49 protein-coding genes and 1 pseudogene (1 of these 50 running past the window's edge) are annotated in these 56,969 nt (G+C 72.1%); 18 read left to right on the top strand and 32 right to left on the bottom strand.

Translation table 11 applies throughout. From position 1 onward, the window contains the following. A protein-coding gene (locus ABZX30_RS21170) for a permease (RefSeq protein ID WP_355935504.1) crosses the window boundary here: on the bottom strand, positions 1-637 show its 5' portion. 401 nt of this gene lie to the left of the window's left edge; 637 of the gene's 1,038 nt are visible here — the first part of the coding sequence; it begins with the start codon at positions 635-637; the stop codon falls past the left edge of the window. Between the two features lie 185 nt (positions 638-822). Between ABZX30_RS21170 and ABZX30_RS21165 the strand changes: the two genes are divergently transcribed. Continuing rightward, on the top strand, positions 823-2,691 hold the full coding sequence (locus ABZX30_RS21165; protein WP_355935502.1) for an NAD-binding protein: 1,869 nt from the start codon (positions 823-825) through the stop codon (positions 2,689-2,691). Between the two features lie 53 nt (positions 2,692-2,744). Here ABZX30_RS21165 and ABZX30_RS21160 read toward each other — a convergent pair whose 3' ends face one another. Both ABZX30_RS21160 and ABZX30_RS21155 read right to left on the bottom strand, forming a co-directional pair. Further along, positions 2,745-3,509: a hypothetical protein gene (locus ABZX30_RS21160; RefSeq protein WP_355935501.1), complete on the bottom strand. Its 765-nt coding sequence runs from the start codon at positions 3,507-3,509 to the stop codon at positions 2,745-2,747. 484 nt (positions 3,510-3,993) lie between these two features. Continuing rightward, positions 3,994-5,799, bottom strand: a complete 1,806-nt coding sequence (locus tag ABZX30_RS21155; RefSeq protein WP_355935499.1) for a prolyl oligopeptidase family serine peptidase — start codon at positions 5,797-5,799, stop codon at positions 3,994-3,996. Positions 5,800-5,954: 155 nt separating this feature from the next. Between ABZX30_RS21155 and ABZX30_RS21150 the strand changes: the two genes are divergently transcribed. Continuing rightward, entirely contained in the window at positions 5,955-6,734 is a 780-nt protein-coding gene (locus ABZX30_RS21150) for an SURF1 family protein (protein WP_355935497.1), read from the top strand. Between the two features lie 135 nt (positions 6,735-6,869). Here ABZX30_RS21150 and ABZX30_RS21145 read toward each other — a convergent pair whose 3' ends face one another. From ABZX30_RS21145 to ABZX30_RS21115, 7 genes are all read right to left on the bottom strand, one after another. Beyond that, the gene (locus ABZX30_RS21145; protein ID WP_355935496.1) at positions 6,870-8,042 is read right to left on the bottom strand and encodes a hypothetical protein; all 1,173 of its coding nucleotides are present in this window, start codon (positions 8,040-8,042) and stop codon (positions 6,870-6,872) included. Next, complete coding sequence (locus ABZX30_RS21140; RefSeq protein WP_355935494.1) at positions 8,039-8,668, bottom strand: SigE family RNA polymerase sigma factor; 630 nt, start codon at positions 8,666-8,668, stop codon at positions 8,039-8,041. Before ABZX30_RS21140 ends, ABZX30_RS21145 begins: the two co-directional genes overlap by 4 nt. Before the next feature lie 498 nt (positions 8,669-9,166). Then, entirely contained in the window at positions 9,167-10,219 is a 1,053-nt protein-coding gene (locus tag ABZX30_RS21135) for an aspartate-semialdehyde dehydrogenase (RefSeq protein WP_355935492.1), read from the bottom strand. Further along, a complete protein-coding gene (locus tag ABZX30_RS21130; RefSeq protein ID WP_355935490.1) occupies positions 10,216-11,487 on the bottom strand; it encodes an aspartate kinase in 1,272 nt (423 codons plus the stop codon). Before ABZX30_RS21130 ends, ABZX30_RS21135 begins: the two co-directional genes overlap by 4 nt. A gap of 222 nt (positions 11,488-11,709) precedes the next feature. Further along, positions 11,710-12,372 (bottom strand): DUF5063 domain-containing protein, encoded by a 663-nt coding sequence (locus tag ABZX30_RS21125; RefSeq protein WP_355935488.1) that lies wholly within the window; start codon positions 12,370-12,372, stop codon positions 11,710-11,712. Beyond that, the gene (gene recR, locus ABZX30_RS21120; RefSeq protein ID WP_355935486.1) at positions 12,365-12,964 is read right to left on the bottom strand and encodes a recombination mediator RecR; all 600 of its coding nucleotides are present in this window, start codon (positions 12,962-12,964) and stop codon (positions 12,365-12,367) included. Before recR ends, ABZX30_RS21125 begins: the two co-directional genes overlap by 8 nt. Positions 12,965-13,019: 55 nt before the next feature. Beyond that, the gene (locus ABZX30_RS21115) at positions 13,020-13,364 is read right to left on the bottom strand and encodes a YbaB/EbfC family nucleoid-associated protein (RefSeq protein WP_355935484.1); all 345 of its coding nucleotides are present in this window, start codon (positions 13,362-13,364) and stop codon (positions 13,020-13,022) included. A gap of 242 nt (positions 13,365-13,606) precedes the next feature. Between ABZX30_RS21115 and ABZX30_RS21110 the strand changes: the two genes are divergently transcribed. Next, positions 13,607-14,353 carry an SLATT domain-containing protein gene (locus tag ABZX30_RS21110; RefSeq protein ID WP_355935483.1) on the top strand — a complete coding sequence of 249 codons (747 nt, stop codon included), beginning with the start codon at positions 13,607-13,609 and terminating at the stop codon, positions 14,351-14,353. Between the two features lie 42 nt (positions 14,354-14,395). Here ABZX30_RS21110 and ABZX30_RS21105 read toward each other — a convergent pair whose 3' ends face one another. Then, positions 14,396-16,489, bottom strand: a complete 2,094-nt coding sequence (locus ABZX30_RS21105; RefSeq protein ID WP_355935482.1) for a protein kinase — start codon at positions 16,487-16,489, stop codon at positions 14,396-14,398. A gap of 197 nt (positions 16,490-16,686) precedes the next feature. Here ABZX30_RS21105 and ABZX30_RS21100 point away from each other — a divergent pair, with 197 nt between their 5' ends. From ABZX30_RS21100 to ABZX30_RS21090, 3 genes are all read left to right on the top strand, one after another. Next, positions 16,687-18,042 carry an aspartate aminotransferase family protein gene (locus ABZX30_RS21100; protein ID WP_355935481.1) on the top strand — a complete coding sequence of 452 codons (1,356 nt, stop codon included), beginning with the start codon at positions 16,687-16,689 and terminating at the stop codon, positions 18,040-18,042. Positions 18,043-18,165: 123 nt separating this feature from the next. Next, positions 18,166-18,858 (top strand): GntR family transcriptional regulator, encoded by a 693-nt coding sequence (locus tag ABZX30_RS21095; protein WP_355935479.1) that lies wholly within the window; start codon positions 18,166-18,168, stop codon positions 18,856-18,858. Between the two features lie 114 nt (positions 18,859-18,972). Continuing rightward, on the top strand, positions 18,973-19,623 hold the full coding sequence (locus ABZX30_RS21090) for a hypothetical protein (RefSeq protein ID WP_355935478.1): 651 nt from the start codon (positions 18,973-18,975) through the stop codon (positions 19,621-19,623). Between the two features lie 91 nt (positions 19,624-19,714). Here ABZX30_RS21090 and ABZX30_RS21085 read toward each other — a convergent pair whose 3' ends face one another. Continuing rightward, positions 19,715-20,998, bottom strand: a complete 1,284-nt coding sequence (locus ABZX30_RS21085) for an adenylosuccinate synthase (protein ID WP_355935477.1) — start codon at positions 20,996-20,998, stop codon at positions 19,715-19,717. Between the two features lie 197 nt (positions 20,999-21,195). Between ABZX30_RS21085 and ABZX30_RS21080 the strand changes: the two genes are divergently transcribed. Next, the gene (locus ABZX30_RS21080; RefSeq protein WP_355935476.1) at positions 21,196-22,050 is read left to right on the top strand and encodes a diacylglycerol kinase; all 855 of its coding nucleotides are present in this window, start codon (positions 21,196-21,198) and stop codon (positions 22,048-22,050) included. On the opposite strand, the gene ABZX30_RS21075 is transcribed toward ABZX30_RS21080, so the two are convergent. Together ABZX30_RS21075 and ABZX30_RS21070 are read right to left on the bottom strand one after the other, a co-directional pair. Next, a complete protein-coding gene (locus ABZX30_RS21075) occupies positions 22,042-22,374 on the bottom strand; it encodes a hypothetical protein (RefSeq protein WP_355935474.1) in 333 nt (110 codons plus the stop codon). The genes ABZX30_RS21080 and ABZX30_RS21075 overlap by 9 nt on opposite strands. An 85-nt stretch (positions 22,375-22,459) precedes the next feature. Next, a complete protein-coding gene (locus ABZX30_RS21070) occupies positions 22,460-22,948 on the bottom strand; it encodes a MarR family transcriptional regulator (RefSeq protein ID WP_355935473.1) in 489 nt (162 codons plus the stop codon). Positions 22,949-23,021: 73 nt separating this feature from the next. Between ABZX30_RS21070 and ABZX30_RS21065 the strand changes: the two genes are divergently transcribed. Next, positions 23,022-23,975: an ABC transporter ATP-binding protein gene (locus ABZX30_RS21065; protein ID WP_355935472.1), complete on the top strand. Its 954-nt coding sequence runs from the start codon at positions 23,022-23,024 to the stop codon at positions 23,973-23,975. Next, positions 23,972-25,540 (top strand): ABC transporter permease, encoded by a 1,569-nt coding sequence (locus tag ABZX30_RS21060; RefSeq protein WP_355935471.1) that lies wholly within the window; start codon positions 23,972-23,974, stop codon positions 25,538-25,540. Before ABZX30_RS21065 ends, ABZX30_RS21060 begins: the two co-directional genes overlap by 4 nt. Positions 25,541-25,554: 14 nt before the next feature. On the opposite strand, the gene ABZX30_RS21055 is transcribed toward ABZX30_RS21060, so the two are convergent. Continuing rightward, positions 25,555-26,775, bottom strand: a complete 1,221-nt coding sequence (locus ABZX30_RS21055; protein WP_355935469.1) for a cytochrome P450 — start codon at positions 26,773-26,775, stop codon at positions 25,555-25,557. 135 nt (positions 26,776-26,910) lie between these two features. Here ABZX30_RS21055 and ABZX30_RS21050 point away from each other — a divergent pair. Then, a pseudogene (locus ABZX30_RS21050) lies at positions 26,911-27,099 on the top strand (DNA-binding response regulator); the annotation flags it as partial. A gap of 109 nt (positions 27,100-27,208) precedes the next feature. Here ABZX30_RS21050 and ABZX30_RS21045 read toward each other — a convergent pair. The 12 genes from ABZX30_RS21045 to ABZX30_RS20990 all read right to left on the bottom strand — a co-directional run bounded on the left by ABZX30_RS21045 (position 27,209) and on the right by ABZX30_RS20990 (position 39,267). Further along, a complete protein-coding gene (locus ABZX30_RS21045) occupies positions 27,209-28,099 on the bottom strand; it encodes an alpha/beta hydrolase (protein ID WP_355935467.1) in 891 nt (296 codons plus the stop codon). Positions 28,100-28,412: 313 nt separating this feature from the next. Then, complete coding sequence (gene kynU, locus ABZX30_RS21040; protein WP_355935465.1) at positions 28,413-29,600, bottom strand: kynureninase; 1,188 nt, start codon at positions 29,598-29,600, stop codon at positions 28,413-28,415. Further along, positions 29,593-30,453 carry a tryptophan 2,3-dioxygenase family protein gene (locus tag ABZX30_RS21035; protein WP_355935463.1) on the bottom strand — a complete coding sequence of 287 codons (861 nt, stop codon included), beginning with the start codon at positions 30,451-30,453 and terminating at the stop codon, positions 29,593-29,595. Before ABZX30_RS21035 ends, kynU begins: the two co-directional genes overlap by 8 nt. A gap of 175 nt (positions 30,454-30,628) precedes the next feature. After that, the gene (locus ABZX30_RS21030; RefSeq protein WP_355935461.1) at positions 30,629-31,042 is read right to left on the bottom strand and encodes a DUF3151 domain-containing protein; all 414 of its coding nucleotides are present in this window, start codon (positions 31,040-31,042) and stop codon (positions 30,629-30,631) included. Between the two features lie 31 nt (positions 31,043-31,073). After that, positions 31,074-32,534, bottom strand: a complete 1,461-nt coding sequence (locus ABZX30_RS21025; RefSeq protein ID WP_355935517.1) for an MFS transporter — start codon at positions 32,532-32,534, stop codon at positions 31,074-31,076. Positions 32,535-32,624: 90 nt separating this feature from the next. Then, a complete protein-coding gene (gene fbaA / locus ABZX30_RS21020) occupies positions 32,625-33,656 on the bottom strand; it encodes a class II fructose-bisphosphate aldolase (RefSeq protein WP_355935460.1) in 1,032 nt (343 codons plus the stop codon). 135 nt (positions 33,657-33,791) lie between these two features. Next, positions 33,792-34,340 carry an orotate phosphoribosyltransferase gene (gene pyrE, locus ABZX30_RS21015; RefSeq protein WP_355935458.1) on the bottom strand — a complete coding sequence of 183 codons (549 nt, stop codon included), beginning with the start codon at positions 34,338-34,340 and terminating at the stop codon, positions 33,792-33,794. A gap of 10 nt (positions 34,341-34,350) precedes the next feature. After that, positions 34,351-35,139: an aldose 1-epimerase gene (locus ABZX30_RS21010; RefSeq protein ID WP_355935456.1), complete on the bottom strand. Its 789-nt coding sequence runs from the start codon at positions 35,137-35,139 to the stop codon at positions 34,351-34,353. Positions 35,140-35,208: 69 nt separating this feature from the next. Further along, on the bottom strand, positions 35,209-36,054 hold the full coding sequence (locus tag ABZX30_RS21005) for an SRPBCC domain-containing protein (RefSeq protein WP_355935455.1): 846 nt from the start codon (positions 36,052-36,054) through the stop codon (positions 35,209-35,211). A 301-nt stretch (positions 36,055-36,355) separates the two neighbouring features. Further along, entirely contained in the window at positions 36,356-37,996 is a 1,641-nt protein-coding gene (locus ABZX30_RS21000) for a polyamine aminopropyltransferase (protein WP_355935453.1), read from the bottom strand. A 76-nt stretch (positions 37,997-38,072) separates the two neighbouring features. Then, positions 38,073-38,603 carry a DUF2617 family protein gene (locus tag ABZX30_RS20995; protein ID WP_355935452.1) on the bottom strand — a complete coding sequence of 177 codons (531 nt, stop codon included), beginning with the start codon at positions 38,601-38,603 and terminating at the stop codon, positions 38,073-38,075. 310 nt (positions 38,604-38,913) lie between these two features. Further along, positions 38,914-39,267 carry a hypothetical protein gene (locus tag ABZX30_RS20990; protein ID WP_355935450.1) on the bottom strand — a complete coding sequence of 118 codons (354 nt, stop codon included), beginning with the start codon at positions 39,265-39,267 and terminating at the stop codon, positions 38,914-38,916. Positions 39,268-39,371: 104 nt separating this feature from the next. On the opposite strand from ABZX30_RS20990, the gene ABZX30_RS20985 reads away from it, so the two are divergent. The 5 genes from ABZX30_RS20985 to ABZX30_RS20965 all read left to right on the top strand — a co-directional run bounded on the left by ABZX30_RS20985 (position 39,372) and on the right by ABZX30_RS20965 (position 49,224). Then, positions 39,372-40,562: a pyridoxal phosphate-dependent aminotransferase gene (locus ABZX30_RS20985; RefSeq protein WP_355935448.1), complete on the top strand. Its 1,191-nt coding sequence runs from the start codon at positions 39,372-39,374 to the stop codon at positions 40,560-40,562. A gap of 562 nt (positions 40,563-41,124) precedes the next feature. Further along, complete coding sequence (locus ABZX30_RS20980; protein ID WP_355935447.1) at positions 41,125-43,236, top strand: hypothetical protein; 2,112 nt, start codon at positions 41,125-41,127, stop codon at positions 43,234-43,236. Positions 43,237-43,269: 33 nt separating this feature from the next. Next, complete coding sequence (locus ABZX30_RS20975; protein ID WP_355935445.1) at positions 43,270-44,910, top strand: class I SAM-dependent DNA methyltransferase; 1,641 nt, start codon at positions 43,270-43,272, stop codon at positions 44,908-44,910. Continuing rightward, on the top strand, positions 44,903-45,958 hold the full coding sequence (locus tag ABZX30_RS20970; RefSeq protein WP_355935443.1) for a restriction endonuclease subunit S: 1,056 nt from the start codon (positions 44,903-44,905) through the stop codon (positions 45,956-45,958). Before ABZX30_RS20975 ends, ABZX30_RS20970 begins: the two co-directional genes overlap by 8 nt. Continuing rightward, a complete protein-coding gene (locus ABZX30_RS20965; RefSeq protein WP_355935441.1) occupies positions 45,955-49,224 on the top strand; it encodes a type I restriction endonuclease subunit R in 3,270 nt (1,089 codons plus the stop codon). Before ABZX30_RS20970 ends, ABZX30_RS20965 begins: the two co-directional genes overlap by 4 nt. A gap of 37 nt (positions 49,225-49,261) precedes the next feature. On the opposite strand, the gene ABZX30_RS20960 is transcribed toward ABZX30_RS20965, so the two are convergent. The 5 genes from ABZX30_RS20960 to ABZX30_RS20940 form a co-directional block, all read right to left on the bottom strand. After that, positions 49,262-49,648 carry a toxin-antitoxin system, toxin component, PIN family protein gene (locus tag ABZX30_RS20960; RefSeq protein ID WP_224289849.1) on the bottom strand — a complete coding sequence of 129 codons (387 nt, stop codon included), beginning with the start codon at positions 49,646-49,648 and terminating at the stop codon, positions 49,262-49,264. Beyond that, positions 49,638-50,294 (bottom strand): DUF433 domain-containing protein, encoded by a 657-nt coding sequence (locus ABZX30_RS20955; protein WP_355935438.1) that lies wholly within the window; start codon positions 50,292-50,294, stop codon positions 49,638-49,640. The genes ABZX30_RS20960 and ABZX30_RS20955 overlap by 11 nt, the downstream gene beginning before the upstream one ends. Positions 50,295-50,379: 85 nt before the next feature. Further along, positions 50,380-51,285: a hypothetical protein gene (locus tag ABZX30_RS20950; protein WP_355935437.1), complete on the bottom strand. Its 906-nt coding sequence runs from the start codon at positions 51,283-51,285 to the stop codon at positions 50,380-50,382. Positions 51,286-51,566: 281 nt separating this feature from the next. After that, a complete protein-coding gene (locus ABZX30_RS20945; protein ID WP_355935435.1) occupies positions 51,567-51,701 on the bottom strand; it encodes a DUF397 domain-containing protein in 135 nt (44 codons plus the stop codon). Then, positions 51,661-52,578: a helix-turn-helix transcriptional regulator gene (locus ABZX30_RS20940; protein ID WP_355935433.1), complete on the bottom strand. Its 918-nt coding sequence runs from the start codon at positions 52,576-52,578 to the stop codon at positions 51,661-51,663. Before ABZX30_RS20940 ends, ABZX30_RS20945 begins: the two co-directional genes overlap by 41 nt. A 178-nt stretch (positions 52,579-52,756) precedes the next feature. On the opposite strand from ABZX30_RS20940, the gene ABZX30_RS20935 reads away from it, so the two are divergent. The 3 genes from ABZX30_RS20935 (at position 52,757) to ABZX30_RS20925 (ending at position 56,250) form a co-directional block, all read left to right on the top strand. After that, complete coding sequence (locus ABZX30_RS20935; RefSeq protein WP_355935431.1) at positions 52,757-53,230, top strand: ATP-binding protein; 474 nt, start codon at positions 52,757-52,759, stop codon at positions 53,228-53,230. Between the two features lie 150 nt (positions 53,231-53,380). Further along, the gene (locus ABZX30_RS20930) at positions 53,381-55,855 is read left to right on the top strand and encodes an AAA family ATPase (protein WP_355935429.1); all 2,475 of its coding nucleotides are present in this window, start codon (positions 53,381-53,383) and stop codon (positions 55,853-55,855) included. Further along, the gene (locus tag ABZX30_RS20925) at positions 55,852-56,250 is read left to right on the top strand and encodes a hypothetical protein (RefSeq protein WP_355935427.1); all 399 of its coding nucleotides are present in this window, start codon (positions 55,852-55,854) and stop codon (positions 56,248-56,250) included. The genes ABZX30_RS20930 and ABZX30_RS20925 overlap by 4 nt, the downstream gene beginning before the upstream one ends. The last annotated feature ends 719 nt before the right edge of the window (positions 56,251-56,969 follow it).

Here is a 56,969-nt window from a genome sequence, read left to right as displayed (position 1 = left end):
TCTGCCCCTCGTGCGCGGCGTGCGCGGGCGGCCGGATCCAGTCGGTGCGGCCGACGCGCTGCCACAGCCAGCCCATCGCGCACGCCACCAGCAGGCTCGCGGCGAAGCGGCCCAGCACCATCTCGGGGTTCCGCGGGAACGCGACGGCGGTGGCGGTCAGGACGATCGGGTTGATCGCCGGGGCGGAGAGCAGGAACGCGATCGCCGCGGCGGGGGTGACCCCGCGCCGGACCAGCGCCCCGGCCACGGGCACCGACGCGCACTCGCAGCCCGGCAGCACCGCGCCCGCCAGCCCGGCCACCGGCACGGCGAGAGCGGGCCGGCCGGGCAGGGCCCGGGCGAAGAAGGTGGGCGGGACGAACACCGCGATCGCCGCCGACAGCAGGACGCCGAGGGCGAGGAAGGGCAGGGCCTGGACGACCACCGCCACGAACACCGTCATCCAGCTCTGCATCACCGGCGCCGACAGCGCCCCGCGGACCGGGTCCTGGAGGACCACCACCAGGACCAGCAGCAGGACCAGGGCGAGCGGCGAGTCGAGGTGCCAGCCGTCCCGGTCCGGCCGCTTCCCGGCGGTGGGCGGCGCGTCGGCGTCCCGGGGGACCCGCCCGGGCGGGGCTTCTTCGGTGATGGCCACGGGTGGGGTACCTCCGCGTACGGGCGCTGGTCCGCGATCTGGGTGCGTTGTCACCTCCCCTTCCGTACGGCACGCGGGCACCCGGTGTTCAGCTGATCGCTGGAACCACCCGTCGCGTTGGGGCAGTCTTCTCCCTCGTGGCGAGCGTTCCGTATCAGGGTGGGCACAGAGGTGCGCCCGCGCACATGGTCGTGTGCGGGGACGACGGGCTCGCGCACCGGCTGGCCGCCGAGTTGCGCGGGGTGTACGGGGAGCAGGTGACGCTCGTCGTCCCGCCGGACGAGCGCACGGCGCGTCCACCGGTCGTCGGGCGGGCGCGGGCCGCGTCGGCGGCGGCGCTGCTGGACCGGGTGGTGAACGCCGCGGTGGGGCGCGGGGCCGCGGCCCCGGGCGGCGACGGCGTCGGTGACGGGGCCGAACCACCGCGGCACGAGCGGCTGCTGGAGGCCGCCGAACCCGGCGAGGCTGTGCTCGCCGAGGCCGGTGTGGAGCGGGCGGTCGCACTGGCCCTCGTGTACGAGGACGACGAGACCAACATCCGTGCCGCGCTCACCGCCCGGCGCCTCAACCCACGGCTGCGGCTCGTCCTCAGGCTGTACAACCGGCGGTTGGGGCAGCACATCGAGGAACTCCTCGACCAGGCGGCCGCGTTGGCCGGGAGCGATGCCGCCGCCGGTGACGCGTCCACGGTCGTGCTGTCCGACGCCGACACCGCCGCGCCCGCGCTGGCCGCCACCGCGGTCGCCGGCACCAGCAAGGTCGTGCAGACCGACGGGCTGCTGCTGCGCGCGGTGGAGCGGCCGCCCCCGCGGCCCGGGCAGGTCACCGACCCCGGGCTGTGCACGCTGGCGCTGCTGTCGGCGACCAGCGGCGATCCGGCCGGGGCGGACGGGTCCGAGGGCAGCGGCGAGCAGGGGCCGCGGCTGCTGCCCGATCCGGCGGAGGTGCGGGACGCCACCGGGCGCGGGGCGGTGGTGCTGGAGCAGGTGTCGTACTCCGCCGGGGAGCAGCTGACGGCGGGGCGCGGGGTCGGCGGCGTACCGCCGTTCGCCTCGCTGTTCTCGCGGCGGCTGCGGTGGTCGCTGGCCGGGATGGCGGGGTGTGTGGTGGCGCTGGCGGTCGCCCTGTCGGTGGTGACCGGGATCCATCCGCTCGGCGCGTTGTACCTGACGCTGCTGGACATGTTCGCGATCGACGACCCGGCCCTCGGCACGTCCCTCGGCCGGCAGCTCCTCCAGCTGCTGTCCGGGCTGGTGGGACTGTTGCTGCTGCCCGTGCTGCTGGCCGCGGTCCTCGAGGCGCTGGGCACCTTCCGGACCGCGTCCGGCTTACGCAAACCGCCGCGCGGGCTGGGCGGGCACGTGGTGCTGCTGGGCCTGGGCAAGATCGGCACCCGGGTGCTGACGCGGCTGCGGGAGCTGCACATCCCGGTGGTGTGCGTGGAGTCCGACCCGGAGGCGCGCGGGCTGGCCACGGCCCGGCGGCTGCGGGTGCCGGTGGTGCTGGGCGACGTGACGCAGGAAGGCGTCCTGGAGGCCGCCAAGATCCACCGCGCGCACGCCCTGCTGGCGGTGACCAGCGCGGACACCACCAACCTGGAGGCGGTGCTGTACGCCCGGTCCGTGCGGCCGGACCTGCGGGTGGTGCTGCGGCTGTACGACGACGACTTCGCGACCGCCGTGTACCGCACCCTGCGGGCCGCGCACCCCCGGGCGCAGACCCGGAGCCGGAGCGTGACCCACCTGGCCGCGCCCGCCTTCGCGGGGTCGATGCTCGGGCGTCAGATCCTCGGGGCGATCCCCGTGGAGCGGCGGGTGCTGCTGTTCGCGGTGGTGGACGTGCGCGGGCATCCGCAGCTGGAGGGGCGGACCGTCGAGGCGGCGTTCCGGGCCGGGGCCTGGCGGGTCCTGGCGCTGGAGGGGCGGCCGGACGCGCACGAGGGGTACGTGCTGCGGGCGGAGGACCGGGTGCTGCTCGCGGCCACCCGGCGGGGACTGGCGGAACTGCTGGGACGGCACGGGGCGCCCGCCCGGCCACCGGGGACGGTGGGCTGAGCGGGCGCCCGCAGGGGCCGGCCTTACCGGCCCCGGTGTTACCGGCACCGGTGTTACAGCAGGTTCCCGCCGCCGGGAGGGGGCGGCGCGAGGCGCTCAGGGGCGATCCGCGACCGGTGCCGCGGGGTGCTCCGCCGGGGCGGCCGGGTCAGGGTGATCTGCCGGACGAGCTGCTGGAAGCAGGCCAGCGCCGCGGCTCCCGGCAGGGCCGCCGCCGCCGTGTCCTCGATGGTCCGCGGCGCCTGGACCACGCAGAGCAGCACCGCGACGGAGGAGAAGAGCAGGACGACGAACCAGGAGTGCACGGCGCGCCGCTGGTGCAGCGCCGCCCGCAGGATGGACAGCGATCCGGCCGTCCAGGGCCCGTAGACCAGCATGGGCCACCAGGCGTCGGCGCCGCCCTGGCCGCGCGAGGTGACCACGAGCAACGGTTCGTAGGTGGCCAGGCCGCTGAAGACGCTCACCATCGACACGATGATCGCGGCCAGTGCGGCGATCAGGAAGCTGACGATGCGCAGCCCGCCGGGCCGCCGGCGGGCCGGACGTCTGCGGTGCCCCCGGCGGGACCCGCGCACCGGCGGCAGCTCGGCCGTGATGTCCTGGAGGTGCCGCATGGGGCTGCCGGCCTCAGGAGCGGTGACCGACGCCTCGTCACGAGGGTGCGCCACGGACTTCGCGGCTTCCTCCTGGCTCGCCTTCTGCAACAGGTAGGCGAGTTCCTCGGCCGGGTCCCACGCCGGATCCGGCGACATGTCGTCGAACTCGTCCAGGTAATCGGTGGTGCCGTGCCACACACGGCTGTAGCGCTCGTCGTTCATGAGAAGGACAGGGCGCAGGCCCATCGACCGGCGAGGTCGGATTCCAGTTTCCGGACGGCGGTGAGGAAGTTCTGCAGCAACGGGTCGGTGACCTGGAGTACGACAGGCACACCATCCTTACTGAGGATTCCCGGAGTATAGACGTACGGTCCCACCGCCACCCCGTACAGGCCGGCCGACTCGCCAGGAGCGCTTGCATTCGCCATGCCCGACTAACGCCGCCCCTTTTCACTTGGATGCGCGGCGATCGGGTGAACAATCACGCGTTAAACGCGGTGAACAACGCTCCGCCCATCCGGATCGAAAGCGGCGCGAACAACCCGACCGGAAAAAGAAACGTAAGTCGCATTGCATTAAGTCGCATTGCACTACATCGCACTGCGCACCGTGGGACGGCACACACTCCACCGGACGGGGGCCGTGCCGTGCGGACGGCCCCCGTCCGCACGGCACGGCCCCACGGTCGGCGGGGCGGCGGGCCGGGTCACGCCGGCGCGGCCTCCGTGCGCCGCAGGTGCCTCGCCGCGAAGTCCAGCTCCAGCCGCACCTGCTTGATCCGCTCGTCCACCACCAGGGACCCGTGTCCCGCGTCGTAGCGGTACACCTCGTGGACCGCTCCACGGGACTCCAGCCGCTTGACGTAGTTGTCGATCTGACGGATGGGGCAGCGGGGGTCGTTGACACCGGCCGAGATGTAGACGGGGGCCTTGACCCGTTCGACGTAGGTGAGGGGGGAGGAGGCCTCGAAGCGCTCGGGGACCTCCTCCGGGGTGCCGCCCAGCAGGGTGCGGTCCATGGCCTTCAGGGCTTCCATCTCGTCGTGGTACGCGGTGACGTAGTCGGCGACCGGGACGACGGCGATGCCCAGGGTCCAGTCCTCCGGCTGGGTACCGATGCCGAGCAGGGTGAGGTAGCCGCCCCAGGAGGCGCCCGTCAGGATCAGGCGCGCGGGGTCGGCGAGGCCGGAGGAGACCGCCCATTCACGGACCGCGGCCACGTCCTCCAGCTCGATCAGACCGACCCGGTGCTTGAGCGCGTCGGTCCAGGCCCGGCCGTAGCCCGTGGACCCCCGGTAGTTGATCCGGACCACCGCGTAGCCGTGGTCCACCCAGGCCGCCGGGCCCGCGGCGAAGGCGTCGCTGTCGTGCCAGGTCGGACCGCCGTGCAGGTCGAACACGGTGGGCAGGGGGCCCGTCGCACCGGCCGGCCGCTGGACCAGGGCGTGGATGCGGCCGCCGGGACCCTCGACCCACACGTCCTCCACCGGGACCGAGCCCGGGCACTTCAGGCCGGGCGGGTCCAGCACCACCCGGCCCGTCGTCGAGCGCACCGACGACGGCTCGGCGGCCGAGGACCAGAGGTACTCCACGCTGCCGTCGGGGCGGGCCGTCGCGCCGGAGACCGTACCCGGCGGGGTGGGGATCCGCGTCAGCTCGCGGCTGCCGAGGTCGTAGCGGAACAGCTCGCTGCGGGCCTTGAAGCTGTGCACGACGAGCAGCGCAGTGCCGTCCGGGAACCACTCCGCGCTCACGTCGCCCGGCAGGTCCAGCGCCAGGTCCGTCTCCGCGCCGGAGACGACGTCCCAGACCAGCGGCTCCCACCGGCCGCGCCGCTGGTGACCGATGAGCAGGCGCGTGTCGCCGTCGAGCGGGGCGAAGCCCAGCACCTCCAGGCCCAGCTCCTCGACTCCGCCCTTGGTGTCGTCCAGCTCGGCGACCGTCGTGCCGTCGGGGCGCAGCACGCGCAGCGCCGAGTGCATCGCGTCGCCGTGCTCCGTGTGCTCGACGGCGATCAGGGAGCCGTCGTGGGAGAGGTCGCCGACGCCCGCCGACTCCCGGTGGCGGTACAGCTCGAAGGGGGCCTCGCCCTCCCTCGCCACGTGGATGGTCGAACCGTCGTCGTCCGTCGACCGGCCGACGACCGCCGTACGCCCGTCCCGGGACAGGGCCAGGCCCGCCGGATAGGACGGCTCCAGGCCCGGGGCGGCCAGTTCGTCCTCGCCGCCCGTGAACCGCTGGCGGCGCCACACCCCGAACTCGTCGCCGTCCTTGTCGTCGAACCACCAGATCCAGTCGCCGTCCGGGGAGAGCACGCCGTCCGTCGTGCCGTTCGGCCGGGACGTCACCTGGCGCTGCTCTCCACTCTCGCGGTCCCAGGCGTACAGCTCGTACGTGCCCGTCGCGTTCGACACGAACAGGGAGCGGTGCGGCGCCTCCTCGGCCCAGTCGGGCAGCGAGATCCGCGGCGCCCGAAAGCGCTTCTCCCAGTTCGGCATGTTGCTCTCACTCATGGCCCCAGTCATGGGCCCATACTGCCCGTCCGCGCCGCGAAATGGCTGGCCCGTGGGCGTACCCTGTGAACAACTTTTGCGATCATGCGCCCGCCGGAGGGCCTCGCCCGGTCCCGGGTCCGAGGACGGGGGCGGTTCCCCGTACCGTTGAGGGCGTGTACCGCTTTCTGCTGACACCCCGCTGGTGGGGCATCAACGTCTTCGTGCTGCTCGCCGTCCCGTTCTGCGTGTTCATGGGGTCCTGGCAGCTGAGCCGGTTCGAGGCCCGGGTGCAGGACCACCGCGACGCGACCGAGCGGGCCGCGTCCGACCGGCGGGAGGCGGCCCGGCCGCTGGCCGAGCTGCTGCCCGTCGACCAGAACACCTCGGGCAGGCGGGTCACCGCGACCGGACGGTACGGCAAGCAGCTCCTCGTGCCCGGCCGGGAGCTGGACGGCAGGAACGGCTTCTACGTGCTGACGCTGCTGCGGACCGGCTCCGGGCGGGCCCTGCCGGTCGTGCGCGGCTGGCTGCCCGGCACCGCCGACCCGGCCGAGGCGCCCGCCCCGCCGGCCGGCGAGGTCACCGTCACCGGGGCGTTGCAGGCCTCCGAGACCCCCGGGGACAACGGCGTCAGCGCGGCGGGCGGACTGCCGGCCGGCCAGACGGCGGCGATCAGCTCCGCCTCGCTGGTCAACCTGGTGCCGTACCGGTTGTACGACGCCTGGGTCACCCTCGACAAGGGTGACGCGGGGATGAAGGCGGTCCCGGCGAGCGTGCCCGCGGGCTCGGGACTGGACCTCAAGGCGTTCCAGAACCTCGGCTACACCGGGGAGTGGTTCGTCTTCGCCGGCTTCGTCGTCTTCATGTGGTTCCGGCTGCTGCGCCGGGAAGTGGAGTTCGCGCGGGACGCCGCGCTGGGCCTGGTGCCGGAGGGCGAGACGGCGCGGGTGTGACCCCCCGCGCCCCGGGCCGCTGCTCGGGCAGGCGCGGCCCGGCATCACGGGGTGCCGCCGCGCCCGCCCGTGCCGCCCCAGCGGCACGACTGCCCGCAGCCGCGCCGACCACGGACGGCGAGCCCCCTGGCCGGGCTACGCCCCCGACAGGACCCCGGTCCAGTACACGGTGCCCGCACAGGCGTCGGGAACCGTCACGGACGCCGTCGGGGATCCGGCCTGCGTGGTGTGGGACACCACGACGCTGCCGTCCGCCGTGCCGTCCGCGGCGAACAGCTGCGTGGTGACCCCGGACGTGGTCGCACCGGAGGTGTCCGTGCCGCCGGCCGTGCCGGCCTCCTGCGTGGGCGTCGGGGTCGGCGTGGCGCCGCCGGGGTCCGTGCCACCGGGGTCCGTGCCGCCACCGCCGGTCGCCGGGCAGGTCGCGGACGGGACGAAGGCGAACTTCTCCTCGTAGGCCGCGCCCGGCAGCAGCACCAGGCCGGAGACCTCCAGCGACGGGTCGGGAAGGCCCGCCGCCGCGTCACCGGAGACGTGCCGGGCCGTGCCGATCCTGGCCGGGTCCGCGGCGCCCTGCGCGGCGGCGCCCACGCTGCCCGGGCCGCCGACCGTGCAGCTGGTGGTGGAGGTGTTGACGACGCGGAAGGTGCCGTAGACGACGCCGGTCGAGTCGGGCGCGTCGACGGTCCCCGTGGCCGAGCCCAGCTGGGCCGCCGTGCACGCCGGGGTGCCGGCGCCCACGCTGGCCGAGGGGTTCGCGCCGCCCGTGGAGCCGCCGGCGTTGCCCGTGCCGGTGTTCTTGCCGGGGGGCTTCGTGCCCTCCTCGTCCTTGCCGCCGGTCTTGCCGCCGGCGCCGCCCGCGGTGCCGGCCCCGCCGTCCGGGTTCTTGCCCGAGCCGCCGCCCTGCGCCTGGGAGGCCTGGCCGGCCATGGAGGTGTTGGGGTCGGAGCCGGCGGAGTGGGAGACGTGTACCAGGGCCGGGATGGCGGTGCCGATGAAGAGCGCCGCGGCGGCCATGCCGACGACGGCCTGCCGCTTGCGCGCCCGCCGGGCGGGCACCGCGCGCCGCAGGTGGTCGAGCGTGCCGTCGCTCGGCTCGATGTCGTCGACGGCCGAGTGCAGCAGCCGGCGCAGGTCCAGCTCGTCCGAGTCGAGCCCGTCGGGGCTCCGGTCGGCGGGGCCGTGGTTCACAGTTCCGTTCCCAGCGTGCGTTGACGTGTGCTCTTGCTCGTGCTGCTCGGTCGGCTCGTGCCACTCGTAGGGCTCGTGGCGCTCATGCGAGTCGCCCCGTTCGGCGCGGTCGCTCATGATGCCGCCGCCTCCATGGAGACCCTGAGGGCCGCGATGCCGCGTGAGCCGTACGCCTTCACCGAGCCCAGGGATATCCCGAGCGTCTCGGCGACCTGGGCCTCGGTCATGTCGGCGAAGTAGCGCAGGACGAGGACCTCGCGCTGACGGCGCTGCAGGCCCTTCATCGCCTTGATGAGGTCCCGGCGCTCCAGCTGGTCGTACGCGCCCTCCTCCGCGCTCGCCATGTCGGGCATCGGCTTCGACAGCAGCTTCAGGCCGAGTATGCGGCGGCGCAGGGCGGAGCGGGAGAGGTTGACGACGGTCTGGCGGAGGTAGGCGAGGGTCTTCTCCGGGTCCCGGACGCGCTTACGGGCCGAGTGGACGCGGATGAAGGCCTCCTGGACGACGTCCTCGCAGGAGGCGGTGTCGTCGAGGAGGAGCGCGGCCAGGCCGAGCAGCGAGCGGTAGTGGGCCCGGTAGGTCTCGGTGAGGTGGTCGACGGTGGTACCGGCCGCCACGGTGTCCTCGGCCCTCTCGGCGCTCTCACGCGAAGCCGGTGCACCGTCGCGCTGGTTCGGGATGCGGGTGGGTCGCGCTGCGGGCATGGGCGCGATCACCGGCATGCCGCCGGCCGTGCCGGGCATGCGGGGTCGGAGCGTCGCACGGGGCCGCAGGGCCGTGCCGCGGGTCGCCGCGCTGAAATCGAGTACCTCTGCCACGTCTGTTGGACACGTTTCCCCCCACTGGGGTTGTACGTGCCGCGCATCACTTTCGCGCCGAGCGTCACCGGCGCGGTCCGTGTCCCCGCGGCCGACGGCGTCTCCGTGACCGGCGGCACAGCCGAAGGTGCCTGAAATGCCGTCATGCGTCCCGCTCTTCCCTTGTATCCCATATGAACGGGCGCCCCCGCGCCCCGATCACGGCGTCCCCACGCCAGGATCATGCGTCCCCATACGCCCCGGAAGGGCGACCGCAAAGACGCTCCCCGCCCGCCGCGCGGTTGCGGGGGACGGGGAGAAAGATCTTCGGACGCCGCGGGGTCTCGGTTCAAGTGGTCCGGACCATGCTTCTGACCACACTTTTTGCGCGGATTGCGCGAATGGACACGCTCCCACCGCCGGATTTCCGGCACCTGGCGGGTCTCACGACGACTCCGTCGCCACCAGTTCGGCGATCTGAGCCGTGTTGAGCGCGGCACCTTTGCGTAGATTGTCCCCGCAGACGAAGAGTTCCAGCGCGGTGGGATCGTCGAGCGCCCGCCGTACCCGCCCGACCCAGGTCGGGTCGGTGCCCACCGCGTCGGCCGGTGTGGGGAACTCGCCGGCGGCCGGGTTGTCGCACAGCACGACACCGGGCGCCGTGGCGAGGATCTCCCGGGCCCCGTCGACGGTGACCTCGCCCTGGAAGCGGGCGTGGACGGTGAGGGAGTGCGTGGTGACGACCGGCACGCGCACACAGGTCACGGCGACGGGCAGCCTGGGCAGTCCGAGGATCTTGCGGGTCTCGTCCCGCACCTTCATCTCCTCCGACGACCAGCCGTCCTCCCGCAGCGACCCGGCCCACGGTACGACGTTCAGCGCGACCGGCTCCGGGAACGGCCCGGTGTGGTCCCCCACGGCCCGCCGCACGTCACCGGGGCTGGTCCCGAGCTCCGTACCGGCGACCATGGCCAGCTGCGCCCGCAGCGCCTCCACCCCGGCCCGCCCGGCCCCGCTCACGGCCTGGTACGAGGACACCACCAGCTCGCGCAGCCCGAACTCGGCGTGCAGCGCGCCCAGGGCGACGATCATCGACAGGGTCGTGCAGTTGGGGTTGGCGATGATGCCGCGCGGGCGGACCCTGGCCCGGTGCGGATTGACCTCGGGGACGACCAGGGGCACGTCCGGGTCCATCCGGAAGGCGCCCGAGTTGTCCACGACGACGGCACCGCGCGCGGCGGCGATCGGCGCCCACCGCGCGGAGACCTCGTCGGGGACGTCGAACATGGCGACGTCGACCCCGTCGAAGGCCTCCTCCGCGAGGGCGGCCACCTCGACCTCCTCCCCGCGCACGGTCAGCTTGCGGCCGGCCGAGCGGGGGGAGGCGATCAGCCGGATCTCGCCCCAGACGTCCGCGCGTTCGGACAGGATCCGGAGCATGACCGTGCCGACGGCTCCGGTCGCCCCCACGACCGCGAGCGTCGGTCCCGGGGTCATCGCCCGGTGCCTCCGTAGACGACGGCCTCGTCGGAGTCGGAGTCGAGCCCGAAGGCGGTGTGCACGGCGCGCACGGCCTCCGGCACGTCGTCGGCGCGGGTGACGACCGAGATGCGGATCTCGGAGGTCGAGATCAGCTCGATGTTCACGCTCGCGTCGGACAGCGCCTCGAAGAAGGAGGCGGTAACGCCGGGGTTGGTCTTCATGCCCGCGCCGACCAGGGAGATCTTGCCGATCTGGTCGTCGTAGCGCAGCGAGTCGAAGCCGATGCCGGACTTGTTCTTCTCCAGCGCGTCGATGGCCTTGCGGCCCTCGGTCTTGGGCAGCGTGAAGGAGATGTCCGTCAGGCCGGTGGAGGCGGCGGACACGTTCTGCACGACCATGTCGATGTTGATCTCGGCATCGGCGATCGCGCGGAAGATCGTGGCGGCCTCGCCCGGCTTGTCCGGCACGCCGACGACCGTGATCTTGGCCTCGGAGGTGTCGTGCGCGACACCGGAGATGATGGCCTGCTCCACCTTCTTGTCCCCAATCGGCTCACTGCTGACCCAGGTGCCCTGCAGCCCGCTGAAGCTGGACCGGACGTGGATCGGGATGTTGTAACGGCGGGCGTACTCCACACAGCGGTGGAGCAGCACCTTGGAGCCGGAGGCCGCGAGCTCCAGCATGTCCTCGAAGGAGATCCAGTCGATCTTCTTCGCCTTCTTCACCACGCGCGGGTCGGCGGTGAACACGCCGTCGACGTCGGTGTAGATCTCACAGACCTCGGCGTCGAGCGCGGCCGCGAGGGCCACGGCCGTGGTGTCGGAGCCACCCCGGCCCAGGGTCGTGATGTCCTTCTTGTCCTGGCTGACACCCTGGAACCCGGCCACGATGGCGATGTTGCCCTCGTCCAGCGCGGTGCGGATGCGGCCCGGCGTGACGTCGATGATCCGGGCTTTGTTGTGGACCGAGTCGGTGATGACACCTGCCTGGCTGCCGGTGAACGACTGGGCCTCGTGCCCCAGGTTCTTGATCGCCATGGCCAGCAGGGCCATGGAGATCCGCTCTCCGGCGGTCAGCAGCATGTCGAACTCACGCCCGGCAGGCATCGGGGACACCTGCTCGGCGAGATCGATCAGCTCGTCCGTCGTGTCGCCCATCGCGGAGACCACGACAACCACCTGGTTGCCGTTCTTCTTGGCTTCCACGATCCGCTTGGCGACGCGCTTGATGCCCTCGGCATCGGCTACGGAGGAGCCTCCGTACTTCTGCACGACAAGGCCCACGTGCGCTCCTCGCTCGGTTCGTCTGTGTCGGCTCAGTCTAACGAGCGCCCGGAATTCCCCTCCGCGATACCGCATCGTGAGATGTCCGCCACCCGCCGGAACAGCACATGCCCAGCTCAGGGGCGCCCACTCGGAAAGTGCCCGGGGTCACAGAAGCGACCATCATGGCCCCCTCGGATTCCGGCCATCCGCCGTGCCCCTCGAGGCCGCCGGAGTCGGCGGTCACCTCGCCTCGCGTATCCCCAGCGCCCCGCCGATCTCCTCCTGCATGACCCGTCCCGCCTCGAACTCCAGCGTCTCGTCGCCGATGGCGTCCTGGTCGGTGTCCAGGCCGTCCAGTTCTGCCAGGGGCTGGTTCAGACGGACGTGGATGAGCACCGACTGCAGGGCGCGCAGCACGGCGGAGGCCGTGGGGCCCCAGTTGGAGAAGTAGGAGAACTGCCACCACCACAGCGCCTCCGTGGTGCGGCCGGCCCGGTAGTGGGCCATGCCGTGGCGCAGGTCGGTGATGACGCCGGCCAGGTCGTCGGAGATCCGGGCCGGGACCGGCGCCTTGCGGGGCTCGTAGGGGTCGAAGACCTCCGAGTAGACGTCGACGGGGTCCAGCAGGCGCGCGAGGTTCTCGCGGAGCTGGTCGACGTCGGCCTCCGGGCCCAGGTCCGGCTCGTAGCGTTCGTCGGGGAGTATGTCCTCGTGGGCGCCCAGCCGGCCGCCGGCCAGCAGGAGCTGGGAGACCTCCAGCAGGAGGAAGGGCACCGCCGAGGCCGGCTCGTCGCCCTTCGCCACCTCGGTGACGGCCACCAGGAAGCTCTCCACCTGGTCCGCGATCTGGACCGCGAAGTCGTCCGGGTCCCGCGTCGAGTCGTGCAGCGTGGCGTCAGACATCTAGGAGTCGTCTCCCCTCGAAGGCGCGGCCGAGGGTGACCTCGTCCGCGTATTCCAGGTCGCCGCCCACCGGGAGGCCGCTGGCCAGGCGGGTGACCTTCAGGCCCATGGGTTTGATCATGCGGGCGAGGTACGTCGCCGTCGCCTCGCCCTCGAGGTTGGGGTCGGTGGCGAGGATCAGCTCGGTGACCGCGCCGTCGGCGAGCCGGGCCAGGAGTTCCCGGATGCGCAGGTCGTCCGGGCCGACGCCCTCGATCGGGCTGATCGCGCCGCCGAGCACGTGGTAGCGGCCGCGGAACTCGCGGGTGCGCTCGATGGCCACGACGTCCTTCGGCTCCTCCACCACGCAGATGACGGCCGGGTCGCGGCGTGCGTCGCGGCAGATGCCGCACAGCTCCTCCTGCGCGACGTTGCCGCAGGTCGCGCAGAAGCGGACCTTCGCCTTCACCTCGAGGAGGGCCTGCGCGAGCCGCCGTACGTCCGTCGGCTCCGCCTGGAGGATGTGGAAGGCGATCCGCTGCGCGCTCTTGGGACCGACGCCGGGCAGACGACCCAGTTCGTCGATGAGGTCCTGGACCACGCCTTCGTACAACGGACTGCCCTTCCTGGAGTCTTACGGTACGTACCGTAGTTGGCGGTGGCCGGTCTTAGAAAGGCAGGCCCGGAATGCCGCTGCCGCCGCCCAGCCCCTGGGCCAGCGGTCCCAGCTTCTGCTGCTGAAGGGCCTGCGCGTTCTCGTTGGCCGCGTGGACGGCGGCGACGATCAGGTCCGCGAGGGTATCGGTGTCTTCCGGGTCCACCGCCTTGGGGTCGATCCGCAGCCCGCGCAGCTCGCCCGCGCCGGTCACCGTGGCCCGCACCAGGCCGCCGCCCGCCTGCCCGTCGACCTCCGTGGCCGCGAGTTCCTCCTGCGCCCGCGCCAGATCCTGCTGCATCTTCTGGGCCTGCTGGAGCAGCTGCTGCATGTTGGGCTGGCCACCACCGGGAATCACGATCAGCTCCTGGTCTCGTCGTCTCCACCGTTGTGCACGAGCCTACGTGGTCCACTCGGCCATCGCCCCAGCACTCTTTCGAGTGACGTACGCGACCGCCCCATACCTGACCAAGGCCCTCTTACGGGCGGAAAAACGGCGGAAGCGACGCTCCGGCCACCCGTTGGGCGGTAGGAAGGGGTCCGCACATCGACATGCGCTATCACGCGGAGTGACGAGTCGGAATCAGTAGGGAGTGCCGGGTGGGTCAGCCGGAGATGCAGCCCGAGGGTCCGCCTCAGGACGGGCGGGGCGAGGGGGCGGCCGGGCTGCGGCCGGGCGATCTGACCGGGCGGCCGTTTCCGCTCGGGGACTGGGGCGAGCCGGCGGAGCGGCTCGAGGAGCTGTACCGGTGGGTGGAACGGGGAGCGCTGGACACCGCCGCCTGGTACCTGGCGGACCGGGTGTGGAAACGCCGCTGCGCGCGGGCGTTGCGGGGCGGGGCGGCGGCCGGGGCGGTGTGCGGGGCCGCGCTGCCCCTGCTGGACCTCACCGGGGTGGCCGGCGGGCTCGCCTGCTGGGGGTACCTGGCGTTCGTGCTGGCGGTGGCGTGCGTGGCCGTGGACCGGTGCTTCGGGCTCACGTCCGGGTGGATGAGGGACGTGGCCACCGCGCAGGCCGTGCAGCGGCGGCTTCAGGTGCTGCAGTTCGACTGGGCGTCGGAGAGCGTGCGTGAGGTGCTCGGGCCGGCGGAGGGAACGGCCGGGGAGGCCGCGGAGCGGTGTCTGGGGGTGCTGCGGAGGTTCACCGAGGACGTGACGGAGCTGGTGCGGGCGGAGACGGCGGACTGGATGGTGGAGTTCCGCACCGGGCCGGCGCCGCTGGGGATCCAGACGGCGGTGGCTTCCGGCGCGCGGCCGGAGACGGCGCCCCCGGCCGGCCGGTTCCCGCTCCCGCCCGGCCCCGCCCGGCCGAACATGCCCCGGCAGCGGCCGCCCGAGCCGCGCTGAGCCCGCGCGGTCCCCGTTGCGCCGATCCCTGCGGTTCCGGCCTCATTCCTTGGTGTACGTGAGGCTCTCCGCGCTGCCCTGCATCTCGCGCCGCAGCCGGCCGTCCGACAGCAGGGTGACCTCGCTGGGATCGCCCGGCTTGCACTCCGGGCTCGGACCGGCGGTGACGGTGGACGCCCCGATCTCCAGCGGACCGCCGGAGCCGGGCCGCCCCGCGAGCTTCGCCGCGAACACGCAGTGGTACGTCCCGCCGTCCTTGGTGGGCCCGTCGGCGACCACCGTGAGGACCGTGTCCCCCACCTCGCCCTGCTCCAGGGTCAGTTCGCGGGTGTGGTGGCCGAGGGAGTTGTCGATCGACGACGACCACGTGCCCAGGTACCCGGCCGGGACCGCGCCGCCCGACGCCGACGGGGTCGAGGACTGCGGCTCCGGGGTGGTCGGGGTGGGCCCCGGCGTGGTGGGCGCGCCGGTGGCGGTCGGGGACGGACTGACCGTGCCGCCGCCGGTGTCACCGCCGCCGCCCCGCATCAGGGCGTACACCGAGCCGCCCGCGGCGAGCGCGACGACCAGCGCGATCACGACGAGCAGCGCGGTGGACCGCCGGTCTCCCGGCGTCGGCCGGCCGCCGAGGTCGACGGGCGGCGGACCGTACGGCGGGGTCGAGCCGTAGCCGCCCGCGTAGGGGCTGTACGGCCCCGGGGAGCCGGGCTGTTGCGGGTAGCCGTAGGCGGCGGGCTGCGGGTGCTGCTGGGGACAGCCGTACGCGGGGTACGCCGGGGGCGCGCCGGGCGGGGGCGTCCGGCCCTGGTCGGCGGCCATCGTCGGGAGGTGGTTCAGGGCCGCGCCACCGCCCTGCCGTCCCTGCGGGCGCGGGTCCCCGGGCGGGTGCGGCACGGAGGCGTCGTCGGAGGCGGGGGCGTGCTCAGGGGAGGCGGCGGGCGCGGGGACCGGCGCGCGGTCCCCGCGCATACGGTCCTGACCGGGGGCGCGGTCGGGCGTGCGATCGGGCATGCGGTCCTGTCCGGGCCCGGGGGCCCGCTCCTGCCTCCGGTCCTCGTCCTCGAGCCACGCGGGCACGGGGTCGGGCATCCGGTCTCCCCCGGGAGCGGCCGCCGGGCCGGGCACCGGGCCGGATGCGGGGACGGACGCCGCCGCCTGCTCGCCGGCCCCTCCGGCTCCGCCAGCGCCGCCCGTGCTCCCGGCCCCCGAGGTCCCGTCCGGGTCCTCCGTGTCCAGCAGCCGCACCGCGTGCCGCCCCAGCTGGGCGACGAGCGACCCCGGCAGCCAGGGGTCCCGGGAACGGCCCCCGGCGACGGTGTCCTCCGCTCCCGTGCGCTCCAGGATCCGGTCCAGCGTCGGACGCGCGGCCGGGTCCTTCTTCAGGCAGTCGCGGACGAGGTCGGCGATGCCCTCGGGCACGCCCTCGAGGTCGGGTTCCTCCTGGGCGATGCGGAACATCATCGCGTGCACCCCGCTGTCGGCGGTCCCGAAGGGCAGCGCGCCGGTCGCCGCGTAGGCGAGGACCGAGCCGAGGCAGAAGACGTCGCAGGCGGGTGTGATCCGGTCGCCGCGCACCTGCTCGGGCGCCATGAACCCGGGCGAGCCGACCAGCGAGCCGGTGCGGGTCAGTCCGTCCCCGGCCAGGGTCTCCAGCGCCCGCGCGATGCCGAAGTCGATGACCCGCGGTCCGTCGATGGTGACCAGCACGTTGGACGGCTTCAGGTCGCGGTGGACGATCCCGGCGGCGTGGATGTCCCTGAGCGCGTGCGCGAGCCCGGCCGCGAGGATCCGTACCGACCGCTCGGGCAGCGCCCCGTGGTCGTGCCCGACGACCTGCTGGAGGCTGGGCCCGGCGACGTACCCGGTGGCCACCCAGGGCACGGCGGCCTCGGTGTCCGCGTCCAGCACGGGCGCCGTCCAGTGGCCGCCGACCCGGCGCGCGGCGCGCACCTCCTGCCGGAACCGCGCCCGGAACTCCTCCTGTTCGGCGAGCTCCTCGCGCACCAGCTTCACGGCGACGGTGCGCCCCCGGTCCGACCGGGCGAGATACACGTGCCCCATGCCGCCCGCGCCCAGCCGCGCCAGCAGCCGGTATGCCCCGATCCTGTGCGGATCCCCCGGCCCGAGCTTCTCCATCGCCGCGCCGCCTCCCCCGGTAGGCCCGAAATCTGCGCGTGTGCAACAAACCGAGAATAGTGCGGCGGTGATCCGCGCCGCACCGAGCAGGCTCTACGGTTGCGTAACAGCTCTCGACACCCTGTCGCGGAAAGCCCCCGCCGAGGGAACAGGACGCCGATACCGGCCCCGCATCCCGGACATCTACGCTCACCGGCATGACCCCTCAGCCCCATCCTCAGGCCGGCGCCGCCGTGAAGGCCGCGGACCGTGCGCACGTCTTCCACTCCTGGTCCGCGCAGGAGCTCATCGACCCGCTCGCCGTCGCCGGCGCCGAAGGGTCGTACTTCTGGGACTACGACGGCAAGCGGTACCTGGACTTCACCAGCGGGCTCGTCTACGCCAACATCGGCTACCAGCACCCCAAGGTCGTCGCCGCCGTCCAGGAGCAGGCCGCGACGATGACGACCTTCGCGCCCGCCTTCGCCGTCGAGGCGCGCTCCGAGGCGGCCCGCCTGGTCGCCGAGCGGACGCCCGGCGACCTGGACAAGATCTTCTTCACCAACGGCGGCGCCGACGCCGTCGAGCACGCGGTGCGCATGGCCCGGCTGCACACCGGCCGCCCGAAGGTGCTGTCGGCGTACCGGTCGTACCACGGCGGCACCCAGCAGGCGGTGAACATCACCGGCGACCCGCGCCGCTGGGCCTCCGACGGCGCCGCGGCCGGGGTCGTGCACTTCTGGGCGCCCTTCCTCTACCGCTCCCGCTTCTACGCGGAGACCGAGGAGCAGGAGTGCGCGCGGGCGCTCGAGCACCTGGAGACGACCATCGCCTTCGAGGGGCCCGGGACGATCGCGGCGATCATCCTCGAGACGATCCCGGGAACGGCCGGGATCATGGTTCCGCCGCCCGGTTACCTCGCCGGGGTGCGCGAGCTGTGCGACAAGTACGGGATCGTGTTCGTCCTGGACGAGGTCATGGCCGGGTTCGGGCGGACCGGCGAGTGGTTCGCGGCCGATCTGTTCGACGTCGTGCCCGACCTGATGACCTTCGCCAAGGGCGTGAACTCCGGGTACGTGCCGCTCGGCGGCGTCGCCGTCTCCGGGAAGATCGCGGAGACCTTCGCCAGGCGCCCCTACCCCGGCGGCCTGACGTACTCGGGGCACCCGCTGGCCTGTGCGGCGGCCGTCGCGACGATCAACGTGATGGCCGAGGAGGGCATCGTCGCGAACGCGGCGGCGCTGGGCGCGTCGGTGCTCGAGCCGGGGCTGCGGGCGCTGGCCGAGCGGCACCCGAGCGTGGGCGAGGTGCGGGGCGTCGGCATGTTCTGGGCGCTCGAGCTGGTGCGCAGCCGCGAGACCCGGGAGCCGCTCGTGCCGTACAACGCGGCCGGTCAGGACAACGCGCCCATGGCGGCCTTCGCCGCGGCGGCGAAGAAGCAGGGCCTGTGGCCCTTCGTGAACATGAACCGGACGCACGTGGTACCGCCGTGCAACGCGAGCGAGGCGGAGCTGAAGGAGGGGCTGGCCGCACTCGACGCCGCACTGAGCGTCGCGGACGAGTACACCCGGTGACGAAGCGGCCGCTGTCACCACCGCTTTCACGACCACGTACGTCAAAGCTCCGAACGCGTAAGGTGGCGTGCTCGTATAGGTGAGCGAGCACCCACCCGCACGTGTGAGGAGAGCCCCCCGACCATGCCCGGCAACGGCGCCGTGACCCGCAGCACCCTGCGACAGCAGATCGCGGACGCGCTACGCGACGAGGTGCTGGCCGGACGGCTCCAGCCGGGGCGGGAATTCACCGTGAAGGAGATCGCGGAGCTGTACGGGGTCTCCGCGACGCCGGTCCGCGAGGCGCTGGTCGACCTGTCCGCCCAGGGGGTCCTGGACGCCGACCAGCACCGCGGCTTCCGGGTGCCGGAGTACACGGCGGCCGACCACCGGAACATGATCGACGCCCGCTCCCTGGTCACCGACGGCATGTTCCTGGCCCTCGTCGAGCGCCACGAGGGCTTCCGGAACCCGGAGGACGCCCGCACGGCGGCCGCCCTCGCCGTGGTGCGCCGGCGCGGCGAGGAGGCGCGGCGCGCCGCCGAGGCCGGTGACCTCACCGTGCTGATCGGCTACGACCTGCGCTTCTGGCGCGAGCTCAGCGTCGTCTTCGGCAACCCCTACCTGACGGACTTCCTGCACCGGCTGCGCGTGCAGTCCTGGGTCTGCACGGTGCAGCACCTGCGCCGCCGCACCGACCTGCGCGGCCGGCTGTGGTCCGGGCACACCGAACTGGTCGACGCCCTGGCCCGCCGGGACGCCGCGGCGGCCCGCTCGATGATCGCCGCGTACAACGCGCACTCCCTGGCCCTGATCGAGCGGCCGGCCGGCGAATGAGGCCCGGGGTGTGGGTAGGGGACCTGCACGAGGGGAGTCGGCCGGGTCCCGCACCGACTACGCTTCCCTGTCCACCCTGCCATGCTGTACGCGTGCTGATGCGAGGAGCCCTCTTTGGCCTGTGACCTGTGGCTGGTCCCGCTCGTCGACGTGTTGTGCCACACCCCGGACAACCCGTTCGCCGAGGAACTCGCGCAATACAACAAGGTGCTCACCGAGGCCGGGCTCCCACCGGTGCCCGTGTACCAGTACATGCCGGGCCTGTCCGGCGAGGTCGCCCCGGTGGCCGGCTTCGACTACGACGCGCTGCACTTCCTGCGCCGCGTCTACCTGCTCCAGATGTGCGGGCTGCCGGTGACCCCGGTGGACGCGCTGGGCGGGGACTACGAGCAGCTGCTGGAGATGTTCGAGTCGACGGCCCAGCAGTCCCATCTCGTCTGGCACTACGACCACGCCGGCGCGTACGTCCCGGTGGACTTCCCCAACCCGCTCTCCAACGACGAGCTGCTGGCCGGCGGCGGGCCGCTGGGCTCCTCCCAGACCCTGCTGCGGGAGCTGGAGTTCGTCGCCCCGTCGATCGGCATCGACCCGGCCAACCCGCCGGCGCCCCCGGAGCCGCCCCGGGCGCCGACGGAGCTGGAGGAGCCGGCCGTCGCCGCGCCGTACGACCCCAGCCCGTTCGCCCGCGAACGGCACGTCTGGCTGGGACTGCACGCGGCGGCGACGCGGAGCCTGGCCCAGGGCTCGATGATCGTCTTCAGCTGAACCGGTCCCGTGCGGAACCGCGGAGAGCCCACGGGCCGGTCAAGGACTTTCATGTCCTTGACCGGCCCGACGGGAGCCGCGCACGGGGGCTCTACAGGAACGAGTTGATCTCGATCGTCTCGGTCCGGCCCGGGCCGACGCCGATCGCGGAGATCGGGGCGCCGGACATCTCCTCCAGCGCCTTGACGTAGTTCTGGGCGTTCTTCGGCAGGTCGGAGAAGGACTTCGCCTTGGTGATGTCCTCGGACCAGCCGGGCAGGGTCTCGTAGACCGGCTTGGCGTGGTGGAAGTCGGTCTGCGAGTACGGCAGTTCCTCCACCCGCCTGCCGTCGATCTCGTAGGCCACGCAGACCGGGATCTGCTCCCAGCCGGTCAGCACGTCCAGCTTGGTGAGGAAGAAGTCGGTCAGGCCGTTCACGCGGGTGGCGTAGCGGGCGATGACCGCGTCGAACCAGCCGCAGCGCCGGTCACGGCCCGTGGTGACGCCCCGCTCGCCGCCGATGCGGCGCAGCGCCTCGCCGTCCTCGTCGAACAGCTCGGTCGGGAAGGGGCCGGCGCCGACGCGGGTGGTGTACGCCTTCAGGATGCCGATGACCCGGCTGATCTTCGTCGGGCCGACACCGGCGCCGGTGCAGGCGCCGCCGGCCGTGGGGTTGCTGGAGGTGACGAACGGATACGTACCGTGGTCGATGTCCAGCAGCGTGCCCTGGCCGCCCTCGAAGAGGACGACCTTGTTCTCCTCCAGGGCCTGGTTCAGGACCAGGACCGTGTCGGAGACGTACGGCGCGAGCTTCTCGGCGTAGCCCAGCAGTTCCTCGACCACCTGGCCGACGGCGATCGCGCGCCGGTTGTAGAGCTTGGTGAGGACCTGGTTCTTGACGTCGAGGGCCGCCTCGACCTTCTGGGTCAGGATCGACTCGTCGTACAGGTCCTGCACTCGGATGCCCACGCGGTTGATCTTGTCCGCGTAGGTCGGGCCGATGCCGCGCCCGGTCGTGCCGATCTTCCGCTTGCCGAGGAAACGCTCCGTCACCTTGTCCACCGTGACGTGGTACGGCGTGATGATGTGCGCGTTACCGCTGATGAGGAGCTTGGACGTGTCGACGCCTCGCTCGTTGAGTCCGCTCAGCTCGGAGAGCAGGACCGACGGGTCGACGACGACGCCGTTGCCGATGACCGGCGTACAGCCGGGCGAGAGGATTCCGGAAGGGAGCAGGTGCAGTGCGTACTTCTGGTCGCCGACGACGACCGTGTGGCCGGCGTTGTTGCCGCCCTGGTAACGCACCACATAATCCACGGAGCCACCGAGCAGGTCGGTGGCCTTTCCCTTGCCCTCGTCACCCCACTGAGCACCGAGCAGCACAAGTGCGGGCACGCGCGTACACCCCTTCCGGGCGGGGCATGTCCAAGGTCAGGGGCGCACGCGTAGGCTTCACCGCCGCGTACCACCGCGACCGTCGTTGGCCGCACAACCGTCGGACCGGATGCCCCGGAATAGACGAAGCCCCTGGCGCAATAGCGCAAGGGGCTCTTGCACAAAGATGCTACCCGAGGAAGCGAGGCAGGACCGAGGTGGCGACTTTCGCGACGTCCGATCAGCTGCTGGTGATCATCGATCCCCTCGCCCGGCGGACGGACGGTGAGGCGGTGCGGATCGCGAAAGACGTGCTCAGCGCGGGTGCGGCCACGAAGGTGTGCCTGCCGGACGACACCCAGGAATTCGCCCGGGCGCTCACCCGGCGGGGCTCGCGGCGGCCGGTGGTGGTGGGCGACGACCGAGCCCTGGTCCGGGCGGTGACCCTGCTGCACCGGCGGCGGGAGCTGGCCGGATGTGTGCTGTCCATGGTGCCGGTGGGCGGTTCCCTGGCCCTGGCCGAGACGCTGGGCCTGCCGACGGGTGCCGTCGCGGGGGCGCGGACGGTGCTGGACGGCGTGGAGCGGCGCATGGACCTGCTGGTCGACGAGAGCGACGGTGTGGTGCTGGGCGCGTTGCGGATCCCACCGGCCCCCGCGCGGGAGGCCGCGGCGGCGGAGCCGGTGGCACCGGCCTCCGGGCGGCCGGGGCTGCGCACGAGGTACCGGTCCCTGGTGCGCACCCTCGCGGCCCGCCCCGCCCGGCTCACCACCGTCCCCGCGCCCGGCCCGTCCCGGCTGCGGGTGGAGGTCGACGGGGAGACCGTCATCGGCCTGGAGCAGCCCCTGGAGGCGGTCTCGGTGACCCCGGGCGCGGCCGGGGTGGCCGACGTGGAGGTGCGCCCGCTGTCGGTGGGCGCGGAGGCCTCCCCGCTGCTGGCGTCCGGGAGGACGGTCACGGTCACCGGGACGGACTTCCGCTACCGGGCGGACGCGGGGGTGTCGGGGCCGGTGCGCAGGCGGACCTGGCGGGTGGTGGAGGGGGCCTGGGGGCTGACGGTGCCTTCAGGATGAGGCGGGGGCGTGGAAGCCGGTGGTGTCGAGCGTGCAGCCGATGGGATCCGGGATGTACAGCTTCTCGCCGAACGACGTGGTGCGCCGCCCCTGGTATCCCTTGGGCGTCGGCTCCCAGAAGAGAGGGCGTAACTGATCGCAGACCATGTCCATCACGTCGGCGTAGTAGGCCTTTGACCACGGCGACACGACGATGCTCCCCCTGATGATCTCGGCCTTGTAGCCGTCGGGCACGTTCAGCTCATCGAGGAGGTCCAGGAGCTCTTCGAAGCCGTTGCGGGGCTCTGCATCGCTTGTCACCGGTCCCTCTGTCATCAACGTCATGACGCGCCCTCCCTCGGATGCAGACCAGCCACACCAGGGAGCAGCTGAGCGATCACCCGTCCGGACGCGCTCTCAGTGACCGGCGTCAGCGGCCGAAGGTCCGTTCCCGATGGGCGCGCCAGCGTTCCATCATCTCGGCGACGTCCTTCTCGACGAACTCGAAGAAGGCCAGCGTCTCGGCCAGCCGGCGCCCCGCCGGGGTGGCCGGACCCAGCTGGGCCACGCCCTCCCGCAGCGCCTCCTCCCAGCGCTTGATGATCGCCTCGCGGTTGGTGAGCGCCTCGTACCACTGGTCGCTGTGCACGCGGTAGCGCTCCCGCCGGGAACCGGGCTCCCGCTCCCGGGAGACCAGGTGCACCTGGGCGAGGTAGCGCACGGCGCCGGAGACGGCCGCGGGGCTGATCCTGAGCCGCTCGCCGAGTTCGGCGGAGGTCAGGGTGCCGGTGTCGGAGGCGAGGAGCGCGGCGAAGACCCGGGCGGGCATCCGGGGCACACCAGCCTCGACGAGCTGCGCCGCGAAGTGCTCCACGAACCGGGAGACCGACTCGGGGTCCCGCTCCACCTCTTCCGTCATCCCACCAGCCTAACCAGCCATTCGGAACTTCGGTAACTTCACAAATTTCTGAAAGAAGCGTACGTTCGGTGTCATGACGAAGGCAATCACCGTCTCCGGGCTGCACAAGTCCTTCGGCCGCACGCACGCCCTGGACGGCCTCGACCTGGACGTCGAGACCGGCGAGGTGCACGGCTTCCTCGGCCCCAACGGCGCCGGCAAGTCCACCACCATCCGGGTCCTGCTCGGCCTGCTGCGCGCCGACGCGGGCGCCGCGCGGGTGCTGGGCCACGACCCGTGGGCCGACGCGGTCGAGGCGCACCGCCGGATCGCCTACGTGCCCGGGGACGTGACCCTGTGGCGCAACCTCTCCGGCGGCGAGGTCATCGACCTCTACGGCAGGCTCCGCGGGGGACTCGACCCGCGACGCCGGGCGGAGCTGATCGACCGCTTCGAACTCGACCCCACTCGCAAGGGCCGCACCTACTCCAAGGGCAACCGGCAGAAGGTCGCCCTGGTCGCCGCCTTCGCCTCGGACGCCGACCTGCTCATCCTCGACGAACCGACCTCCGGCCTCGACCCGCTGATGGAGGAGGTCTTCCAGCGCTGCGTGGCTCAGGAACGGGACCGGGGCCGCACCGTCCTGCTCTCCTCGCACATCCTCAGCGAGGTCGAGGAACTCTGCGACCGGGTGAGCATCATCCGCAAGGGCCGCACGGTCGAGACCGGTTCGCTCGCCGACCTGCGCCACCTCACCCGCACCAGCGTCACCGCCGAACTCGCGGGCCCGCCGAACGGGCTGGCACGGCTGCCGGGCGTGCACGACCTCGACGTCCAGGGGCGGCGGGTGCGGTTGCAGGTCGACACCGACAAACTCGACGCCGTGCTGCGCTCGCTGACCGCGTCGGGCGTACGGTCGCTGACGTCGACGCCGCCGACGCTGGAGGAACTCTTCCTGCGGCACTACCAGGACGAGGGACAGAGCGAGGGCCGGGACGCGGGCCGGGGCGCGAACCTGGGCGAGGACCTGGGCGAGGTGGCCCGATGAGCACGCTCACCGGCACCGGCACGCTGGTCCGCTTCGCCCTGCGCCGCGACCGGGTGACGATCCCGGTCTGGATCGCGGTGAACGCCCTGATGGTCCTCTCCATGCCGAACACCCTCGAGGGCCTGTACGGCACCCCGGCCGAACGCGCCGACCTGGCGCGGCAGATGAACACCAACGCCTCCTTCCGCACCCTGGTCGGCCCGGTCTTCGACACCTCGGTCGGCGCGCTGACCGCCTGGCGCGTCGGCGTGTACGCGGGAGTGCTGGCCGCCGTGACGAGCCTGCTCGTCGTCGTCCGCCACACCCGGGACGAGGAGGAGAGCGGCCGGCAGGAACTGGTGGCGTCGGGCATGGTGGGCCGCCGGGCCTCCCTGACGGCGGCGCTGCTCACGGCGGCGGTGGCGAACGCCGTCCTGGCCCTGCTGGTGACGGCGGGCCTGGCCGGCCGGGGCGGGCCCGGGGCGCTCGCCCTCGGCCTCGGTCTCGCCGCCGTGGGCATGGTCTTCGCCACCACGGCGGCGATCCTCGCCCAGCTGACCGAGAGCGCCCGCCTGGCGCGGGGCCTGACGGCGGCGGTGCTGGGGGCCGCCTTCGTCCTGCGCGCGGCGGGCGACGCGGGGACGGACGGGGGTACCTCGGTACTGACCTGGCTGTCGCCGCTGGGCTGGCTGGAGAACCTGCGGCCCTTCGCCGGCGAACGCTGGTGGGTGCTGCTGCTGTTCGCCGCGGCGGCCCTCGCGCAAGGCGCGGTGGCGTACGCCCTCGCCGGCCGCCGCGACCTGGGCATGAGCTTCCTGCCCACCCGGCCGGGGCCGCCCGCCGGCCGGCTGGGCTCGGCGGCCGCGCTGGCCTGGCGGCTGCAGCGGGGCGGCGTGCTCGGCTGGTGCGCCGGCTTCTTCCTCGCCGGGGTGGTGTACGGGGGGATCACGGACGGCGCGGCCGACCTGGTCCGCGGCAACGGCAAGGCGCGGGAGGTCTTCGAGCGGATGGGCGGGCACAGCGGCCTCACGGACGCGTTCCTCGCCTCGATGACCGGGATGCTCGGCATGATCGCCGCCCTGTACGTCGTGGCGTCGGTGCTGCGGCTGCACGGCGAGGAGACCTCGGGGCGCGCCGAACCGGTGCTGGCCGGTGCGGTCGGCCGGCTCCGCTGGGCGGCCGGCCACCTCGTGCCCGCCTTCGCCGGAGCCGCGCTGATCATGCTCCTGGCGGGTCTCGGCCTCGCGGCCGGCTACGGCAAGGAGACCGGCCCGGTCCTGGGCGCGTGCCTGGTGCAGCTGCCGGCGGTGTGGGTGGTCGGCGGGGTGGCGGTGCTGCTCTACGGGGTGGTGCCGAGGGCGGCCACGGCGGCCTGGGGCGTGGCCGTCGCCGTGCTGCTGATCGGGTGGGTGGGCCCGGCCCTGGACGCGCCCCAGGCGGTCCTGGACCTGTCCCCGTTCGGGCACCTGCCGAAGCTGCCCGGAGGCGACATGGCGTGGGCGCCGGTGCTCGCCCTGCTGGGGCTGGCGGTGGTGCTGGTGACCGCCGGGCTGGCGGGCCTCAGGCGGCGTGACATGACCGCCTGAGGCCCGCGCCCGCGTCACCCCACCTCCACGCTCAGTCCCTCCAGCCCCCGGATCACGAAGTTCGGCTTGCGCTTCGGCTCGGCCGTCGGCCGCAGCGTCGGTGCCTTCTCCAGCAGCGCCGTCATCGAGGCGGCGAGCTCGATACGGGCGAGGGGCGCGCCGATGCAGTAGTGGATACCGGCGCTGAAGGAGATGTGCGGGTTGTCCGCGCGGGTCAGGTCCAGCCGTCCGGGGTCGGCGAAGACGGCCGGGTCGTGGTTGGCGGAGCCGAAGAGCATGGCGATCTCGGCGCCCCTCGGGATCGTCGTGCCGTCGATCTCGATCTCGTCCAGGACCCAGCGTTCGAAGAGCTGGAGGGGGGTGTCGTAGCGCATCAGCTCTTCTACGGCGGACGGGACCAGGGAGTGGTCCGCGCGCAGGGCGGCCAGCTGGTCCGGGTTGCGGAACAGGGCCCACCAGCCGTTCACGGTGGCGTTGACGGTGGCCTCGTGGCCGGCGTTGAGCAGCAGCACCGCCGTGGAGATCATCTCCTGCTCGGTCAGCCGGTCGTCCTCGTCGTGCGCCGCGATCAGGCCGGAGACGAGGTCGTCGCCGGGCTCCTTGCGGCGGGCCGCGATCAGCTCCCTGAGGTAGTCGGAGAACTCGACGGACGCCCGCACGGCCCTCGCCGCCGTCTCCTCGGACGGGTTCAGCTCGTACATCCCGCAGATCTCCGCCGACCAGGGCCGCAGCGGGGCCCGGTCGGACTCCGGGATGCCCAGCATCTCGGCGATCACGGCGACCGGCAGCGGCTCGGCCACGTCCGTCAGCAGGTCGCCGCCGCCCGCCTCGACCAGGGCGGACACCAGGTCCTGCGCCAGGCCGTGCACGTAGGGCCTGAGCCGTTCCACCGTGCGCGGGGTGAACGCCTTCGACACCAGGCGCCGGATCCGGGTGTGGTCCGGCGGTTCGAGGTCGAGCATGCCGTGGTCGTTCAGGACGTGGAACGGCTCGTGCTCCGGAGGCGGCGCGGTGCGGCCGAACTCCTCGTGGGTGAACCGGTGCTGGTACGTCCGTCCCAGCCGGCGGTCCCGCAGCAGCGCCGAGACGTCCGCGTGGTGCGGGACCAGCCACTGGTCGCTGGGCTCGTAGTAGACCGCCCGGCCCCTCCCCCGCAGCTCGGCGTAGGCCGGGTACGGGTCGGACACGAACGCCGGGTCCCAGGGGTCGAACGCGAGGTCGTCAGCAGCTGCCATGAGCGGACGCTAGCCCGGCACGGGGCCCGCTGACCAGGGGGTCGGGGACCCGGCCACCGGGCCCGGCACCACGCCCGCCCCTCCCCACCCGGGCGGGTGACACGGAACAGCGGCCCCGCCCCTGACCCCGCCCAGAAGGACGCCTCGGCACGGCAGCCGGCCGACGGGGTGCGGGTGGTGGCCGCCGGTGAGGCCCTCCTGGCCCCCTCGGTCACCAGAGGGCTGATCACGGAGTTCTCCCGGCTCGCCCGGGCCCCGCGCCCGGCGGCGGCGGGCCCGGCCGCCTACGGGGACCTGACGGAACGCGAGACGGAGGTACTCGTCCGGCGGAGGTGGGGCCGGGTGCCGCCGGGTACGGGCGTGAGCGGGCGCGGCACGGTGCTGTGCGGCGGACCGCGTCACCCTGTGGGTCACCCCGCGCGTCACCCGCGTGTCACCACGCCAGCTGCACGATCTCCTCCGCGACCACCGCGCAGGCGTCCGCCGCCGGGTCGATCAGCGGGAAGTGGCCGACGTCCTCCAGCAGGGTCAGGCCCACCACCTCGCCCGCCTTCGCCGCCGCGTCCGCGTACGCCTCGGCGACCGGCTGCGGGACGACCAGGTCCGTGCGGCCCTGGACGAGCGTGGTCGCGATGCCGGTGGGCAGCAGCAGAGCGGGGTCGGCGTACGGCCTGCGCTCGGCGAACTTCTCTTCGCCGCCGAGGAGTTGGAGTGCCGCGTTGCCGCAGACCTCCAGTTTCCCGGCGACCGCGAAGTCCGCGATCGGGGCGAGGGCGACCACGCCGCGCAGCGGGGCGGGGCCGTCGGTGCGCCAGGGGGCGCCGGCGGGCAGGACGTGACGCGCCGCCGCCCACAGGGCCAGGTGACCGCCCGCCGAGTGGCCGGTGAGCACCATGCGGCGGGGGTCGGCCTGGGGAAGTGCCTCGCGGACGAGCGCGGGCAGCGCGTCCAGGGCCGCGGCGACGTCGTCGAACGTGTCCGGCCAGCGTCCGGCGACCGGGCCGGCCTCGCCGCCCTGCGCCGGGGTCGCGCCGCCGCGGCGGTACTCCACGTTGGCGACGGCGAAGCCCCTGCGGGCCAGGAAGCCGGCGAACGGGGTGATGTGGCGGCGGTCGTAGGCGGCGCGCCAGGCTCCGCCGTGCAGGACGACGACCAGGGGGGCCGGGCCGCCGGGGCCGCTCACGCCGCGCGGCGCGTAGAAGTCGATCACCTGGTCGGGGTGGCCGCCGTAGGGGCGGGTGGCGTCGGGGTCGACGGACGGGTGCGAGAAGGCCGACTCCTCCTCGGCGGCGGCGCGGGATGCTGCGACGGCGTCGTCCGGCATGCTCCAACCTCTCAGCGGCGTAACGGGGTTTGGCGGATCAGGTGTCGAATCGGCCGTTGGCGGGGACGGTATCAGGCCGGTGACGTGCCATGTCACGCTCGGTGAGGATAAACGGTTCTGCGCCGGGTGGGGGCCGGGGCCGCGGCTTCCCGCCCCCGCCGCCCAGGCCCGTCCCAGGGACTCCGCCCCCGCACCCCGCCGGGGCTCCGCCCCGGACCCCGTCAGCCCGAACGGGCTCGTCCTCGAACTCCCCCGGAAGGGGCGCCCCCAGACAGGCTGAAGGGGGTGGGCACAGGCCCGGCGGCGGACACCGTCACGCCATGAGGACGTCCCCCAGTACCCGGGCCGCCCGCTCCACGTCCGCGAAGCTCACGTACAGCGGGGTGAAGCCGAAGCGGAGGACGTCGGGGTGGCGGAAGTCGCCCACGACACCGCGCTCGATGAGGCGGCGCATCACCTCCCCGGCGTCGTCGCAGCGCAGCGCGATCTGGCTGCCGCGCTCCTCGTGACGTACCGGGGTGAGGGACTCGACGCGGCCCGGCGGGACGTACGCCGTGACGCACTCCAGGAAGAAGTCGGTCAGGGCGAGGGACTTGGCCCGTACGGCCGGCACCGACACGTCCTCCCAGACCTCCAGCGCCGCCTCCAGGGCCAGCATCGACAGGATGTCCGGCGTGCCGACACGGCCGCGCGGCGCGCCCGCCGCCGGCTCGTAGGCGGAGCGCATGCCGAAGGGCTCGGCGTGCGAGTTCCAGCCGGGGAGGGGGGAGTCGAAGCGGGGCTGCAGATCCTGGCGGACGTACAGGAACGCCGGTGAACCCGGGCCGCCGTTCAGGTACTTGTAGGTGCAGCCGACCGCCAGGTCCACCCCGTGCTCGTCCAGGCCCACCTCCAGCGCGCCCGCGCTGTGGCACAGGTCCCAGACCGCGAGCGCGCCGGACGCGTGGATCGCCGCCGTGAGGGAGGGCAGGTCGTGCAGGCGGCCGGTGCGGTAGTCGACCTGGTTGAGCAGGACCGCCGCCGTACGGCCGCCCAGCGCGCCCGGCACCTCCGCGGGGGTCACCGCGCGCAGGGTGCTGCCGGTGAGGCGGGCCGCCGACTCGGCGATGTAGCCGTCCGTGGGGAAGGTCGTCGCGTCGACCAGGATCTCGTCGCGGTCCTCGCCCGCCATCCGTACGGCCGCCACGAGTGCCTTGAAGACGTTGACGCTGGTGGAGTCGCCCACCACGATCTGGCCCGGCGCCGCGCCCACCAGCGGGGCGATCCGGTCACCGATCCGCTCCGGTGCCGTCCACCAGCCGCTCTCCGTCCAGGAGCGGATGCGCAGCTCGCCCCACTCCCGGCGGATCACGTCGTCCAGCCGGGCGGGTACGTGGGCGGGCAGCGCGCCCAGTGAGTTCCCGTCCAGGTACGTGACGTCGTCGAGCGCGAAGCGGGACCTGACGGCGGCCAGGTCGTCCGCCGCGTCCAGTTTCTCCGCCCGTGCGGTCAGCTCAGACATGGGACCTCGCCGTCCACAGCTCGGGGAAGACGTTCTTCTGCGCGCGCTTCTCCAGCCAGGCCACGCCCGCCGAGCCGCCGGTGCCGGGCTTGGCGCCCATGGCGCGGCGGGTGGCGACCAGGTGGTCGTTGCGCCAGCGCCAGACCAGTTCGGCCACGTCGCTCAGCGCCTCCCCGAGCCGGGCGAGTTCGGCGCCCTGGTCGCCGGAGTAGATCGCGGCCCAGGCCTGCTCGACGGCGTCCGAGGGCTCGTAGCGCAGCGACACGTCCCGGTCGAGGACGGCCGCGGGGATCTCGTACCCGCGACGGGCCAGCAGCCGCAGCACCTCGTCGTAGAGGCCCGGCTCGTGCAGGGCCTTCTCCAGTTCGGCGTGCACGCGCGGCGCTCCCCGGTGCGGGACGAGCATCGACGCGGACTTCTCACCGAGCAGGAACTCCATGCGGCGGTACATCGCCGACTGGAACCCGGAGCCCTCGCCGAGGGCGGAGCGGTAGGAGTTGAACTGCGCCGGGGTGAGCTGACCGAGCGGCTTCCAGGAGGCGTTGAGCGCCTCCAGCTGGCGGACGGAACGCTTCAGCGCGTCGATCGCGACCGGCACCCGGTCCTCGCGGAGCGCCCTGGCGGCGGTCTCCCACTCGTGGACGATGACGGTGAACCACAGTTCCATCACCTGGGTGGTGACCAGGAAGACCATCTCTCCGGGGTCGTCGGAGAGGGTGTGCTGGAGGTGGGTGAGCACGTCCGCCTTGACGTAGTCCTCGTACGGCGTCGTACCCGCGAAGTCGAGATGCGGGGTCTCGGGCTCAAGGGCCTCGGGGGGCTTTTGGGAGGTCTGGTGAGCCTGTTGGGACATCGCTGTCTCCTGTTGTTACTCAGGGTAGCGGTCCGCCCCTGCCGATGCCGGCACGGGGGCCCCGGTCCCCGAACCGCATCTTGCGTGATACCTCCGGGTACGGCAAGGCCCGTCCGCTGCGGGACGGGCCACACCGTGGCCTCAGCAAGGCCTCGGCCGAGGGCTCAGCGAGGGCTCAGCCGAGGGTCTGGGCCGCCGTCGGGGAGGAGTCCTTCAGGAACTGCGTGCAGCGCTCGTACTCCTCCTGCTCGCCGATCGACTGCGCCGCGCGGGCGAGGGCGTGCAGGGCGCGCAGGAAGCCACGATTGGGCTCATGCTCCCAGGGGACCGGCCCGTGGCCCTTCCAGCCGCCCCGGCGCAGCGAGTCCAGGCCCCGGTGGTAGCCCGTACGGGCGTACGCGTACGACTCGACGACCGAGCCCCGCTCGAAGGCGTCGTCGGCCAGCTGGGCCCAGGCGAGCGACGAGGTGGGGTACCGGGCGGCGACGTCCGCCGGCGCGGTGCCCTGGGCGAGGAGCTCACGGGGCTCCGGGTCGTCGGGGAGGTGCGTGGGGGGCGGGCCCCCGAGGAGGTTCTCGTGGATGCTCATGGGGTCCAGTCTGTCGCACGGCGGCCCGCGGCTACGCCCGGCGGTCGCCGCGCTCCAGCGGCGGTGCCGTCACCCAGCCGTGTGTCCGGCATTCGGGGCGGCGGCAGCCCGGTCCGGGGCGGCGTACGAAGGCGAGGGCCAGCGCCGCCCCGGCCACCAGCACGCCGGCGCAGACCGGCATGGCCCTGCGGAAGGCCGCGTCGAAGGCGGCCGCCGAGCGGTAGGCCTCCGGGCCCATCCCGGCCAGCAGCGGCAGCGCGGCCACCGCGATCAGTCCCGCCGCCCGTGCCGCGGCGTTGTTGATGCCGCTGGCCAGGCCCGCCCGGGCGGTGTCCACGGAGGCCAGCACGGTGGCCGTGAGCGGGGCGACCAGGGTGACCATGCCGGCGCCCATGACCAGCAGCGCGGGCAGCACGTCCGTCACGTAGTCCGCGTCCGGGCCCACCCGCAGCATCAGCAGCATCGCCGCCGCGCACAGCAGGGGCCCGGCGGTGAGCGGGAGGCGGGGCCCGATCCGGTCGGCGAGGGCGCCGGAGCGGGCCGAGAACAGCAGCATCAGGGCGGTCGTCGGCAGCAGGGAGACACCGGCCTGGAGGGGCGAGTAGCCGGACACGACCTGGAGCTGGAGGGCGGTCAGGAAGAAGAAGCCGCCGAAGGCCGCGTAGACGCAGAGAGTCACCAGGTTGACCGCGGTGAACTGGCGGGAGGCGAAGACGTCGAGCGGCAGCATCGGGTCGGGGCGGCGCTTCTCGACGTGCCAGAAGGCGACCGCGGCCAGCAGCCCCGCCACCGCCGCGAGGGCGACGGCCGGTGAGCCGCCGCGGGCCTCGATCAGCGCGTACGTCACCAGGGCCAGGGCCAGCGCGCCCAGCACGGCGCCGAGCACGTCGAAGGGGCCGTGCGCACGGTCTTCCCCGGCGGACTCCGGTACGTGCCGCAGGGCGACCGGCGCGCACAGCAGCGCCAGCGGGACGTTCAGCAGGAACACCCAGCGCCAGCCGGGGCCGGAGACCAGCCAGCCGCCCAGGAACGGGCCGACGGCCGCCCCGATCCCGCCGAAACCGGACCACAGGCCGATCGCCCTCCCCCGGTCGTCGGGGTGGAAGGACGCCTGGATCAGGGCGAGGGAGCCGGGGGTGAGCAGCGCCCCGCCGACGCCCTGCAGGGCACGGGCCGCGATCAGGACGCCCGGGGTCGGGGCGAGTCCGCACAGCAGGGACGCCGCGGCGAACCAGACCACGCCGATCACGAAGACCTTCCGGCGGCCGTAGCGGTCGCCGAGGGAGCCGCCGAGCAGGATCAGCCCGGCCAGCGTCACCATGTACGCGTTGACCGTCCACTGGAGGGCGGCGAGGCTCGCGCCGAGGTCGCGGCCGATGGTCGGGAGCGCCACGTTGACGACGGTCGAGTCCAGCATGGCCATGCTGGAGCCGAGGACGGTGGTGAGCAGGATCCACCTGCCCTGCGGGGAGGCGAGCCGGACTTCGGGCATGGCCCCGGGTATTTCGGGCATGGCCCCAGGTATACAGCGGGTCCGGCGCCGTAGACAGACGCCGGACCCACCGGAAGACACCGTCGCCGGTTACTTGATCCTGTTGCCCGCGGACCGCAGGTTCTGCGTGGCCTCCACGACGCGCGCGGCCATGCCCGCCTCGGCCAGCTTGCCCCAGGTGCGCGGGTCGTAGGTCTTCTTGTTGCCGACCTCGCCGTCGACCTTCAGGACGCCGTCGTAGTTCCTGAACATGTGGTCGGCGACGGGACGCGTGAAGGCGTACTGCGTGTCCGTGTCGATGTTCATCTTGACGACGCCGTTCTCCAGCGCGGTGCGGATCTCCTCCTCCGTGGAGCCGGAGCCGCCGTGGAAGACGAAGTCGAACGGCTGGGAACCGGCCGGCTTGCCGTACCGGGCGGCGACGCCCTCGTTCAGCTCCTTGAGCAGGTCGGGGCGGAGCACCACGTTGCCCGGCTTGTACACGCCGTGCACGTTGCCGAAGGAGGCGGCCAGCAGGTAACGGCCTTTGTCGCCCAGGCCGAGCGCCTCGGCGGTGCGGATCGCGTCCTCCACCGTGGTGTACAGGGAGTCGTTGATCTCGTGGGAGACGCCGTCCTCCTCGCCGCCGGTCGGGGTGATCTCGACCTCGAGGATGATCTTCGCGGCGGCGGCGCGGGCCAGCAGCTCCTGGGCGATCTCCAGGTTGTCGGCGAGGGTCTCGGCGGAGCCGTCCCACATGTGGGACTGGAAGAGCGGGCCCAGACCGGCCTTGACGCGCTTCTCGGAGAGCGCGATCAGCGGACGTACGTACCCGTCGAGCTTGTCCTTGGGACAGTGGTCCGTGTGCAGGGCGACGGTGACCGGGTACTTCTCGGCGACGATGTGCGCGAACTCGGCCAGCGCCACCGCGCCGGTGACCATGTCCTTGTCGTACTGGCCGCCCAGGAACTCGGCGCCACCCGTGGAGATCTGGATGATGCCGTCGCTCTCCGCCTCCGCGAAACCGCGCAGGGCCGCGTGCAGGGTCTGGGAGGAGGTCACGTTGATGGCCGGGTAGGCGAACTTGCCTGCCTTCGCCCGGTCGAGCATCTCGTTGTAGACCTCGGGGGTTGCGATGGGCATCTGTCCGCTCCTTGTATGTGCGGGTTGCGTTCTGCGATTACGGCCCTGACCTAGGGAGTGACGTCATCGTCGGGGCCATCCTTGCAGACTGGACGGGATTCTTCGGACACCCTGTCCAGCCTGTGGATAACCCGGTCAGTCGAGGCCCAGGTCGTCCTTCGAGTAGGCGTACAGGTACGGCACCCCGGCCTGCTCGGCGATGGCCTCGGCGGCACCCGTCGCCCGGTCCACGATGGTCGCCACGGCCACGACCTCCGCGCCGGCCTCGCGCAGCGCCTCGACAGCGGTGAGCACCGAGCCGCCCGTGGTGGACGTGTCCTCGACGGCGAGCACCCGGCGGCCCTCGACCTCGGTGCCCTCGATGCGGCGCTGCAGGCCGTGTGCCTTGCCCGCCTTGCGCACCACGAAGGCGTCGAGCGTCCTCCCGCGCGCGTGCGAGGCGTGCAGCATGGCCGTGGCCACCGGGTCGGCGCCCAGCGTGAGCCCGCCGACCGCCTCGAAGTCGAGGTCGGCGGTCAGGTCGAGCATGACCTGACCGACGAGCGGCGCGGCCACGCCGTCGAGGGTGATCCGGCGCAGGTCGACGTAGTAGTCGGCTTCCTTGCCCGACGACAGGGTCACCTTGCCGTGCACCACGGCCTTGTCCTTGATCTGCTGCAGCAGCTCGCCGCGAACGTCCGTCATGCCGGACAGCTTAAGGGCGCCGCCAGCGCCAGGTCGTCGTGGCCTCCAGCGGCTCCAGGGGCGTGACCAGGCGGGGGAGGGTGTTCAGGCCGTTGGGCGGGCCCGTCTGCGGCTCCACGCAGACCGCGGTCTCCTGCTCGTCGTAGACGACGACCCACTCCTCGCGGCTGGTCACCTTCAGCTCCAACTGGCCGGGCCAGGTGAGCGTGACGTCCACCCCGCCCGGCATCCCGAAGCAGTCGTCCCAGGGGCCCGGCTTCGGCTCGACGCGGTTGCCGGTGGGCAGGTGGTCGTCGCCGCGCTCCTCCTGCCAGGCGGGTGCGAAGTCGAGGCGCACGTCCTGGCCGCCCAGGTTCCGGTTGAACCACGGGTGCCAGCCGACCTGCGCCGGGAAGGACGAGTCGTACGTCTCCACGGACATGGTGAGCGTCAACGCGTCCTCGGCCAGCTTCACCGCCTGGGTGACCCGGGCCGGGAAGGGCCACGGCTCGAACAGGTCGTACGTGAGGACCGCCTCGCCGGCACCGGCCCGGGCGACACTCCAGGCGCCGTCCCGGGCGGTGCCGTGGATGGCGTGCGGCGGGGCGTTGAGCGGCATCCGGTGGACGGTGGCGCCGTCCAGGAAACGGCCCTCCCGGATCCGGCCGCACCAGGGGACCATCGGGAAGCACCCGAACCGGTCCCCCTGCCGGAGCAGCTCGAGACCGGCGACCTTCAGCCCGCCGACCCGGCCACCGTGGGCGGGCCGCAGGGTCACTTCCGCGTCACCCGCGGTCAGCGTGATGTCTTCTTTGCTCACGTGACGACCCTACTGGCGCGATCAAGAGGGCGTCCGGGGCCCTGGGCGGCGACGGACGGCGGCGGACGGTCAGCGTCGTCGGCGCAGTGCCCGGCCGACCACGATCGCCGACGCCAGCACCAGCGCCGCCGCCGGAGCGGCCCAGCGCAGCGTGGAGTTCACGGCGACGGTCTGCGGCGCCGGCACGGGGGCGTACCGGCCGCGCGGCGGCGCGTGGTCCACCTCCTCCGCGCTGCGCCCGATCATCGTCCGCCGCGCGTGAGCCGCCTCGGCGGGCGGCTCCTCCGGCTCGCCGAAGCCCTCGGTGCCGGTGTCGTCCTCGAGGCCGAGGCCCTCGTCGAGGCCGTCTTCGGCCGCGGGGGCGAGGGCGGGCGGCGGGATCTCGGTATCAGGGACGGGAGGCGGTACGGGGCTGTCCGCGGCGGCGGTCCCCTCTCCCGCGGACTGCGCGCCGGATTCCGGCTCGGCTCCTGGTTCCGGCTCGGGTCCTGGTTCCGGCTCCGCGCCCAGCGCCTCCACGCAGCGGTTCAGCAGCCGCAGCGCCGCCGAGGCCACCGCGTCCCGCGGCAGTTCCGCGACGCGGCCGTCCCCGGTGGCGGTGCCGTGCACGGTGACGGTGGTGCCGTCGTCGGTCTCGCTGAGCCGGAGGGCGAGGACGAGGGTGACCGAGCCCGTGCCGCGGGTCTCGGTCGCGTCGCCCTCGACGACGTACGCGCCGTCCTGCCCGGGCGCGACCCGCAGCGAGCCGCGGTAGGTGATGGAGTGGCTGCCGATGCGCACCTTCAGCCGCCCGGCGACGGGTTCGGCCCCGGCGTCCTGCTGGAGCCCGGGAATCGCCCGGGCGACGCACGCGGGATCGGCGAGCGCCTCCCTCAGCCGCTCGGCCGGAACCGGAAGGAAGACCTCGTGCTCCATGTCGGCTGAGCCTACCCAGGTGCGGCCGGTGCGTACCCTCCCCGACGACACGTCAGTAGCGCGGATGCACCAACGCCGACGCGGGCGGCGGCGAGTCCGGGACCGAAGGGCCGGCGGACCGGCGAGCGGGCCGGGCCGTGCGGCGAGGGGCCGCTCGCCGGGCAGCGGCTCTGGCGACGAGGGCGCACCAGCGGACGCCGTCCCGGCCGGCGGGGACCAAGGGGATCGGCGGCACGGTCGTTCGGGTGCCGGCATTTCGGCGTCGTCCGGCAGCACGGCCGCGCAGGCGGCGCGCGGCGCGTCAGTAGCGCGGGTGCACCAACGTGGACGCCGGCAGCCCCGTGACCCGCGTACGGGCCGCCGAGCGGGCGGCGGCGGCCAGGCCGGCCGCGGTGAGGGTGTGCGGGCCCGGCCGGGCGGAGCCCAGGCGCAGGGCGGGTGGGGTGCTGCCCGGTGCGGCCAGCAGGAAGCCCCAGTCGTGCGGGGCGTGGAAGGCGCCGGCGGAGCGGTCGGGGCCGGCCGCGAGGCCGGGGTCGTGGCCGGGGACGCGGTAGGGGCTGGTGGCGAGGCCGGCCGCGCGGAGCGTCGACGCCACCGTCCAGAAGACCCTGGTCCGGCCGGAGACCGGGCCGGCGTGCACGACCAGGCGGGCGCCCGGTGCCAGGGCCCGGCGGGCCAGGCCGTAGAACTCCAGGGAGTACAGCTTGGTGCTGGCCGTGATGCCGGGGTCGGGGAGGTCCGCGATCACCACGTCGTACGCCGCCCGAGGCGCCTCGCGCAGCCAGTGGAAGGCGTCCGCGGTGGTGGTGTGGACGCGGGCGTCGTCGTACACGTGCCCGTTCAGCCGGGACAGGGCGGGGTCGTGGCGGGCGAGGCGGAGCAGGCCGGCGTCGAGTTCGACGACGTCCACGCGGCGCACGCCCGGGTGGCGCAGCACCTCGCGGGCGGCCAGCCCGTCGCCGCCGCCGAGGATCAGCACGCGCGCGTGGGGGCCGGTCATCGCCGGGTCGACGAGGGCTTGGTGGTAGCGCTGCTCGTCGCGGCCGCCGACCCGCAGCCGGCCGTCCAGGAAGAGGTCGAGCGGGCGGCCGCGCGTGCCGCCGGTCAGGACGATCTCCTGGACGCCGGTCTGGAGGGCGACGCGCACGTCCGGGCCGTACACCGCGTGCCGGGCCGCCCGTTCGAAGTCGTCGACGAGGACGGCGGCGGAGGCGAGGACCACGAGGACGGTGAGGTTGGCGAGCAGCAGCAGCCAGCGGGCCCGGCGGGTCAAATCGCGCCGGAACAGGCCGAGCACCAGTGCGCCGCCGGCCACCACGTTGACCGTGCCGGTGAGCAGCGTGCCGGTCAGCTGGCCCAGCCGGGGCAGCAGCAGGAAGGGGAAGGCCAGGCCCCCGACGAGGGCGCCGACGTAGTCCGCCGCGAACAGGTCGGCCACCGCGCCGCCCGCGTCCTGGCGGCGGATGCGCTGGATCAGCTCCATCAGCAGCGGGACCTCGGCGCCGATCAGCAGGCCGATGGTGAGCGAGAAGGCGACCAGGAGGCAGCGCGGGCCGTCGGCCCACAGGCCGCCCCAGTCGCCGGTCCAGGCGAAGACCGCGTACAGCGCCATCGCGCTGCAGCCGCCGATCAGCGCGAGGGCCGCCTCCACGGCGCCGAAGCCGGCGGCGGCGAGCGGGCGCAGCCGCTTCGCGGCGAGGGAGCCGATGCCCATCGCGAAGACCATCACGGACAGCACCACGGAGGCCTGGGTGACCGAGTCGCCCATCAAGTAGGAGGCGATGGCGACCAGTTCGAGTTCGTACACGAGTCCGCAGGCCGCACAGACGAAGACGCCCGCGAGGACCAGGAAGCGTCCGGTCCCCGGCCGGACGGGAAGCCGCGCGGGCGCACCCCAGGACGGCGGTGCGCCGGGCGGGGCGGGCGCGTGCGGTTCGATCACGCTGCGACGTTACGTCACCGGTGCGGTGCTCATCGTCACCCACACGCCTGGAACTCCGCGACACGCGGGCGGTGGTTCACCCGGCCGTCCGGCGGCGCGCCGGCACTCGTACCCCCACCCTCGTCCGGGTCGCCACCAGTTGGCCGTCCTGCGGGTAGGCGTGCCAGGTGCGCCAGTGCACCTGGCCCTCGTGGTGCTGGGCCAGCAGGGCGGTGAAGGCGTGCGGGCTGCCGGGGAAGACGCCGGCCAGGCCGTGGGGGTGGTCGGAGACCAGGGCCAGCAACTCCTGTGCGCGGCCCGCGAAGGAGCCGGGCGAGAGGACCTCCACCCGTGCCGCGAACTCGTACTCCCAGTCCCCGACGCGCTTGGCGACGCCCAGCGGGAGCGGGGTGCTGGATCCCGGGATGCACGCCACCGTCTCCGAGCAGGTGCCCCGGTCCTCCTCCAGCAGCACCTGGTGGGAGGCGCCGAGGAGTCTCAACTGGAGCTTCGTACCAGCCAGTTCCAGGTCGAGCGTGGCGAGGGCGGGGAGCGGCTCGCGTCCCAGGGCCCAGGCGAGGTCGGCGGCGCGCGTATCGGTGTAGGCGGTGTTCAGGGTCGTGAGCATGGATCGGCTCCGCTAGCACGCAAAGAAAGGGAGAGAAACAGGAAATGGGGCAAAGAGGCCGGGACTTCGGCCAGGTCAGCGCGGTCGGACCAGCCGGCCCAGGGCGGTTTAGAGGGAATCACGAACTGTGGCGCCACCACAGCGTTTTTACCCAACTTCGTGGGCTTTCCATCCCTCAGAGGGCTGCGCAGCTCAACTGTTCAACGACGGGGCGGGCAGGACGGAGCGCCCGCCGGAGGTCTTCTTCCGGCGGGCGCTCGGTGTACGGCCCCGGTGAACAGGGCCCGGAGAGGAGCTCAGCTGCCCCGTGTCAGCTGCCTCCGCCGCATCCGCCCCCGCCGCCGCAGGACGAGCCGCCCCCGCAGGAGGACCCGCCCCCGCAGGACGACCCGCCTCCGCAGGACGAGTGCCCCCCGCAGGAGTGACCCCCGTGCCCCCCGTGACTGCTGTGCCCGCCCGAGGACGAGCCGCACGACGCGGCCGCGCCGCCGGCCACCCACCAGCTGCTGTCACCGCCGCCGCCGCTGCCCCTGTACGACGACCGGCGCCGGGACGACACGCTCCCGAGCCCCTTGCCGTAGGACCGCCGCCCCCTGCGCGCGCGCTTGAGCAGGCCTCCGGCGAACAGGACCGCGACCACCACCAGGATGATGCCGATGACCATGGCGCCACCCTCCTTCCGTTCCCCCGTGACTGTGGTGAACGGGGGATGCCCGGCCCTGTCGCGGGCCAAAGCAGAGTTGAGGAACTCCAGAGCTTCGGCGCAGGATGACCGCCATGACCTCCAGTGCGCGCCCCCTCCTCAACCGCCGGCTCGTCGAGTTCGGGACGACGATCTTCGCCGAGATGTCGGCCCTCGCCGTGCGGACCGGCTCGATCAACCTGGGCCAGGGCTTCCCGGACACGGACGGCCCCGAGGAGGTGCGCGAGGCGGCGGTGCGGGCCCTGCGCGACGGGCGCGGCAACCAGTACCCGCCGGGCCCGGGCGTCCCCGAGCTGCGTACCGCGGTCGCCGCGCACCAGGAGCGCCGCTACGGGCTGTCCTTCGACCCGGACACCGAGGTGCTGGTCACGGCAGGCGCCACGGAGGCCATCGCCGCGTCGCTGCTGGCGCTGCTCGAGCCCGGCGACGAGGTGGTCGCCCTGGAGCCGTACTACGACTCGTACGCGGCGAGCATCGCGATGGCGGGCGGCAGGCGCGTCCCGGTGACGCTGCGGCCGCACGACGGCCGCTTCCGGCTCGACCTCGACGAGCTGCGCGCGGCCGTCACCGACCGCACCCGGCTGCTGCTGGTCAACACCCCGCACAACCCTACGGGGACGGTGCTCACCCGCGAGGAGCTGACCGCGATCGCCGAGCTGGCGGTGGAGCGGGACCTGCTGGTGGTCACGGACGAGGTGTACGAGCACCTGGTGTTCGACGAGGCCGGGCATCTGCCGCTGGCGACGTTCCCGGGGATGCGCGAGCGCACGGTGACGATCGGATCGGCCGGCAAGACCTTCTCCTTCACCGGGTGGAAGGTCGGCTGGGTCACCGGCGCCCCCGATCTCGTCGCCGCCGTCCGAACGGCAAAGCAGTACCTGACGTACGTCAGCGCGGGCCCGTTCCAATACGCGATCGCCGAGGCGCTGCGCCTGCCGGACTCGTACTTCGAGAGCTTCCGCGCCGACCTCCGCCGCAAGCGCGACCTGCTCGGCGACGGCCTGCGCGCGGTCGGGTTCGAGGTCTACCAGCCCCGGGGCACGTACTTCATCACGACCGACATCACGCCCTTCGGCGAGAAGGACGCCTACGCCTTCTGCCGCGCCCTCCCCGAACGCTGCGGCGTCGTCGCCATCCCCAACTCAGTGTTCTACGACGACCCCGACGCCGGCCGCAGCCAGGTTCGGTTCACCTTCTGCAAGAAGGACGACGTTCTCCAGGAGGCCGCCGACCGCCTGCAACGCCTGGCGTCCTGAGCTCACGCCCCTTCGCCGGGAGTGCCATGGAACGCCGGTCGTCATGCGCCCCACATGCCGCTCCACCGAGAGCGGATAACGGCCCGCGGCGACGTCCAGTCCGGGGCGGCTCCGCCCCGGCCCGGCCACGAGCTCCGGGGATCGCCTCTCTCCACCGACGGTGACCACGCGCTCGACCATGTCCCGCTGCCACTCCCTCAGCGCTGTTCCGCTCGGGAAACCGATCCGCCATTCTGGCGCTTCTCTCGCGAGCCAATGGCACTTCGCAGGTGAATCACATGGCCGGACGAGACACCCTCGACCACTCTCTGAATCCATGCTCAGAGTCTGATAACCATCATTATCAAAGGAACCCACACCTGCGTCGCCGGGCTCGGCGTATCGTCTTGTGGCGTCGGGCGAGAATCCGCCGCAAGCGGAGCCGTGACGCGGGACAAGCCCGGCCTGATGACCGAAGCGGCTGGTGTGACGACAGATGAGCGGGGGAGGGATGCGCACCGTGGTCACTGGTCTGCCGACCCCGGCACTCCGTTCCCCCGGACCGTATCCCCTCCTGGTGGCGATGACCGACATCGCGACGTTCGCCCGGGTGAAGCGCCCCGTCGTGTCCACCTGGCGCCGACGCTACCCGGACTTCCCCGCCGCCGTGTCCGAGAACTCGGGACGGCCCCTGTTCGACGGCACACAGGTGACCGAGTGGCTGATCGCCTCCGGCCTCGGCAACGCCGCCGCGCGGGAGCTCCGATCCGAGCTGGCCCTCTTCGGCATCATCGCGCTGCGAGACCGCTTCACACCGTGGCAGCTCGTCGAGACGCTCGGCAGCCTGCTGTGCCTGCGCCGACTCGACGGCCGGCCACTGAGCGACGACGCGAACGTCTCCCCGGCCTCCGCGTCCGACGCCCAGGCCGACGAAGCCCTCTGGTCCGCACTGCTGCGCCGAGCCGAACGGATCGACGCCGAGGACGATTTCGTACTCCGTGAGCTTCGTGCGATCGACGCCACGGCGGCCCCGCTCGCTCGCCTCGCCGAGGACCTGATCGAGTCCGCCTACGACGAGCGCGGCGCGTACGAGTGGCTGCTCGCCGCCCGCTCCCGGCTCGGGCTGGACTCCCTCGCCGCCGACGCGGTCGCCCCGGAGCTGCGGAGCCTGCTCACCCAGCTCACCGACCTCAGCCTCCGCCTTGAGCAGGGCGCGTCCCTCACCCTCGCCGACCCGCACGCCCGCGCCGGCGACCTGCTCGCCGCGCTCCTCGACGACACGGAGGACCACGACCGCGTCACCGTCCTGGCCGCCGACCCCGACGACCGGCTCACCCGCATCACCCGCCGCCGCCTCCTGCTGGCGGGCATCGGCGAACTCGACCTCGACGTGCAGACCAGCACGGACCTGGAGGAACGCTTCGCTGACCCGGACCTCGTCGTCACCCAGCTCCCGTACCGCCCCGGCGAGGACCGCTCGGTACTCGCCGCCCTGACGGAGCTCGAACGCGTCGCCTACCTCCTCCGCCCCCGCTGTACGGCCGTCGTCCTCGGACCGGCTGACGCGCTCGTAGACGAACTGAAGAGCACCGAGGCCGCCCAGCTCCGCTCGGCCCTCCTGCGCGAGAACATCGTCGAGTCGGTCATCTCGCTTCCCGGCGGGGTCCTGCCCTTCCGCCCCGGCTACCGTCCCGCGCTGTGGACGCTCACACGCGGCCCGGTCCAGGCGGCGGAGGGCAAGGTCTTACTGGCCGACATCAGCTCGGAACAGCTCACACCGGGCGTGCGCATGCGGCTCGCCGAGGACGTCCTCCTCTGGCGCGCGGAGGGCTTCCGAGGACTCGACGGTCACGACCCGCGCTACGGCCGTGTCGTCCCCGTCGCCGACCTGGACCGGGCCTTCGGCGGTCCGCTGACCCCTCCCGCGCCGCCCGCCTCCGCGATCTGGTCCGACAAGGTCACCGAACGTCCTGCCCTGATCGCCGAGGCCGAGGCCCGCCTGGAGCGCGCGACGGCGGACACCCGGGCGTACGAGGACGAGCGGGGCCCTTACCGAGGGGCCGTACTGCGCAGGGTCGGCCGGCTGCCGGAGCGCACCACCCTGGGCAAGCTGATCACCGCACGCAGGGTGACCCGACTCCCCGGCCACCGTATCGACGAGAAGCACCTCACGCGGGACGGCCACCACACCGTCCTGGGTCCCGAGGAGATCACCGGCGAACGGCCCGTGGGCGGGCGCCGCATCGACCGCCTGCTGCTGGCTGTGCAGTACGAACAGGCGGCGCTCACCGAGCCCGGTGACGTCGTCTACACCCTGGCGCCCCGCCTGGGCGTGTACGTCGACCACGCCGGCTTCTCGGTCGTCGCGTTCCCGGCCCGCGTCCTCCGGGTCAACGCCGACGCCCGTCGCCCGCTCACGCCCAGGGTCCTCGCGGCCCTGCTCGGCGCGGCCCGCGGCACCGCCCGCAGCCCCAGCGCGGTACGCCCGGCCCGCCGTATCGAGGACTACCAGCTCCCCGATTTGGAGCCGGAGGAGGTGCTGCGCTTCGACGCTCTGCTGGCCGAGACGGAACGCCGGGAACGCCTGCTGCGGGCGCAGTCCGACGCCCTCGCGGAGGCCCGCAGTCTGACGATCGCGGGCCTGGCCGACGGCACGCTGACCCTTGGCGAACCTCGAACGACCAACCGCACGTAACCCATCCACTGACACCGTCTGGAAGAAGGAACGATGCCTCCCCGCAAGCGAGCCGCGGCAGCCGCCGGACAGGGCGAACTGCTCAGTGTCTCCAGCACCAAGGAGATCCAGGACATCCTGTGGAAGGCCGCGGACAAGCTCCGCGGCTCCATGGACGCCGCCCAGTACAAGGAGTTCGTGCTCGGCCTGGTCTTCCTGAAGTACGTCTCCGACGCCTTCACCGAACGCCGGGAGGAGTTGGCCGCCGACCCCGAGCTGGCCCAGATCCCCGAGCACCGGCGGGCGGCCTTCCTCGAGGAGAAGGACGAGTACACGGAGAAGAACGTCTTCTGGGTGCCCCCGACGGCCCGCTGGGACTACATCTCCGAGAACGCGGCGAGCGCGGAGGGCGGTGTCGGCAAGCTCCTCGACGAGGCCATGGACGAGGTGATGAAGGCCAACAAGACCCTCACCGGCGTCCTCCCGAAAATCTTCAACCGCGACAACGTCGACCAGAAGCGCTTGAAGGAACTCGTCGACCTCATCAGCGACGCGCGCTTCACCGGGCATGGCGACCGTCCCGCACAGGACGTGCTGGGCGAGACGTACGAGTACTTCCTGGAGAAGTTCGCGCGTGCCGAGGGCAAGCGGGCCGGCGAGTTCTACACGCCGGCGAGCGTGGTCCGCCTGATCGTCGAGGTGCTGGAGCCGTACGAGGGGCGGGTGTACGACCCGGCGTGCGGCTCGGGCGGCATGTTCGTGCAGAGCGGCAAGTTCGTCGCGAAGCGGCGCGGCAAGGACCACACGCACGACATCGCGGTCTACGGCCAGGAGGCCAACGAGCGCACATGGCGCCTGGCCAAGATGAACCTCGCCATCCACGGCATGGACCCGAAGGGAGTCGGCGACCGCTGGGCGGACACGTTCGCGGACGACAAGTTGCCTGACCTGAAGGCCGACTTCGTGATGGCCAACCCGCCCTTCAACATGTCCGACTGGGCGAGGAAGTCGGACGACAGGCGGTGGCGTTACGGCACTCCGCCCCAGTCGAACGCGAACTACGCGTGGCTCCAGCACATCGTGTCGAAGCTGGGGGACCGGGGCAGCGCGGGCGTGGTGCTGTCGAACGGCTCGATGTCGTCGAAGCAGTCGGGTGAGGGGGAGATTCGGGCGGCGATGGTCGAGGCGGACGTGATCTCTTGCATGATCGTTCTGCCGAGCAACTTGTTTCGTACGACGACAATCCCAGCCTGCCTTTGGTTTCTGACCAAGGACAAGTCCCCACAGGGAACGAAGGCCATGAACGATTGCCGGAATCGCGTGTTGTTTATCGACGCGCGGTCCATGGGCAGGATGATCGACCGCGCGGAGCGCGTCCTGGATCCTGATGACATCGAAAAAATCTCCGACACATACCACGCATGGCGGGGTACCAGGTCAGCGAAAGATAAAGGCCTCTCGTACGAGGACGTGCCGGGCTATTGCTACAGCGCAACCTTGCAGGAGATCGAGAAGCACGATTACCTGCTGGCACCGGGGCGGTACGTGGGGGTGGTCGAGACCGAGGAGGACCCGGACGCAGAACCAGCGGGAGAGCGGATTGCGCGGTTGACCATGGAGTTGTTCCAGCAGTTGGACGAGTCGGCGCGATTGGACGCGGTGGTGCGAGAGCAGTTGGGAAAGATCGATGACTGAGTGGCTTGAGACAACTCTGGATAAACTGGTCAAGCTTCAGCGCGGACACGACCTTCCTGCTTCGCAGAGGGAAGCCGGAAGTGTTCCTGTCATGGGAGCAGCGGGTCAAAGCGGCACCCATGACACTGCGATCGTCAAAGCACCTGGAGTGGTACTTGGCCGCGCAGGAGCTTCCATGGGCAAGGCGACATACTGCGATGTCGATTTCTGGCCTCTTAATACATCGCTGTACGTAACAGACTTCCTGGGCAACGAGCCTAGGTTTGTCTACTACCTCCTTAGCTTGATCGACTTTTCCGGATACAATTCCGGGGCCGCCCAGCCCATGCTGAACCGCAATTACATCAAGCAAATCAAGATCTTCTTGCCAAGGCCGCAGGAGCAGAAGGCTATTGCGGAGGTAGCCGGCGCACTAGATGAAAAGATTGCAGTCAACGAGCGAATCGCCGCCGCCGCAACGAGCCTTGGTGAAGCCTTGTTTCGCCGCACGGCTCAGTCCGGCGACGGGTCAAAAGTGCTGGGCGACCTTATCGACCTTAAGTACGGGAAGTCCCTGCCAGCATCCCGGCGCGAGCAGGGGAGGGTGCCTGTCTTCGGAAGCGGCGGGGTAAGCGGCTCACACAATGCGTCCCTCGTTTCCGGTCCGGGTGTCATCGTAGGTCGCAAGGGGACCGTTGGTGCCGTTTACTGGTCACAAAGAGACTTCTTTCCTATCGATACGACCTTTTACGTTTCGTTGAATTCACCGGATTTCTCCATGGAATATGCTTATTTCGCACTTCGAGAGCTGGGGCTTGAGCATATGAACTCGGATTCGGCGGTTCCTGGTCTGAACCGCGCCAATGCGCTTGCCCAGAAGGTGAAAGCTCCCAGTCCTCGTGAGGTTCGGAACTTCACCGACAGAGCGCACAGATTGTTCCAGCTAAAGCACCAACATGAGGAGGAAAACATCTCCCTTGCGGCCCTCCGCGACACCCTCCTCCCCCAACTAATGTCCGGCAAGCTCCGGGTCCGAGACGCCGAGAAGATCGTGGAGGACGCCGTATGACCACCGAAGGCACCAGCGACCCCATCCCCGGCACCCCCGCCCACCTAGACGCCAAAATGACCGAGTCCACCTGGGAGCACCTCGCCCTCGACGAACTCGCCCAACTCGCCTGGGACACCAAGCCCGGCAAAGACCTCGCCCCCGGCACCGGCCACCGCCAAGCCTGGGACGACCTGATCCTCCACGACGAGCTCCAGGCAGCCATCGAGAAGCTGAACCCGGAGCTCACCGCCACCGCCGTCCACGAAGCCCTGCGTATCGCCACCGACCCCACCTCGCGCGAGGCGTACCCGGAGAACAAGCAGGCGCACGAGTACCTGACCACCGGCATTCGCCTCACCTACACCGACGAGTTCGGCGCCGAGCAGACCCCCACCGTCCGCCTCGTCGACTTCACGGACCCCGACGCGAACAGCTACCTCGCCGTCAACCAGGTCACGGTCAGGGACACCGACGGCAGCCACCGCCGCTTCGACATCGTCCTGTACGTCAACGGCCTCCCCCTCGCCGTCGTCGAGCTGAAAAGCGCCTCCTACGAGAACGCGACCCTCAAGTCGGCGCACGCCCAACTCCAGACGTACGTCTCGGAGTTCCCGATCGCGTTTCGCTACAACGTGCTCTGCCTGGTCTCGGACGGCATAACCGCCAAGTACGGCACGGCATTCACGCCGTACGAGCACTTCGCGCCCTGGAACGTCGACCACGAGGGCAAGCCGGTTGACACCAACGAGCCCGGCTACGACGGCCTCGACGCAATGAACCTGGCCCTGCACGGCCTCTTCACCCAGGACCGTTTTCTCTCCCTCACCCGCAACTTCGTCAACTTCCCCCCGCCCAAGCCGGGCGAGCCCCTGACCGGCAAGCGCATCGCGAAGCCGCACCAGTACTTCGCCGTGAACAAGGCCGTGGACGCCGTCGTCGAGGCGGCACGGACGAACGGCCAGGCCGGCGTCGTCTGGCACACGCAGGGCGCGGGCAAGTCCGAGGAGATGGTGGAGACGGCGGCGCTCGTCCTGCGCCACCCGGCGCTCAACAACCCCACCATCGTGGTCATCACCGACCGCAACGACCTCGACGACCAGCTCTACGACACCTTCCTCGACAGCGAGACCCTGCTCGGGCAGAAGGCCCACCAGATCGACACGCGGGACGACCTGCGCACCGAGCTGACGCGGCGCAACGTGGGCGGAATCGTCTTCACCACCCTCCAGAAGTTCGGTCTGAGCAAGGACGAGAAGGACGCCGGCAAGTCGCACCCGCTCCTCTCCGAGCGCCGCAACATCCTGGTGATCGTCGACGAGGCCCACCGCTCGCACTACGACAGCCTCGACGGCTACGCCCGCCACCTGCGGGACGCCCTGCCGTACGCCACCCTGCTCGCCTTCACCGGTACGCCGATCTCGAAGGCCGAGGCCGACACCCGTGCCGTCTTCGGCGAGTACATCGACGTCTACGACCTGAAGCGCGCCGTGGACGACGGGGCCACGGTCCGCGTGTTCCACGAGCCGCGTGTCATCAAGGTCGACCTGCCCAGGGACGTCGACCCGAACACGCTCGACGAGCAGGCCAACACCCTCACCGAGGGCATGGACGACGCCGAGCGCCGCCGCGCCATCCAGTACGCCACGACGATGAACACGCTCTACGGTGCCGAGGACCGCATAGCCAAGCTCGCCGACGACCTGATCGCCCACTGGGAGCAGCGCCGCGAGCTGGTCAAACCCGACATCGGCGCCCCCGGCAAGGCGATGGTCGTGTGCGCGACCCGCGAGATCTGCGTACGGGTCTTCGACGCGCTGGCGGAGCGGCGGCCGGGCTGGGTCAGTGACGAGGTCGACAAGGGCGTCATGAAGATCGTCTTCCACGGCGACCGCTCCGACCCCGAGCACCTGCGCAAGCACTCGTTGCGCAAGTCCCAGCAGAAGGTCGTCCAGAAGCGCGCCAAGGACCCCGACGACGAGCTGGAACTGCTCATCGTCCACTCGATGCTGCTCACCGGCTACGACGCCCCGCCCATCCACACCCTGTACATGGACCGCCCGATGCAGGGCGCCAACCTGATGCAGGCGCTCGCCCGCGTCAACCGCCGCTTCCGCGGCAAGCAGGACGGCCTCCTCGTCGGCTACGCGCCCCTCACCGACAACCTCACCAAGGCCCTGCGCGAGTACTCGGACCAGGACCGCAAGGACCAGACCCTCGGCGCGGACATCGAACGGGCCGTCACCGAGGTCAAGAACGAGATCTCCACCATCAAGGGCCTGCTGGCCGGGAGCCGTTGGAAGGAGTGGCTGGCCGACACCGGCCGCCCCGACACCCGCAAGCGTGCGCTGCGCCTGACCGCCGACTTCCTGCGCGACCCGAAGAACCCGGGCAACAAGGTCGAGCCCCCCGCCAAGCCGCTTTCCATCCGCTTCAAGGACAGCGCCGCCCGACTGGACCGCTTCTACCGGGTCTGCGCGATGAGCAAGGAGATCGCCGAGCGCTGCGAGGACATGGACGACTGGCGCCGCGACATCGCCTTCTTCAGCGAGGTCCGAGCCTGGATGATCAAGCTCGACGCCGCGCAACGCGAAGCGAACGGAGAGCCGCTCAGCGCCGAGGTCCAGCGCTACCTGCAAGCCCTCGCCGCCTCGGTCGTCGACGCCGACGAGATCACCGACCTGTACGCGGAAGCCGGCATCGGCCGGCTGGACATCACCCGCCTCAACGAGGCGCAGCTGCGCAAGCTGGAGAACTCCGAGACCCCGCACCTGGTCACCGAGGCCCTGCGCCGCATGATCCAGCAGAAGATGCGCGAGGTGACCAAGCACAACGTCGTCCGCAACGAGAGCTTCACCGAGCGCCTGAACGACCTGATGCGGCGTTACATGCTCCAGCAGCTCACCAGCGCCCAGGTCATCGCCGAACTCGCCGCCCTGGCAAGGGAAGTGTCGGCGGAAGCCCGCCGCGGCGAGCGGTTCGACCCCCCGCTCAGCCACGCCGAGCTGGCCTTCTACGACGCCGTCGCCCACCGCGACATGGCCCAGGTGATGGAGGGCGGCGACGACACCCTCGCCAAGATCGCCCGTGCCCTCGTCAAGGACATCCAGAAGAACCTCTCTGTCGACTGGCTCTCCCGCGAGCCCGTACGGGCCAAGCTCCGCACCCGCATCCGCCGCGTGCTGGCGATGTTCGACTACCCGCCGGAGGAGGAGCGCGAGGCGGTCGACCTGGTCCTCAAGCAGATGGAGATCGTGGCAGCCCTCTGGGCGCCGGCCGCGAAGTAGCAACCCATACGCGAGGGCGCCAAGGGGCACCCTCCCGTCACGGCCAGGTGCGCTCAACACGGTCATGCCGTACGGCGTAAGCCGCCGGGCCGCCCTTCTCGACGGCCCGGTGGATCGCGTCGCGGCGTGCGACGAGACGCTCGACCATCTCGACGCTGCGAAGCTGCTGGTTGTCCAGGTAGAACAGCACCGCCTCGCGCTCCAGGACGGGCTGGATCTCCAGGTCCCGGGTCTTGATCCGCCCGTCCTTCGACAGTGGGACCCAGGACCGGTCGAGACCGTAAGTGATCCACTCCTCGTCCGGAACGTCCTGTCCGTCGTCAGGAAAGACGTCCCCGATGCGGTGAACCGTCCACCCGCACGCTCTCAGTCCTTCCGCGACACGGCGACCGAGGTTCCGGTCGAGGAAGAACTCAGGCGGCAAGGTGCACCACGGCCCGGCAGAGCGCGTCCACCTGCTCGGGCGTCATGTCGTAGTCGTACGCGATGTCCTCGACGGTCTCCCCGGCCTCCCACAGGTCGGTGATGGCCTGGACCGTGACGCGGTTGGCGGCCACCACCGGGAGGCCGTGACCGAACCGCGGATCGATCACGACGGGAACGGAGTCCGGATACTGCCTCAGCCGCAGGCTGGAGGGGAAGTCCTCGCCCGGCTCCCAGGTGAGATAGCGGAGATAGTCGGAGACCACTTCGTGGATGGGGACCTGGCCGTCGCGGGCTCTGCGCAGATCTCCCCAACCGTGCTCGATGAAGATGTCCACGCCGTCCGTGGCGATCCGCTTGGACACGAGGCCGTAGGGGGTGTCGAAGGCATCTCGTACGGCCGCTGCCGCCTCCCTGATCTCGCTCATGCGGAGTCCCAGGGAACGCAGGGAACGCAGGACGTGCGCCTCGGCCACCGCGATGAACGGCACCGAAGGCTGCCCCTTCCGCACCGGCTCGACCTGGTGGACCAGCGGTGCTCCAGCGGCCTTGTTCTTCAGCCACGACGTGAGAGTCGACTGCGGAATCTCAAGGTAGGAGGCCGTTTCCGTGGGCGTCAGAAGCCCTTCGTTGAACCTGTCGACCATGCCCCACCTCCTCTTGGCGCCGAATTTCGCATGGTGCCACATCAAGCCTCCCACCTGCGGGTGGACCGCACACCCGGTCATCGGCTCAGCCGGCCGCACGGAATTGGTCCCCGGCCCGGCAGCCCCGGCAACGGCCTGGTTCCGCTGAGCGGAAGGCCCGGTCGCAGCCGTCGCAGTTCCGCAGGGGCACGACCATCGGGCGCACGGCGGGTTCCGCGCTTCTGGCTGGTACCGGCAGGGGGGTCTCCTTGAGGCGGTAGGCGAGGATGCCGACCGGACGGGTGAGGAAGTGGTCCGGCAGCCGCGCGGTGAGGTGGTCCGTGATGTGCGTGGGCAGCAGGCCCGCCGCGAGCCACCGGGCGACGGCCGGGGCGAGGCGGGCGGTTTCCTGCGCGGACAGGATGAGGCGGGGGTCGACCCGGCGCAGGCCGGTGAGTACGGCGACGGCTTTGGGGTCGGCGTCGGCGAGCGGCAGCAGTACCTCCGTCCCGGCTGGTGCGGGCGCCGGCGCGGCCACGGTCTCCTCGGCGGGCGCGGATGCTGGTGCGACCGCAGCGGCGGTGCCCTGCTTTCGCGGTCCGCGCGGCTTCGGCGGCTCGGGAGGCCCGTCCGGGTCTGGGTCCGGTTCCGTATGCGGATCGCCGCCGGGGACGTCGTAGAAGTACGTGCGGGTACGGACGTGCCCGGTGGGCGTCCGCTCGCGGCGGCGCTCCAGGTATCCGGCCTCTTCGAGCTCCCTGAGCGCCCGCGAGATCAGGATCTCGCCCTCGTCGAAGTGCTTGCACAGGGCGGGGATGGTCACGGGGGTGCCGTCCGGCAGCGAGGAGATGTACGCCGCGACGCCGACCGTGACCGCGCTGCCGCGTCGCTGAGCGAGGGCGTTGGAGATCACGGTGAAGTCGGCCGTCAGCCGGGTGCGGACGTGGATCACGCCGGAGGTAGGAGCTCCGGCGTCGGCGCACGAGGGCGCGTTAGACTGCGAGTCAGCCATCGGGAAGCGGTTCTTCCTGATCGGTCAGGCCCTCGATCGGGACGGCAATCCCGGCCGGGGGCCGAAGTCTGTGTGCGGTTGTCGCGGCGAACGTAACCGTCCGTATCCCGCCCCTGCAAGCTGGTCACTCGGACGAGTGACGCGAGCCGTGCGGCCGGGGAGGGTGGGTGGGCGGGTAGTTCTTTCCCCCGGTTCTTTGGGGAGGCCAGCGGCCTGCCGGGCCCTCGCTGACAAGGGGCCGGTGAGCCCGGGGCGTGGACAGTGACCAGAGCCCGGCGGGCTCAGTGACGGTGGCCTCCGGCCTTCAACTCGCCTATGAAGGCGGCCCAGGAGGCGGCTTCGAAGCACAGTGCCGGACCGTGCGGGACCTTGCTGTCACGGACGGGGACGACGGTCTCGCCCGGCCCGTCGGCCACCTCCACGCAGTCGCCGCCCGCCTGATTGCTGTAACTGCTCCTGCGCCAAGCGGCGCCGTTGAGTTCGGGACGGGAGATTCGAGCCACGGCGGTTGTCCTCCAGCACAGAACGGATCATGTCGAGCGACATGAGCGGGGGCAGTGCTGCCGCCCGTAGCCGATCGTAAATCACCTTGTAGCGAATGACGTTGGCTGGTTCCTCGATGAGTTGGCCGTAGTCCGAGCCTTCGGTGTAGGCCACTTCCAAGCCGTCCGGGAGTGTCAGGATCGTCAGCGACCCGCCCATCGCCTCGTGGCCGCCTTGGTCGAACGGCAGCGCCTGAATGCTGACGCGACGTTCCGCTGCCGCATCGAGCAGATGCGTCAACTGCTGCTGCATCACGTCATGACCACCGATGGGACGCCTCAACACCGCTTCGTCAAGGACCACCACCAACTCCGGCCGGTCGGACGAACTCAGCCGTTCCTGCCGTCCCATACGGGCTGTGACCCGCTCCTCCAACTGCTCTTCACCGTCGAGCATCGCGTCCAGAGCGAGAACCCCCCGCGCGTAGTCCTCCGTCTGCAACAAGCCTGGCACCACATGCGCCGCGTACTGCCGGATGACCACCGCCCGCTCCGAGTACTCCATGAACCTCCGTGACCAGTCCGGAAACGCCTCCCGGTACACATACGGCCACAGCTCCACGAGCAAGTCATCGGCACCGAGCACCACATCCAGCGCCCGCGCGAGCTCCAGCGTCGGCTTTGCCCCGGACGCCCGCTCGATCTGAGTGATGCGCGTACCCACCACATGAACCTTGTCGCCCAGTTCGGTCTGGGTCAGTCCGGCCGCGAGGCGGAGTCTGCGCACCCGCGCGCCGAACAGCGCGGCCATCGACGTACCGGGGTCAATTCCGTTGGCCAAAGCGTCACTTCCGTTCCTTACGGGTTGAAAAGTAAGGCCGCGTCACCTGTTGAGCGTAGGGCGACCGGACGACTCTTGAGTGCGGAACGTGACGACTCACATACGCCACGCCACATCCCCTGCTCGACAGCCAAGGACGGACCACGCCGTGCTGACAGAAACGACGAACGTACAGAGCGAACTGCCACCTCTGGTCGCACAGTTCACCTCTTCGCGCCGGGGTGCGCGACTGGCTCGTCAACTCGCCGTACGGCACCTGGAGGAGCAGGGGTATCCGCCGGCGTCGGACGCGTCGTGCGCGGTCGCCCTCGTGGTCGCCGAACTCGCCGCGAACGCCGTGCTCCACGGCCGGGTACCGGGGCACGACTTCGGTCTCCGGGTCGCTCTCGACACGGCGGCGGGCCTGGCCCGCGTCGAGGTCGCGGACGCGGCCTCCGCGAAACGGCCCCCGACGACGCCGCCTTCGTCGGCTCCCGGCGGCGAGTCGGGCCGAGGGCTGCTTCTGGTGGACGCCCTGGCCGTGCGCTGGGGTTCGGCACCGCGCCACCCCCTGGGCAAGACGGTGTGGGCGGAGGTGTCCATCGCCCATTCAACTACCGGTGACGAGCCTGAGTTGCGATAACCAGGGTTATCGCCAAGAACATGGATTGAGTAACTTCTCCGCCTCTAACTTCTGTTCCGTCACACCGGGCTCGCGCAAAGCGAGAGGCTCACTGCCCTCGCCCAGCGCATGGCCCGGCCCCGGAACCGACCACGGAGGGCGGAGAGCACCATGACGGAACACCCCACACAGAGCGGGCCGAACGCATCCGATCAGCAGGTCGATCACCGCCGAGGCGCCGCCTCGACGCTCTCCCGCCTGACCGCCCGCCTCGAGAGCTCGACGCTCGCGGAGGCACCCCGGGAGCTCCTGCGCGAGGCACTGGGCGCCACCGCGACGGAGGCCTCCGGGGCCCTCGCCGCCCCGCACCCGGACCAGCGGGTGTTCCTCGACTCCATCAGCGTGGGCGGCTTTCGCGGCATCGGCCGCACGGCGCGTCTGCCGCTGACCGCGCGGCCCGGCGTCACCCTCGTCGTGGGACGCAACGGCTCGGGGAAGTCCAGCTTCGCCGAGGGCGCCGAGACGGCACTCACGGGCCGGACCGCCCGCCTGGACAAGCAGCGGGGCGAGGTGTGGCGTCGGCACTGGCGCAACCTGCACGACGGGGCCGACCCGAGGGTCGAGGTCCGCCTCGCCATCGCGGGCGACCCCCGGTTGTCCACGCTGACGTGCACCTGGCCCGGCGACGACGTCACCGCCCCCGAGGTCGAGTTCAGACGGCCGGGCCACGGCCGTCGGCCCTTCGCCGGCATCGGGTGGGAGCGGGCCCTGAACGACTACAGCCCCTTCCTGTCGTACGCGGATCTCGACAAGATCCTCAACGGCAGGCCCAGCGAGCAGTACGACTCGGTCGCCGCCATCCTCGGACTGCGCGAACTGACCGACGCGGACGAGCGGCTCCATGGCATCGAGAAGACGCTCGACTCCGCGCTGAAGCAGGTAGAGGCCGAACGGCCCGCACTCGCCGAGGCGTTGTCCGCACTGGACGACCCGCGGGCGGTACGCGCGCTCGCGGTCGTCGGCAAGGCGGGCGAGCCCGACTTCGCCGAGCTCGACGCCCTCGTGACCGCACTGCCCGACGCGGACGAGGGCCGCCTGAGGGAACTGCGCGCGACCGCCGCGCTGGCCGGACCGGACCTCGACGCGGTCGGCGCGGCCGTGGACCGGCTGCGCGAGGCCGTCGCCGTACTCGACGACGTACGTGCCTCGGGCGCCGAGGACGCGCACCAGCGTGCGGAACTGCTGGCCAAGGCCCTGGAACACAGCCGTCGGCACCAGGACGAGGACACCTGCCCGGTGTGCGGGTCCGACCGGGCGCTCGACGAGGCGTGGGCCGAGCGGGCCGCCGAGCAGGTGGCCGGCCTGCGGCAGGAGGCCGCGACCGCGCGGGAGGCCCGCACCGGACTGCGGGACGCGGCGGACGCCCTCCGCTACCTCGTCACGCCGGTCCCCGCATGGCTGCCCGCCCCGCTCGTGGACCCGTGGGAGGAGTGGCAGGCGTGCCGGGTGCTCGACGACGCCGAGCGGCTCGCCGCCCGCGCCGAGACCGCCGCGCTCGTCCTCGCCGATGCCTGCGCCGCGCTGCGCGAGGAGGCGCTGCGGGAGCTGGAGAAGCTCGACGAGGAGTGGCGCACCTGTGTCACCCGCCTCGCAGGCTGGCTCGACCGGGCCCGGCCCGCGTACGCCGGCAGGCCCCGGCTGAGCCAGGTCAGGGCGGCCCGTAAGTGGCTCAAGGAGGCACGTGCCGAGTTGCGCGAGGAGCGGCTGCGACCGTTCGAGGACCACTCGCAGCGGATCTGGGAGGAACTGCGCCAGCAGAGCAACGTGGACCTGCGTTGCGTACGCCTGACCGGCAGCGAGAAGGCCAACGTGCGCAAGCTGGTGATGGACGTGTCCGTCGACGGCACCGAGGCGTCGGCCCTCGGTGTGATGAGCCAGGGCGAACTGCACTCCCTCGCGCTCTCGCTCTTCCTGCCGCGCGCCGCCGCGCCGGACAGCCCTTTCGGGTTCGTCGTCATCGACGACCCGGTGCAGTCCATGGATCCCGCCAAGGTCCACGGTCTCGCGAAGGTGCTGCACGACCTCGGCAAGACCCGGCAGGTCGTGGTCTTCACCCACGACACGCGGCTCCAGCGGGCCTTCACCAACCAGGAACTCCCGGTGACCGTAGTGGAGGTGGAGCGGGCTGGCCGGTCCGTGGTGACCGTGAACCGGGTGACCGATCCGGTCCGTCAGGCACTGGCCGACGCACGCGCCCTCATCCGCACGCGAAACCTCCCGCCGGTCGCGATGACCCATGTCCTGCCCAGCCTCTGCCGCGCCGTCCTGGAACGGGCCTTCTCCGAGGCCGCCTGGCTGCGGCTGCACCGGGCGGGGATGGCCGAACACGAGGCGGAGAAGACCGTCGCGAGGGCCGTCACGCTGATGGACATCGCCGCCCTGGGGCTCTTCGGAGACCCGTCGAAGACGGCCGGTGACGTCTACGGCGAGCTGCGCAGGCGGTGCGGCCCCAGGGCGGTGTGCCTCGTCCGGCAGTGCCAGGAGGGCGCCCACCCGTCGGGCACCTCGATGCCGGACCCCCACCGGTTCGTGGACGACATCAAGGCCGTCGCCCTGACGGTACGCAAGCCCGAGGAGGGGCCGTGAACGCGACGATCCGCCAGCTGCTCGACACCGCCGGCCTGCTCCTCACGGACACCGGCGAGCCCGCCCCGCCCGCCGACACGGCCGTACCCGCCGCGGCCACAGCGAGTCGGTACCGAGGTGCCGCCTTCGCCCTCCGTGTCGCGTTGGAGAGCGCCGTCGCCGACCGCCTCACCGCCCACCGGGCGCCGCGCGCGATCCGGGAGGGCACCCAGCGGGCCGCGTTCCTCTGGCTCCGCGGTTGCGCCGAAGCAGGAGCGGCCCGCCGCGCGAAGGCCGTGTGGAGCCAGCTCTGCCTGGGATGCCACTACCACCAGTACGAGATCGGTCCCACGGAGGACCAGGTCCGCGCGTGGCACACCGAAGTCGCGGAGCTCGTCGCCCTGTTGGCCCGCTGATCCGCATTGGCGCCGGGAGGCACTGCCGGGAGGAGACACGCATGAGAACGAAATCACGAGGGCGGTTGTCGCCGCCGTCCACAAAGCGCGGAACGAGGAGCAGCAGGGGCGGCGCCGGCCTGCGCCTGCGGCTCGGTGTGGAGGGCGCCGACCTGATCGCCGACATCCGTGCGATCGCCCGCGTCCTGCGTGAGGAGAACCCGAGCCCGGAGCTGGACCATCCGCGGTACGCGGCGCCCAGGTGGCCCGGTAGGCGCGCCACTTCTCGTCGACTGCGTGCATCGCGAGCTCACCGAGTCGGTCGAGGTGGCCGAGGCGCTGACAGAGGCGGCGGAACGGCTCCGCAAGGCATGCGCGGGCTGACCGGCGCCTCGCCCGCCAGCGTGAGCCAGTCCCGACTCCCAGACCCGTCTGCACACGTTCGAGTGCAGACCGACCGATTCCCCGGAACTTCTTCGCGACGCGCTCACCCGACCGAAGTCGGTCGTCTGGACCGGTGTGACGTTCGGGCCCGTCGAGTCGTTCGACGGCATCTGGCTGCGGCTGAGCGCCACCGAGCGAGCGACCTGCCGCATCACTGCCAAGCCCGCAGCGGGGGGGGGGGGGGGGGGCCGCCCCCCCCCCCCCCCCCCCCCCCCCCCCCCCCCCCCCCCCCCCCCCCCCCCATACGTAGGTTGGGAGGCCCCCCACCACCCACACCCCCACCCACCACGGGAAAG

The sequence above is a fragment of the Streptomyces sp. NPDC004542 genome, from assembly GCF_040610035.1.
Lineage (GTDB): Bacteria > Actinomycetota > Actinomycetes > Streptomycetales > Streptomycetaceae > Streptomyces.
This window is presented reverse-complemented; position numbering and strand designations above follow the sequence as displayed.

What these genes read in the sequence shown, in the direction of transcription:
- ABZX30_RS21065 (WP_355935472.1), top strand. Translation starts at nt 23,022, where the DNA reads ATGACGAAGGCAATCACCGTCTCCGGGCTGCACAAGTCCTTCGGCCGC.
- ABZX30_RS20955 (WP_355935438.1), bottom strand. Translation starts at nt 50,294, where the DNA reads ATGGTCGACAGGTTCAACGAAGGGCTTCTGACGCCCACGGAAACGGCC.
- ABZX30_RS21075 (WP_355935474.1), bottom strand. Translation starts at nt 22,374, where the DNA reads ATGACGTTGATGACAGAGGGACCGGTGACAAGCGATGCAGAGCCCCGC.
- ABZX30_RS21035 (WP_355935463.1), bottom strand. Translation starts at nt 30,453, where the DNA reads ATGTCCCAACAGGCTCACCAGACCTCCCAAAAGCCCCCCGAGGCCCTT.
- ABZX30_RS20990 (WP_355935450.1), bottom strand. Translation starts at nt 39,267, where the DNA reads ATGGTCATCGGCATCATCCTGGTGGTGGTCGCGGTCCTGTTCGCCGGA.
- ABZX30_RS21125 (WP_355935488.1), bottom strand. Translation starts at nt 12,372, where the DNA reads ATGTCTGACGCCACGCTGCACGACTCGACGCGGGACCCGGACGACTTC.
- ABZX30_RS20930 (WP_355935429.1), top strand. Translation starts at nt 53,381, where the DNA reads ATGACGGAACACCCCACACAGAGCGGGCCGAACGCATCCGATCAGCAG.
- ABZX30_RS21105 (WP_355935482.1), bottom strand. Translation starts at nt 16,489, where the DNA reads ATGGAGAAGCTCGGGCCGGGGGATCCGCACAGGATCGGGGCATACCGG.
- kynU (WP_355935465.1), bottom strand. Translation starts at nt 29,600, where the DNA reads ATGTCTGAGCTGACCGCACGGGCGGAGAAACTGGACGCGGCGGACGAC.
- ABZX30_RS21025 (WP_355935517.1), bottom strand. Translation starts at nt 32,534, where the DNA reads ATGCCCGAAGTCCGGCTCGCCTCCCCGCAGGGCAGGTGGATCCTGCTC.
- ABZX30_RS20970 (WP_355935443.1), top strand. Translation starts at nt 44,903, where the DNA reads ATGACTGAGTGGCTTGAGACAACTCTGGATAAACTGGTCAAGCTTCAG.
- ABZX30_RS21145 (WP_355935496.1), bottom strand. Translation starts at nt 8,042, where the DNA reads ATGAGCGACCGCGCCGAACGGGGCGACTCGCATGAGCGCCACGAGCCC.
- ABZX30_RS21135 (WP_355935492.1), bottom strand. Translation starts at nt 10,219, where the DNA reads ATGACCCCGGGACCGACGCTCGCGGTCGTGGGGGCGACCGGAGCCGTC.
- ABZX30_RS20965 (WP_355935441.1), top strand. Translation starts at nt 45,955, where the DNA reads ATGACCACCGAAGGCACCAGCGACCCCATCCCCGGCACCCCCGCCCAC.
- ABZX30_RS21095 (WP_355935479.1), top strand. Translation starts at nt 18,166, where the DNA reads ATGCCCGGCAACGGCGCCGTGACCCGCAGCACCCTGCGACAGCAGATC.
- ABZX30_RS21165 (WP_355935502.1), top strand. Translation starts at nt 823, where the DNA reads ATGGTCGTGTGCGGGGACGACGGGCTCGCGCACCGGCTGGCCGCCGAG.
- ABZX30_RS21160 (WP_355935501.1), bottom strand. Translation starts at nt 3,509, where the DNA reads ATGAACGACGAGCGCTACAGCCGTGTGTGGCACGGCACCACCGATTAC.
- ABZX30_RS21030 (WP_355935461.1), bottom strand. Translation starts at nt 31,042, where the DNA reads ATGAGCATCCACGAGAACCTCCTCGGGGGCCCGCCCCCCACGCACCTC.
- ABZX30_RS20950 (WP_355935437.1), bottom strand. Translation starts at nt 51,285, where the DNA reads ATGGCTGACTCGCAGTCTAACGCGCCCTCGTGCGCCGACGCCGGAGCT.
- ABZX30_RS21100 (WP_355935481.1), top strand. Translation starts at nt 16,687, where the DNA reads ATGACCCCTCAGCCCCATCCTCAGGCCGGCGCCGCCGTGAAGGCCGCG.
- ABZX30_RS21055 (WP_355935469.1), bottom strand. Translation starts at nt 26,775, where the DNA reads ATGGCAGCTGCTGACGACCTCGCGTTCGACCCCTGGGACCCGGCGTTC.
- ABZX30_RS20980 (WP_355935447.1), top strand. Translation starts at nt 41,125, where the DNA reads ATGACCGACATCGCGACGTTCGCCCGGGTGAAGCGCCCCGTCGTGTCC.
- ABZX30_RS21045 (WP_355935467.1), bottom strand. Translation starts at nt 28,099, where the DNA reads ATGCCGGACGACGCCGTCGCAGCATCCCGCGCCGCCGCCGAGGAGGAG.
- ABZX30_RS20995 (WP_355935452.1), bottom strand. Translation starts at nt 38,603, where the DNA reads ATGCTCACGACCCTGAACACCGCCTACACCGATACGCGCGCCGCCGAC.
- ABZX30_RS21060 (WP_355935471.1), top strand. Translation starts at nt 23,972, where the DNA reads ATGAGCACGCTCACCGGCACCGGCACGCTGGTCCGCTTCGCCCTGCGC.
- ABZX30_RS21005 (WP_355935455.1), bottom strand. Translation starts at nt 36,054, where the DNA reads ATGGAGCACGAGGTCTTCCTTCCGGTTCCGGCCGAGCGGCTGAGGGAG.
- fbaA (WP_355935460.1), bottom strand. Translation starts at nt 33,656, where the DNA reads ATGCCCATCGCAACCCCCGAGGTCTACAACGAGATGCTCGACCGGGCG.
- pyrE (WP_355935458.1), bottom strand. Translation starts at nt 34,340, where the DNA reads ATGACGGACGTTCGCGGCGAGCTGCTGCAGCAGATCAAGGACAAGGCC.
- ABZX30_RS21140 (WP_355935494.1), bottom strand. Translation starts at nt 8,668, where the DNA reads ATGCCCGGCACGGCCGGCGGCATGCCGGTGATCGCGCCCATGCCCGCA.
- ABZX30_RS20975 (WP_355935445.1), top strand. Translation starts at nt 43,270, where the DNA reads ATGCCTCCCCGCAAGCGAGCCGCGGCAGCCGCCGGACAGGGCGAACTG.
- ABZX30_RS20940 (WP_355935433.1), bottom strand. Translation starts at nt 52,578, where the DNA reads ATGGCCGCGCTGTTCGGCGCGCGGGTGCGCAGACTCCGCCTCGCGGCC.
- ABZX30_RS21070 (WP_355935473.1), bottom strand. Translation starts at nt 22,948, where the DNA reads ATGACGGAAGAGGTGGAGCGGGACCCCGAGTCGGTCTCCCGGTTCGTG.
- ABZX30_RS21155 (WP_355935499.1), bottom strand. Translation starts at nt 5,799, where the DNA reads ATGAGTGAGAGCAACATGCCGAACTGGGAGAAGCGCTTTCGGGCGCCG.
- ABZX30_RS20985 (WP_355935448.1), top strand. Translation starts at nt 39,372, where the DNA reads ATGACCGCCATGACCTCCAGTGCGCGCCCCCTCCTCAACCGCCGGCTC.